Origin of the sequence: Pseudomonas sp. S44 (assembly GCF_016624805.1) — a bacterium.
GTDB lineage: Bacteria > Pseudomonadota > Gammaproteobacteria > Pseudomonadales > Pseudomonadaceae > Aquipseudomonas > Aquipseudomonas machongensis.
The window spans coordinates 114,454-169,501 of sequence record NZ_JACVTY010000006.1 but is presented as its reverse complement, the minus strand read 5'-3'; the positions used below and the strand labels follow the sequence as shown (position 1 = coordinate 169,501).

General features: G+C 64.1%; 52 protein-coding genes (1 of these 52 cut by a window edge). 32 read left to right on the top strand and 20 right to left on the bottom strand.

What is annotated here, in order from left to right; all coding sequences use genetic code 11:
* The 6 genes from IAE40_RS07645 to IAE40_RS07620 all read left to right on the top strand — a co-directional run.
* A protein-coding gene (locus IAE40_RS07645; RefSeq protein ID WP_200602945.1) for a sigma 54-interacting transcriptional regulator crosses the window boundary here: on the top strand, positions 1-127 show its 3' portion. Its footprint begins 821 nt before the window's first position; only the last 127 of its 948 coding nucleotides appear in the window; its start codon lies beyond the left edge, outside the window; its stop codon occupies positions 125-127.
* A 186-nt stretch (positions 128-313) separates the two neighbouring features.
* Positions 314-1,099, top strand: coding sequence for a MetQ/NlpA family ABC transporter substrate-binding protein (locus IAE40_RS07640; RefSeq protein ID WP_153774827.1), 786 nt, complete (start codon positions 314-316; stop codon positions 1,097-1,099).
* A gap of 442 nt (positions 1,100-1,541) precedes the next feature.
* Positions 1,542-2,207 carry an amino acid ABC transporter permease gene (locus tag IAE40_RS07635; protein ID WP_065864006.1) on the top strand — a complete coding sequence of 222 codons (666 nt, stop codon included), beginning with the start codon at positions 1,542-1,544 and terminating at the stop codon, positions 2,205-2,207.
* A complete protein-coding gene (locus tag IAE40_RS07630; protein ID WP_112899458.1) occupies positions 2,188-2,847 on the top strand; it encodes an amino acid ABC transporter permease in 660 nt (219 codons plus the stop codon). Before IAE40_RS07635 ends, IAE40_RS07630 begins: the two co-directional genes overlap by 20 nt.
* The gene (locus IAE40_RS07625; protein WP_151926461.1) at positions 2,844-3,617 is read left to right on the top strand and encodes an amino acid ABC transporter ATP-binding protein; all 774 of its coding nucleotides are present in this window, start codon (positions 2,844-2,846) and stop codon (positions 3,615-3,617) included. Before IAE40_RS07630 ends, IAE40_RS07625 begins: the two co-directional genes overlap by 4 nt.
* Positions 3,614-4,492: a transporter substrate-binding domain-containing protein gene (locus IAE40_RS07620; RefSeq protein ID WP_153774829.1), complete on the top strand. Its 879-nt coding sequence runs from the start codon at positions 3,614-3,616 to the stop codon at positions 4,490-4,492. The genes IAE40_RS07625 and IAE40_RS07620 overlap by 4 nt, the downstream gene beginning before the upstream one ends.
* A gap of 42 nt (positions 4,493-4,534) precedes the next feature.
* Here IAE40_RS07620 and IAE40_RS07615 read toward each other — a convergent pair whose 3' ends face one another.
* The 4 genes from IAE40_RS07615 to IAE40_RS07600 form a co-directional block, all read right to left on the bottom strand.
* Positions 4,535-5,353 carry an alpha/beta fold hydrolase gene (locus tag IAE40_RS07615; protein WP_063541715.1) on the bottom strand — a complete coding sequence of 273 codons (819 nt, stop codon included), beginning with the start codon at positions 5,351-5,353 and terminating at the stop codon, positions 4,535-4,537.
* A gap of 162 nt (positions 5,354-5,515) precedes the next feature.
* Positions 5,516-7,882, bottom strand: coding sequence for a penicillin acylase family protein (locus tag IAE40_RS07610; RefSeq protein WP_200602944.1), 2,367 nt, complete (start codon positions 7,880-7,882; stop codon positions 5,516-5,518).
* A 100-nt stretch (positions 7,883-7,982) separates the two neighbouring features.
* A complete protein-coding gene (locus IAE40_RS07605) occupies positions 7,983-8,558 on the bottom strand; it encodes a hypothetical protein (protein WP_197890507.1) in 576 nt (191 codons plus the stop codon).
* Between the two features lie 65 nt (positions 8,559-8,623).
* On the bottom strand, positions 8,624-9,190 hold the full coding sequence (locus tag IAE40_RS07600) for a DUF6436 domain-containing protein (protein ID WP_153774833.1): 567 nt from the start codon (positions 9,188-9,190) through the stop codon (positions 8,624-8,626).
* Between the two features lie 154 nt (positions 9,191-9,344).
* On the opposite strand from IAE40_RS07600, the gene IAE40_RS07595 reads away from it, so the two are divergent.
* Complete coding sequence (locus tag IAE40_RS07595; RefSeq protein WP_063541707.1) at positions 9,345-10,274, top strand: alpha/beta hydrolase; 930 nt, start codon at positions 9,345-9,347, stop codon at positions 10,272-10,274.
* Here IAE40_RS07595 and IAE40_RS07590 read toward each other — a convergent pair.
* Positions 10,267-11,019, bottom strand: a complete 753-nt coding sequence (locus tag IAE40_RS07590; RefSeq protein ID WP_200602943.1) for a DUF2059 domain-containing protein — start codon at positions 11,017-11,019, stop codon at positions 10,267-10,269. The two genes, IAE40_RS07595 and IAE40_RS07590, sit on opposite strands and share 8 nt — an antisense overlap.
* 113 nt (positions 11,020-11,132) lie before the next feature.
* Here IAE40_RS07590 and IAE40_RS07585 point away from each other — a divergent pair, with 113 nt between their 5' ends.
* Positions 11,133-11,765 carry a 2OG-Fe(II) oxygenase gene (locus IAE40_RS07585; RefSeq protein WP_197890546.1) on the top strand — a complete coding sequence of 211 codons (633 nt, stop codon included), beginning with the start codon at positions 11,133-11,135 and terminating at the stop codon, positions 11,763-11,765.
* Positions 11,752-12,243, top strand: a complete 492-nt coding sequence (locus IAE40_RS07580; protein WP_151926455.1) for a DUF523 domain-containing protein — start codon at positions 11,752-11,754, stop codon at positions 12,241-12,243. The genes IAE40_RS07585 and IAE40_RS07580 overlap by 14 nt, the downstream gene beginning before the upstream one ends.
* Positions 12,244-12,357: 114 nt before the next feature.
* Here IAE40_RS07580 and IAE40_RS07575 read toward each other — a convergent pair whose 3' ends face one another.
* Positions 12,358-12,837 (bottom strand): substrate-binding periplasmic protein, encoded by a 480-nt coding sequence (locus tag IAE40_RS07575; protein ID WP_153774836.1) that lies wholly within the window; start codon positions 12,835-12,837, stop codon positions 12,358-12,360.
* A gap of 230 nt (positions 12,838-13,067) precedes the next feature.
* On the opposite strand from IAE40_RS07575, the gene IAE40_RS07570 reads away from it, so the two are divergent.
* Positions 13,068-13,544, top strand: coding sequence for a DUF4399 domain-containing protein (locus IAE40_RS07570; protein WP_054891119.1), 477 nt, complete (start codon positions 13,068-13,070; stop codon positions 13,542-13,544).
* 120 nt (positions 13,545-13,664) lie between these two features.
* Here IAE40_RS07570 and serA read toward each other — a convergent pair whose 3' ends face one another.
* Positions 13,665-14,894 carry a phosphoglycerate dehydrogenase gene (serA, locus tag IAE40_RS07565; protein ID WP_054891120.1) on the bottom strand — a complete coding sequence of 410 codons (1,230 nt, stop codon included), beginning with the start codon at positions 14,892-14,894 and terminating at the stop codon, positions 13,665-13,667.
* Between the two features lie 172 nt (positions 14,895-15,066).
* Between serA and IAE40_RS07560 the strand changes: the two genes are divergently transcribed.
* The 4 genes from IAE40_RS07560 to IAE40_RS07545 all read left to right on the top strand — a co-directional run bounded on the left by IAE40_RS07560 (position 15,067) and on the right by IAE40_RS07545 (position 19,229).
* Positions 15,067-16,464 carry an FAD-binding oxidoreductase gene (locus IAE40_RS07560; protein WP_200602942.1) on the top strand — a complete coding sequence of 466 codons (1,398 nt, stop codon included), beginning with the start codon at positions 15,067-15,069 and terminating at the stop codon, positions 16,462-16,464.
* Positions 16,465-16,492: 28 nt separating this feature from the next.
* Positions 16,493-17,158, top strand: coding sequence for a fumarylacetoacetate hydrolase family protein (locus IAE40_RS07555; RefSeq protein WP_054891122.1), 666 nt, complete (start codon positions 16,493-16,495; stop codon positions 17,156-17,158).
* Positions 17,159-17,314: 156 nt separating this feature from the next.
* Entirely contained in the window at positions 17,315-18,235 is a 921-nt protein-coding gene (locus IAE40_RS07550; protein ID WP_054891123.1) for an SdiA-regulated domain-containing protein, read from the top strand.
* Positions 18,236-18,323: 88 nt separating this feature from the next.
* Positions 18,324-19,229: an SdiA-regulated domain-containing protein gene (locus IAE40_RS07545; RefSeq protein ID WP_200602941.1), complete on the top strand. Its 906-nt coding sequence runs from the start codon at positions 18,324-18,326 to the stop codon at positions 19,227-19,229.
* Between the two features lie 130 nt (positions 19,230-19,359).
* On the opposite strand, the gene rpiA is transcribed toward IAE40_RS07545, so the two are convergent.
* Complete coding sequence (rpiA, locus tag IAE40_RS07540) at positions 19,360-20,034, bottom strand: ribose-5-phosphate isomerase RpiA (protein ID WP_197890499.1); 675 nt, start codon at positions 20,032-20,034, stop codon at positions 19,360-19,362.
* A gap of 134 nt (positions 20,035-20,168) precedes the next feature.
* Here rpiA and ilvA point away from each other — a divergent pair, with 134 nt between their 5' ends.
* Together ilvA and IAE40_RS07530 are read left to right on the top strand one after the other, a co-directional pair.
* Positions 20,169-21,683 carry a threonine ammonia-lyase, biosynthetic gene (gene ilvA, locus IAE40_RS07535; protein WP_054891126.1) on the top strand — a complete coding sequence of 505 codons (1,515 nt, stop codon included), beginning with the start codon at positions 20,169-20,171 and terminating at the stop codon, positions 21,681-21,683.
* A 95-nt stretch (positions 21,684-21,778) separates the two neighbouring features.
* Complete coding sequence (locus IAE40_RS07530; RefSeq protein ID WP_054891127.1) at positions 21,779-22,204, top strand: DUF2269 domain-containing protein; 426 nt, start codon at positions 21,779-21,781, stop codon at positions 22,202-22,204.
* A 52-nt stretch (positions 22,205-22,256) separates the two neighbouring features.
* Here the strand turns inward: IAE40_RS07530 and IAE40_RS07525 are convergent, their stop codons facing one another.
* The gene (locus IAE40_RS07525) at positions 22,257-22,913 is read right to left on the bottom strand and encodes an HAD family hydrolase (protein ID WP_054891128.1); all 657 of its coding nucleotides are present in this window, start codon (positions 22,911-22,913) and stop codon (positions 22,257-22,259) included.
* Between the two features lie 144 nt (positions 22,914-23,057).
* On the opposite strand from IAE40_RS07525, the gene IAE40_RS07520 reads away from it, so the two are divergent.
* Both IAE40_RS07520 and ptsP read left to right on the top strand, forming a co-directional pair.
* Positions 23,058-23,537 carry an RNA pyrophosphohydrolase gene (locus IAE40_RS07520; RefSeq protein WP_029614755.1) on the top strand — a complete coding sequence of 160 codons (480 nt, stop codon included), beginning with the start codon at positions 23,058-23,060 and terminating at the stop codon, positions 23,535-23,537.
* A 22-nt stretch (positions 23,538-23,559) separates the two neighbouring features.
* A complete protein-coding gene (gene ptsP, locus IAE40_RS07515; protein WP_054891129.1) occupies positions 23,560-25,833 on the top strand; it encodes a phosphoenolpyruvate--protein phosphotransferase in 2,274 nt (757 codons plus the stop codon).
* A gap of 48 nt (positions 25,834-25,881) precedes the next feature.
* Here ptsP and IAE40_RS07510 read toward each other — a convergent pair whose 3' ends face one another.
* On the bottom strand, positions 25,882-26,631 hold the full coding sequence (locus IAE40_RS07510) for an NRDE family protein (protein WP_065863989.1): 750 nt from the start codon (positions 26,629-26,631) through the stop codon (positions 25,882-25,884).
* A 130-nt stretch (positions 26,632-26,761) separates the two neighbouring features.
* Between IAE40_RS07510 and IAE40_RS07505 the strand changes: the two genes are divergently transcribed.
* Genes IAE40_RS07505 through IAE40_RS07495 form a run of 3 tightly spaced genes read left to right on the top strand, consistent with a single transcriptional unit; the run spans position 26,762 to position 29,386 of the window.
* A complete protein-coding gene (locus IAE40_RS07505) occupies positions 26,762-27,544 on the top strand; it encodes a sulfite exporter TauE/SafE family protein (RefSeq protein ID WP_200602940.1) in 783 nt (260 codons plus the stop codon).
* A gap of 10 nt (positions 27,545-27,554) precedes the next feature.
* Positions 27,555-28,364, top strand: a complete 810-nt coding sequence (gene lgt, locus IAE40_RS07500; protein WP_054891132.1) for a prolipoprotein diacylglyceryl transferase — start codon at positions 27,555-27,557, stop codon at positions 28,362-28,364.
* Positions 28,365-28,414: 50 nt separating this feature from the next.
* The gene (locus IAE40_RS07495; protein ID WP_153774841.1) at positions 28,415-29,386 is read left to right on the top strand and encodes a thymidylate synthase; all 972 of its coding nucleotides are present in this window, start codon (positions 28,415-28,417) and stop codon (positions 29,384-29,386) included.
* 83 nt (positions 29,387-29,469) lie between these two features.
* Here IAE40_RS07495 and cadR read toward each other — a convergent pair whose 3' ends face one another.
* Positions 29,470-29,913 carry a cadmium resistance transcriptional regulator CadR gene (gene cadR, locus IAE40_RS07490; RefSeq protein WP_054891134.1) on the bottom strand — a complete coding sequence of 148 codons (444 nt, stop codon included), beginning with the start codon at positions 29,911-29,913 and terminating at the stop codon, positions 29,470-29,472.
* Between the two features lie 98 nt (positions 29,914-30,011).
* Between cadR and IAE40_RS07485 the strand changes: the two genes are divergently transcribed.
* The 6 genes from IAE40_RS07485 (at position 30,012) to IAE40_RS07460 (ending at position 37,766) form a co-directional block, all read left to right on the top strand.
* Positions 30,012-32,282: a heavy metal translocating P-type ATPase gene (locus IAE40_RS07485; protein ID WP_200602939.1), complete on the top strand. Its 2,271-nt coding sequence runs from the start codon at positions 30,012-30,014 to the stop codon at positions 32,280-32,282.
* Between the two features lie 9 nt (positions 32,283-32,291).
* Positions 32,292-33,161 (top strand): LysR family transcriptional regulator, encoded by an 870-nt coding sequence (locus IAE40_RS07480; protein WP_054891136.1) that lies wholly within the window; start codon positions 32,292-32,294, stop codon positions 33,159-33,161.
* Positions 33,162-33,328: 167 nt separating this feature from the next.
* The gene (locus IAE40_RS07475; protein WP_153774844.1) at positions 33,329-34,387 is read left to right on the top strand and encodes a putative 2-aminoethylphosphonate ABC transporter ATP-binding protein; all 1,059 of its coding nucleotides are present in this window, start codon (positions 33,329-33,331) and stop codon (positions 34,385-34,387) included.
* A gap of 1 nt (position 34,388) precedes the next feature.
* Entirely contained in the window at positions 34,389-36,113 is a 1,725-nt protein-coding gene (locus IAE40_RS07470) for a putative 2-aminoethylphosphonate ABC transporter permease subunit (RefSeq protein ID WP_200602938.1), read from the top strand.
* 30 nt (positions 36,114-36,143) lie between these two features.
* Complete coding sequence (locus IAE40_RS07465; RefSeq protein ID WP_125931169.1) at positions 36,144-37,166, top strand: putative 2-aminoethylphosphonate ABC transporter substrate-binding protein; 1,023 nt, start codon at positions 36,144-36,146, stop codon at positions 37,164-37,166.
* Positions 37,167-37,217: 51 nt separating this feature from the next.
* Positions 37,218-37,766 carry a phosphonate degradation HD-domain oxygenase gene (locus IAE40_RS07460; protein ID WP_200602937.1) on the top strand — a complete coding sequence of 183 codons (549 nt, stop codon included), beginning with the start codon at positions 37,218-37,220 and terminating at the stop codon, positions 37,764-37,766.
* Between the two features lie 132 nt (positions 37,767-37,898).
* Here the strand turns inward: IAE40_RS07460 and IAE40_RS07455 are convergent, their stop codons facing one another.
* Both IAE40_RS07455 and IAE40_RS07450 read right to left on the bottom strand, forming a co-directional pair.
* Positions 37,899-39,263 (bottom strand): GTPase/DUF3482 domain-containing protein, encoded by a 1,365-nt coding sequence (locus tag IAE40_RS07455; RefSeq protein WP_200602936.1) that lies wholly within the window; start codon positions 39,261-39,263, stop codon positions 37,899-37,901.
* On the bottom strand, positions 39,256-40,647 hold the full coding sequence (locus IAE40_RS07450) for a DUF2868 domain-containing protein (RefSeq protein WP_197890478.1): 1,392 nt from the start codon (positions 40,645-40,647) through the stop codon (positions 39,256-39,258). Before IAE40_RS07450 ends, IAE40_RS07455 begins: the two co-directional genes overlap by 8 nt.
* Before the next feature lie 54 nt (positions 40,648-40,701).
* Here IAE40_RS07450 and IAE40_RS07445 point away from each other — a divergent pair, with 54 nt between their 5' ends.
* Positions 40,702-41,217: a dihydrofolate reductase gene (locus IAE40_RS07445; RefSeq protein ID WP_197890476.1), complete on the top strand. Its 516-nt coding sequence runs from the start codon at positions 40,702-40,704 to the stop codon at positions 41,215-41,217.
* 192 nt (positions 41,218-41,409) lie between these two features.
* Here the strand turns inward: IAE40_RS07445 and IAE40_RS07440 are convergent, their stop codons facing one another.
* Entirely contained in the window at positions 41,410-42,801 is a 1,392-nt protein-coding gene (locus IAE40_RS07440; protein ID WP_153773265.1) for an L-cystine transporter, read from the bottom strand.
* 243 nt (positions 42,802-43,044) lie between these two features.
* Here IAE40_RS07440 and IAE40_RS07435 point away from each other — a divergent pair, with 243 nt between their 5' ends.
* Positions 43,045-44,100, top strand: coding sequence for a haloacid dehalogenase-like hydrolase (locus IAE40_RS07435; protein ID WP_200602949.1), 1,056 nt, complete (start codon positions 43,045-43,047; stop codon positions 44,098-44,100).
* Between the two features lie 196 nt (positions 44,101-44,296).
* On the opposite strand, the gene ilvD is transcribed toward IAE40_RS07435, so the two are convergent.
* Positions 44,297-46,138: a dihydroxy-acid dehydratase gene (gene ilvD, locus IAE40_RS07430; RefSeq protein ID WP_054891146.1), complete on the bottom strand. Its 1,842-nt coding sequence runs from the start codon at positions 46,136-46,138 to the stop codon at positions 44,297-44,299.
* A gap of 482 nt (positions 46,139-46,620) precedes the next feature.
* Between ilvD and mgtE the strand changes: the two genes are divergently transcribed.
* Positions 46,621-47,676, top strand: a complete 1,056-nt coding sequence (gene mgtE / locus IAE40_RS07425) for a magnesium transporter (RefSeq protein ID WP_200602935.1) — start codon at positions 46,621-46,623, stop codon at positions 47,674-47,676.
* A 122-nt stretch (positions 47,677-47,798) separates the two neighbouring features.
* On the opposite strand, the gene IAE40_RS07420 is transcribed toward mgtE, so the two are convergent.
* Positions 47,799-48,995: a class I SAM-dependent rRNA methyltransferase gene (locus tag IAE40_RS07420; RefSeq protein WP_112899435.1), complete on the bottom strand. Its 1,197-nt coding sequence runs from the start codon at positions 48,993-48,995 to the stop codon at positions 47,799-47,801.
* 231 nt (positions 48,996-49,226) lie between these two features.
* On the opposite strand from IAE40_RS07420, the gene IAE40_RS07415 reads away from it, so the two are divergent.
* Together IAE40_RS07415 and mutM are read left to right on the top strand one after the other, a co-directional pair.
* Positions 49,227-50,045, top strand: coding sequence for an HDOD domain-containing protein (locus tag IAE40_RS07415; RefSeq protein ID WP_172964843.1), 819 nt, complete (start codon positions 49,227-49,229; stop codon positions 50,043-50,045).
* Between the two features lie 3 nt (positions 50,046-50,048).
* Positions 50,049-50,861, top strand: coding sequence for a bifunctional DNA-formamidopyrimidine glycosylase/DNA-(apurinic or apyrimidinic site) lyase (gene mutM, locus IAE40_RS07410; protein WP_063541651.1), 813 nt, complete (start codon positions 50,049-50,051; stop codon positions 50,859-50,861).
* A gap of 41 nt (positions 50,862-50,902) precedes the next feature.
* On the opposite strand, the gene ggt is transcribed toward mutM, so the two are convergent.
* The 4 genes from ggt to IAE40_RS07390 all read right to left on the bottom strand — a co-directional run bounded on the left by ggt (position 50,903) and on the right by IAE40_RS07390 (position 55,031).
* On the bottom strand, positions 50,903-52,585 hold the full coding sequence (ggt, locus tag IAE40_RS07405; protein ID WP_200602934.1) for a gamma-glutamyltransferase: 1,683 nt from the start codon (positions 52,583-52,585) through the stop codon (positions 50,903-50,905).
* Positions 52,585-52,836 carry a YfhL family 4Fe-4S dicluster ferredoxin gene (locus IAE40_RS07400; protein WP_011531711.1) on the bottom strand — a complete coding sequence of 84 codons (252 nt, stop codon included), beginning with the start codon at positions 52,834-52,836 and terminating at the stop codon, positions 52,585-52,587. Before IAE40_RS07400 ends, ggt begins: the two co-directional genes overlap by 1 nt.
* Before the next feature lie 155 nt (positions 52,837-52,991).
* Complete coding sequence (gene coaD, locus IAE40_RS07395; protein ID WP_063541647.1) at positions 52,992-53,471, bottom strand: pantetheine-phosphate adenylyltransferase; 480 nt, start codon at positions 53,469-53,471, stop codon at positions 52,992-52,994.
* Positions 53,472-53,600: 129 nt separating this feature from the next.
* Positions 53,601-55,031 (bottom strand): coniferyl aldehyde dehydrogenase, encoded by a 1,431-nt coding sequence (locus IAE40_RS07390; protein ID WP_153773271.1) that lies wholly within the window; start codon positions 55,029-55,031, stop codon positions 53,601-53,603.
* Positions 55,032-55,048 lie beyond the last annotated feature (17 nt).

The following is a 55,048-nucleotide window of genomic DNA, read 5'->3' as shown; positions in this document are numbered from 1 at the left end:
CGCGCCCCTGACCCGTCTGGCCAGCCAACTCGCGCAACTGGGGCGCAGCCGTGAGCCAGGTACGCTTGCCGCCTTGCGCGAATTGCTGGAGCGAAGCCTGGTAGAACTGAACGCATCCGCGGGCTAGAGCGGTTGCCGGTTGTTCATAAGCAAAGCGGGTGATGGCTTTTTGTTTTTGGAATAAGCAGCGAATCAAAAGATATTGTTAGGGCATAAAAAATCCCGGTATCGTCCGCTCCACGCCCACTGTCGAGACGGTGCGGCACCTGACTTCGCCATCGTCGATGGCCCCAGCTTGATAACAAGGATCCCCATGAAAAAGACCCTGCTGACGACTGCCCTCGCCGCTGCCCTGTCGCTGTCCGGCCTGGCTCACGCCGCCGAAAAACTGGTGGTAGCCGCCACGCCGGTGCCACACGCCGAAATCCTCGAGCTGATCAAGCCGACCCTGGCCAAGGAAGGTGTGGACCTGCAGATCAAGGTCTTCACCGACTACGTGCAGCCGAACGTGCAGGTCGACCAGAAGCGCCTGGACGCCAACTACTTCCAGACGCTGCCGTACCTGAAGAACTTCAACGAAGGCAAGGGTACCCACCTGGAAACCGTGATCGGCGTGCACGTCGAGCCGTTCGGTGGCTACTCGAAGAAGGTCAAGAGTCTGTCGGAGCTCAAGGAAGGCGCCACCGTGGCTATTCCGAACGAGGGCAGCAACAGTGGTCGCGCCCTGCTGCTGCTGCAGAAGGCCGGCCTGATCACCCTGAAGGATCCGAAGAACGCCCTGGCAACGCCGAAAGACATCGCCGAGAACCCGAAGAAACTGAAGTTCCGCGAGCTCGAGTCGGCCATGCTGCCGCGCGTGCTGGATCAGGTCGACCTGGACATGATCAACACCAATTACGCGCTGGAGGCGGGGCTGAACCCGGCCAAGGATGCGCTGGTGATCGAGGGCAGCGACTCGCCTTACGTGAACTTCCTGGTCGCGCGTCCTGATAACAAGAACAGCGACGCCATCCAGAAGCTGGCCAAGGCCCTGACCAGCCCTGAAGTGAAAGCCTTCATCGAGAAGAAGTACCAAGGTGCGGTGCTGCCGGCGTTCTGATTTGCCCGGTTAGTGCTTCATATGAAAGCGCCGACACTGCTGTGTCGGCGTTTTCGTTTGGAAACCGAAACCTTCAGCGCTGCCCGGCAAGCGCCTTGCGCAGGGCCAGCAACCACTGAAGCTGTTCATTCGAAACGGGCGTGCTTGGGCTGTTCATTGTTGTCGTCCCTGTGGGCCTGGCTGGCCGATCAGTCTGAAGTCCTTTTGAGAGGTATTTCGAAGGAAAGATCCCTGGCAGATGTATGAAATTTCCGGTTAGCCCGTCGGGTGATATCAATATGCAATAAAGGTATTTAGAGAAAGATTTTTATGCCTTTAGAGTCTACCCATCGTGCTTACCCGCACACACCTTTTCATCGTCCACGACGCTGAGCCAACCTCGCGTCGAGCCCGGAACCTTGCCCATGTCGTACCTCCGTGACCCTGTGTCGAGGCGTTATCCATGACCTTCGACACTGCCTTCATGCTTAGCACACTCCCGGCATTCCTCAAGGCTGTTGGCGTCACCCTGCAGGTCGGGCTGATCGCCATCGCCACCTCGCTGCTGGTCGCCGTGTTCAATGCCGCCGTACTGGTGTTTCGCACCCCCTACCTGTGGCGGCTGGTCAAAGGCTACGTAGAGCTGGCGCGCAACACGCCGCTGCTGATCCAGTTGTTCTTCGTCTATTTCGCATTGCCGACCCTGGGTTTGAAAGTATCCGGCTTCGCTGCCGCGATCATCACCATGACCTTCATGGGCGGCGCCTACCTCACCGAGGTGCTGCGGGCGGGTGTCGAAGCGGTGCCACGGGCGCAGCTGGAGTCCGGGCGCTCCATCGGCTTGTCCGAGGGCCAGCTGCTGCGCCACGTGATCCTGCCCCAGGCCGGCATCCTCAGCTTGCCGGCGCTGTTCGCCAACTTCATCTTCCTGCTCAAGGAAACCACCGTGGTCTCGGCGGTAGCCGTGCCGGAAATCCTCTACACCACCAAGAACTACATCGCCCTGTACTACAAGACCTACGAAATGCTCGCAGTGCTGACGTTGCTCTGCGTGCTGCTGTTCCTGCCGTTGTCGCTGCTGCTGCGCCACCTGGAAAGGAGGTTGCAACATGGCCAGTTCGGCAATTGAGCTGCTGCTGGTGTCCTTGCCGCAACTGGCCAAGGGCGCCGGACAGACCCTGGCGATCTCGGCCTTGGGCATCGTTTTCGCCACCCTGGGCGGTGTGCTCTATGGCGTGCTGGCCACGTTGGGCAAGCGTGCGGTGAACATCGCCTTGCAGGTCTACCTGGAGCTGTTTCGTGCAATACCGGTGCTGGTCTGGTTGTACCTGGTGTTCTTCGGGTTGCCGATCTTCTTTTCGCTGAGCATCCCCAGCTTCTGGTGCGCGGTGCTGGTGCTGGGGCTGTGGGGCGCCAGCGAGGTGGGCGAGGTGGTACGCGGGGCGCTGGCTTCGCTGCCGCGCGGCCAGCGCGAGGCGGGGCTGTCGATCGGTCTTTCGGGCCTGCAGTTGTATGGGCACGTGCTGTTGCCGCAGGCGCTCAAGCGCATGACGCCACCCACCATCAATATCTACACACGGATCGTCAAGACCAGCTCGCTTGCCGTGCTGATCGGCGTCGTCGACGTCATCAAGGCCGGCCAGCAGATCATCGAGCGCACCTACGAGTCGGTGCTGATCTACGGCGTGTTGTTCCTGTTCTTCTTTTTCATCTGCTACCCGCTTTCCGCCGCCTCGCGCGCGCTGGAACGCCGCTGGGCCCACTCATGAGCGCATTGATCGAATTCCAGGGTTTCAACAAGTTCTTCGGCGAGCACCAGGTGCTCAAGGATGTCGACCTGCAGGTTCAGGCCGGTGAAGTGGTGGTGATTCTCGGCCCCAGTGGCTGCGGCAAGAGCACCTTGCTGCGTTGCCTGAACGGCCTGGAGGACGCCCATGGCGGTAGCCTGCGCCTCGATGGCCAGGAGCTGCTGGGCCCCGGCACCGACTGGCGCCAGGTCCGCCAACGGGTGGGCATGGTGTTCCAGAGCTATCACCTGTTCGGCCACATGAGCGTGATCGACAACCTGCTGCTCGGCCCGCTCAAGGTGCAGAAGCGCGAGCGCACCGAAGCCCAGGCGCAGGCCGAGGCGTTGCTGGCGCGGGTGGGGTTGCTGGACAAGCGGGACGCCTTCCCCCGGCAGTTGTCGGGTGGCCAGCAGCAGCGCATCGCCATCGTTCGTTCGCTGTGCATGAACCCGCAGGTGATGCTGTTCGACGAGGTCACCGCAGCCCTGGACCCAGAGATGGTCAAGGAGGTGCTGCAGGTGATCCAGGGCCTGGCCCGGGACGGCATGACCCTGCTCATCGTCACCCACGAAATGGCCTTCGCCCGTGCGGTGGCCGACCGTATCGTGTTCATGGAGGCCGGCAGGATCCTTGAACAGAGCGACCCTGAGAGCTTCTTCAGCCAACCGCGGACCGCACGCGCGCAGCAGTTCCTGGACAAATTCTCCTTCGTCGAAAGCCTGCCGAAGACACTACACAAGGAACTGTCATGAAAACTGCCCACTTCACCAAACTGCTGGCGCCGCTGTTCGGCCTGGCCTTGCTGGCCGGTTGCGACAAACCCGCGGAGCCGGGCAAGTCGGCTGCGGCGACGTCTGCACCGTCCACCAGCTACCTGGAAACCATCAAGGCCCGCGATAAGCTGATCGTCGGCGTCTTCACCGACAAGCCGCCGTTCGGCTTCGTCGACGAGAGCGGTCGCTACGTGGGCTTCGACACCGATATCGGTCGTCGCTTCGCCAAGGACCTGCTCGGCGACGAGAACAAGGTCGAGTTCGTGGCCGTGGAACCCGCCAGCCGCATCCCGTTCCTGCAGAGCGACAAGGTCGACCTGATCCTCGCCAACATGACCGTCACCCCGGAGCGCAAGGAAGCGGTCGATTTCACCAACCCCAACCTGCGTGTGGCGGTGCAGGCCATCGTGGCCGATGGCAGCCCGGTGAAAGCCCTCGATGACCTGGCCGACAAGACCATCATCGTCACTACCGGCACCACCGCCGATATCTGGCTGACCAGGAACCACCCGGATTGGAAGCTGCTCAAGTTCGAGAAGAACAGCGAATCGCTGCAGGCCCTGGCCAATGGTCGTGGCGATGCCTATGCCCAGGACAACCTGATCCTGTTCAGCTGGGCCAAGCAGAACCCAGGCTACCGCGTGTTGCCAGAATTGCTGGGCGACGAGGCTCCGATCGCCCCGGCGGTGAAGAAGGGCAACACCGAGCTGCGTGACTGGGTCAATGCCGAGCTGGCCAAACTGGGTGAGGAGAAATTCCTGCTCAAGCTGTATGACCAGTACGTGCGCAAGGAGCTGAGCGATGACACCAAGCCTGAGAGCGTGATCGTCGAAGGCGGCAAGTGGCAGGGGTGAGTCAGGGTCCAATCGCGGGGCTGCACTGCAGCCCCGGCGATATCAGCGGTTACGCGGCAACCAGTTCAACAGGAACTCATTCACCACCTTCGGGTTCTCCAGGCTGGAGATATGCCCTGCGAATGGAATCTGCGCTGCCAGGCAACCGATGATCCGTGCCATTTCGTTGCTTTCGGCAGGCGGACGCGGGATGTCCTGGTCGCCGCAGACCACGATGGTCCGCTCTGCCGGCAACTCGCCCAGGCGGCCCAGCAGGTCAGGGCGTCCGAAAATTACCCGCCCCATCGGGTCGAGGCTCTGGCGAATGGCCTCGGCACTGCTGGCCTTGAGGTCGGCGCGGAACTGCTCGCGAACTTCCGGCACCGTCTGGCCGCCGGCATGGAAGAAGATCGGCACCACGATGTCGAGCAGTGGGTCAGGGAAGAACCCTGCGCCGCTGGCGGCATCCAGCAGGCCGAAGTACTTCAGGCGCGTTGCTTCAGGTTCGGCGCCGAGGTAGGTATCCATCAGCACGATGCGGTCAACCCGTTCCGGGTGCTCGATCGCCAGCTCAGCACCCCACATGCCGCCGACCGACAGGCCGACCAGATGGCATTTGTCGATGCCCAGTGCGTCGAGAAACGCCAGGTGCTGGCGTGCCAGCGCGCTCATGTCGGTGGTGGTGGCTGGTGGTGCCTCGGAGTCGCCATGGCCCCAGAGCTCGGGCACCAGCACGCGGAAGTGTTTCGACAGCGCATCGATCTGCGGTTGCCACATCGCGGCAGACCACAGATAGCTATGGCCCAGCAGCACCGGGAAGCCCTGGCCCTGGTCGACGTAGCTCATGCGGGCGCCGTCGATTTCGATGAAGTGCTTTTGCATGAGGAAGGCTCTTGGAAGAAAGGGGCGCTCAGGTTACCTGTTCGCAGTGTGAAGGGTTGTGAAACCGGTCATGTTCGGGCTGCGCCTGTGGTGATCTTTTCGCGGGCACGTCGGCGCGACGAATCGCCGTTCGCGCAGACGTGCACCGCCGATGTCCAGGGCTCACTGCCCCGGCGGCACCAAGCGCAAGGTGCTGCGCGCCGGAATCACCCCCATCTGCGCCTTGTGATAGCGCCCCTGCACATAATCCTCGGCCTGGTCCGAATAGTGCCGGTCGAACGGTACGCCACTCTGGCCTACAGGGTTGATTGTCAGCGCTTGCCCGGCATCGGCGAAGTCGATCAGGCGTCGGGTCGAAGGCCCGTAGTTCACCGGCCAGGGCGCTGGGCCGATCTTCGCCGACAGGTTGTTCGGCACTTCGTGGGTGCCCGGTGCGGCGAAGGGGCCGACATTGAACAGCAGGTTCAACGGTTTCTGCTGGCCCAGCGGGTGGTTGTGGGTGAGGGTGTGGGCTTTGCCCCATTGCCAGTCCGCCGGGTCGTTGCCGTACAGCTCGCGCAGATGCGCCAGGCTGCGTTGCCAGGCCTGACGGACGATGGCGGTGCGGTCGGTACGGTCGTGGCCGCCGCGCAGGTTCCACCAGGGGGAGTCGGCGTCGGCCGCCAGGCGCGGTAGCGCAGCGTCGATGGCACGGGTGCTGATCAGCACCTTGAACCAGGTGTCGCCCAGCTCGTCATGCAGGGCGGCGAACGCCAGTTCGTAGAGGAACTGGTTGAACAGCGTGGCGCTGGTCGAATCCAGCGGGTAGTCGCCGCGCCATGCGGCCAGCTGTTCGACCAGCTCCTTCTGCTCGTCACCCTCGGCGATCGCACGCAGGGTACTCAGCAGCGGCGCCAAGGTACGAGGGCCGTAGTCGGTGCTGGTGTCCAACTGCAGCGTCTGGCTGTTCTGCACATCCCATTTGACCTGCGGGTCGGCCAGTCGACGATCCAGCTGGCGGCCACGGTCGGGCAGGTTGTAATAGCCGGGAATCGGGATGGCGGCCGGCGGCTGGTAGTTGGCCGAGACAATGTAGCCGCTGGGCGGGTTCTCCTGCTGGGGATTGGCGCTGAAGGGGTAGAAGCCGAGCTTGTCGGCCTGGTGGGTACTGCCGTCGAGAATGAACGCCGGGTTGACCCCGTCTGGACGAATGGGTAACTGCGCCGAGGCCCACCAGCCGATGTCACCGCGAGCGTTGGCCCATACCAGGTTCAGCCCCGGTGCCTGGATCTTCGCTGCGGCCTCGCGCATCTTGCCCAGGGTGTCGGCGCGGTTGACCTGGTAGAAGGCGTCGAGAATAGGGTTTTCGGTTTCCAGGAACGCCCACCACATGGCAATGGGGGTTTGCCCTGCGGTTTCGCCGAGTACATCGTTGACGATCGGCCCGTGGGGCGAACGGCGCAGGTTGATGGTCACCGGCGCTTCGCCCTTGACCGCGATCTGTTGCTCGGTCGTCTCCAGCGCACGCCACTGGCCATCGACCATGACCTGGTTGGCGTCGGCGGGATTGGTCTTCTCGGCGATCAGGTCGACGTCGTCGTTCTGGAACATGGTCAGGCTCCAACCGAAATCACGATTGTGACCGAGCAGGGCGAAGGGGTTCAGCGCCTGGAAATAGCCGTAGAGGTTGAAGCCCGGGGCCGATAGCTCGGCCTCATACCACACCGCCGGTACTGCGAAGCCGATATGCGGGTCGCCCGCCAGCAGGGGGCTACCACTGCGGGTATGGCTGCACGCGACGACCCAGGCGTTGCTGCCTTCGAACTGCGGGATGCCGGCGTCGCCGAGCGCCTGGTGGCTGAGCTGGGCCAGGCCTTCGAGGGTGCGCCAGTCACTGGCGGCAAGGGCCGGGCGCAGAGCGCCATCGGGCTGCCAGTCGAGGTCGAAGATCTTCAGATACTCGGGGCCGAGCTGGTCACGAATGTAGGTCAGCGCAGGCTCGGTGCGGAAGGCTGCGGCAAAGCTGTAGGCCAGGTAGCCGGCGATGCTCAGGGTGTCTTCGGCAGTGAAGGGCCGTTCAGCGATGCCGAGGACGTCGAACTCCACCGGCTTGGGATGGTTGGCCTGCCAGCTGTTCACGCCTTCCAGGTAGGCCTGCAATGCGAGCCAGGACGGTGACTGGTGATCCAGGCGCTCGACCATCCGCGCCGCCTGCTCGCGGATGCGCAGGCTGCGAAACAGGGTGTCGGTGGGCACCAGCTTGCTGCCCAGCACTTCGGCCAGCTCACCCCGTGCCAGGCGGCGCACCAGTTCCATCTGGAACAACCGGTCCTGGGCGTGCACATAGCCCAGGGCACGGTACAGGTCGGGCTCGTTCTGCGCCTGCAGATGCGGCACTCCGCGTTCGTCATAGCGCACGCTGACCGGTGCGCTCAAGCCGGTGATAGCCACTTCGCCTTCGCGCTGCGGCACTTTGCCGTGCACGTACCAGTACGCGCCGGCGGCGGCCATGGCCACGACGACGGCAAGCAGAGTGAGGCTGCGCTTCATAGAATTCCTTATGCCATTGGGGAGGCGGCGATGAGCTGAAAGCGCATTGAGAATAGCTTGCTCGAGCCGGTGATCGTCAATCTCGAGCCTGAGGTCAGGCCTACCGGAAAATCTTCGCGTCGCGCATGGCTTCCTCGGCAAGGGTGCGACGGTTGGCGATCAGCCGGCCGAGCATCTCTTCGACCTGGCTGATCTGTCGTTCGAGCTGTTCCTGGCGGCGGTTGCGCTCCCAGGTGCGGGTTTGCAGCTGCTTGAGCTTTGCTCGGCGGCTGGACAGCTCGCGGCAGGCTCGTTCGAGGCGATGAGCCCGCTCATGCGTGACAGCAACCGTGGAGAAGAGGCAAGCCTGCAGGTCGCGCTGATAGTTGACCAACAGCGTGTCAACGGCATCGATCTGCTGTTGCAGGCGCTGCAAGGTGTTCATGCCGCTCGAAGGGCCCGCTAGTTCGCTGATGGCGCGCTCCAGCTGTTCCTCCAGGTGCTCGGGGGACCGCTGGAAGGCGACGACGGCATAGCTGCTGTCGCTGGAGGAAGATGGGCTGACGATATGTTCGCGCAGGCTGAGCCTTGTCACCGGGTAGTTCAGGGATATCTGATGCTGGCCCCAGAGCAACTCGATGTGGTCCTGATCTTCGTTCGTCAGGGGGGGAGAAGAGCGAGCGAAGACAGGTGCCATGGCGTTTTCCTTAAGCGGTAGGCCAATACGCTAAGGGGCTGGTATGTGCGCGACGTCATAAATATCTACCGCTGCTGATCTTTCCGCCATGGGCAATAGCACCCGCTGGCCAGGGCATTGGAGGCCTGTACCCGGCGCCCTTGCAGCAGCGCCCGGATGACGGGTTCGATGAAGCTGTTGCTCGAGTTGCACACCGCGCCTTCGCTATAGGGGCCGAAGTAGGCGAGCTGCCCCTGTCGATCCCAGATCGCCACTGCCGGAGAGGCGGGCAGGTGTTCGCTGCCCGGCAGCTCGCGGATCGGCTGCAGGGCGCCAAGGTTGGCGGGAAGCTGGCCGTGGCTGCCGGGCTTTTGCAGTACATGGAAGGTTACACCCTGCGCGGCGAACTGCTCGATGAGTTCGGCCAGGTGTTGCTGGTTGCCGACGTTGCAAGGGCAGGTGGGGTCCCAGAAGTGCACGACGCGGATCGGGCCAGGGCCTGCGAGCTCGGCGGGCAGTTGCAACTGGCTACCGTCGAACAGCGTGGCCTGGTCGTCGAACTGGCGCAGGTAGCGCGACTGGAAGCTGTCGTAGGCCCACCACAGCAAGGCGGCGCAGAGCAGGGTGGCGAGCAGCGTGGTGAGGGTTTTCATCGGTAGTCCGCAACGTTGCACCGGGCTTTTTCGCGGGCTTGCCCGCCAAGAGCGCGTCTGGGTGCATGACAAAGACAAGAAGACGCCAGCTTGCCATGGCCGGGCACAGAGCTGAATATCGCAGATCAATACTCGCGCCACTCTGGATGTACCGATGCCTTCACCCTTCCACCCTGACCTGCTGCGCACCAGCCTTGACGCTCTTGCGGCGCGCCAGCCACTGTCGGCCCAGGCCCTCGACTACCAGCGCTTCTACGGTCTCGACCTGCCCGCACACAGCTGGTTGGGTGGCTTCAGCGTGGCAGGTTTCGACCTGGTCGGGCAGGTGTGGCTGCCGCAAGAACCGGTGGCAACGCTGTTCCTGCTGCATGGCTACTACGACCACATGGGCCTGTACCGCCATGTGATCGCCTGGGCCTTGCAGCAGGGCTTCGCGGTGATTGGCTGCGATCTGCCCGGTCACGGGCTGTCCAGTGGCGAGCGGGCCAGCATCGCCGACTTCGCGATCTACCAGCAGGTGCTCGATGCCCTCTTCGAACAGGCGCGCAGGCTCGACTTGCCACGGCCTTGGCATCTGTGTGGGCAGAGCACGGGTGGAGCCATCGTTGTCGATCATCTGCTGCACTGCGGCGAGCAGAGCCCGGCGGACGGCCAGGTGATCCTGCTGGCGCCGTTGGTGCGACCGCGGGCCTGGCACTGGTCGAAGCTGAGTTATCGGGTGCTGCGCCATTTCGTCGATGGTATCGAGCGACGCTTCAGTGCCAATACCAACGACCCGGCATTTCTTGCGTTTCTCGAGGCCGATCCGTTGCAGCCGCGGCGCCTGCCGACGGCATGGGTGGGGGCGCTGATGGCCTGGATCAAGCGCATCGAGGCGGCGCCGCATAGTCGGCGTCGGCCGCTGATCGTTCAGGGCGAGGCAGACGGCACGGTGGACTGGCCCTACAACCTCAGAGTGCTGAAGGAGAAGTTCGCCGAGCCGCAGATTCTCCTGCTGCCCGAGGCGCGGCATCACCTGGCCAACGAGCTGCCGGATATCCGCCAGCGCTACTTCACCTTTCTCGACCAGCGCCTGCTTACTTGAGGTTGGCGCTGCTCTGGCCCACAGCCAGCCCCGCACGCACCGCGGCCAACGCGGCATTGTAGTAGGCCTTGCCCTCTGCGGATTCGGCGAAAGTGGCGAACGCTTCCAGTTCGTCGTCGGACAGCTCGCGGTAGACGTACAACAACGTGTTGTTCAGGTCTTCGCCAATCTCGTTCATCAAACGTTGGCGCTGACCATCGAGCAGGCCCTGGGCCTGGCCGCCGCCGAACAGGCCGGGAATCATCGAGCTGAGGCTGTCGGCGGCAACCCCGGCGATCGCCAGGCTGACCTCGGCCCCAGCTTCGCGGGCCGGCAGTGCCTGGGCCAGGTGACCGATGGCCAGCAGGCGGTTGTCGCTGGCCTGGATCCTTGGCAGGCCCTTGGCGTTCTTGGCCAATTGGTCCTTGCGCGTGGCCAGCAATTCGGCGGCAACCACCTTGCGTCCCAGCGGCGATTGGAAGAACGCCAGCGCCGGCGCCGGATTCTTAAGGTTGGCGCGCAGTTGGGCCTGGGCACGCTGATCCATCGCCTGGGGCTGGAAGCGTTGGTTGCTGTTGTTGACGAGTGCCTGGTAAACCGCGGGCGGCAGGCTGTTGCGGTAGCGCTGCTGGGCGGCACCGATGGCATCATTGAAGTGGGCGCGCTGGTCGGGCCAGCCGGCGGCCTTGTACAGCTGGTCGAGGCTGTCTGCCCAGACAGGCATGGTGCAGATCATCAGCACAAGCAGGGAAAACAAACGGCGCATTCAGGACTCCTGTCGGCAGGCCGCTATTGTCTGTGGGGTGGTACGCCTTTGTCGAGATATCAGCGCGCTTCTCGGCCAAGTGGCGCTGTCCGTGTACATGGCTAATGGATATGATGCGCGCCATGCATACCTCTCCTGAACATCCGCTGCTGTCGACCATCGTCGACGACCTGGCCACCCGTGGCTGGTCGCAGCAGGCACTTTTCCTGCCGCTTGAGCTGGCCGGCGCACTGGCCGCCGAGTGTCGCAGGCGCCATGCCGAGGGCGAACTGAACCCCGCAGGTGTCGGCAGGGGCGCGGCCCAGGAGGTACGCGAGGCGATCCGTGGCGACCAGATCCAGTGGATCGACCCCGGCCAGGCCGAGCCCTGCGACCGTTACCTGGAGCTCATGGACAACCTGCGCCAGGCGATCAACCAAGGGCTGTTCCTGGGGCTGGAAGACTTCGAGTGTCATTTCGCCCTGTATCCGCCGGGCGCCTTCTACCGCAGGCATCTTGACCGTTTCCGCGACGACGACCGGCGCATGGTGTCGGTGGTGCTCTATCTCAATGAGTGCTGGCAACCCGAAGACGGCGGGCAACTGCGGATGTTTCTCGCCGACGATGTCGAGCATGATGTCCAGCCCGAGGCTGGCAGCCTGGTGGTGTTCCTTTCGGGTGAAGTCCCGCATGAAGTCCTGCCGGCCAATCGCGAACGCCTGTCGCTGACGGGCTGGTTCCGGCGCCGTGGCAATGATCCCTTCTGAGTCGTCCAAGGTCCTGGTCAGCGCCTGCCTGCTGGGGCAACCGGTGCGCTATGACGGGCGCGACAGTGGCCACCCCGATCTGCTCAAGCAATGGCAGGCCGAGGGCCGTGTAGTGCCCTTGTGCCCGGAGGTGGCGGGTGGCTTGCCGACGCCGCGACCGGCCGCGGAGATCCAGGGCGGACAGGGTGGCCAGGTGCTCGATGGGCAGGTTCAGGTCCTGACCGTCGCTGGCGAGGATGTCAGCGCGGCATTTTTGAGCGGCGCTCGGCAGGCCTTGGCGCTGGTGAGGCGGCATGGGATTCGGGTTGCGGTGCTCAAGTCCGGTAGCCCGTCGTGCGGTAACCGACTGACCTACGATGGCAGTTTCAGCGGGGTGAAGGTGCCGGGGGAGGGCGTCGTTGCTGCGCTGCTGCGCCGGGAAGGGGTGCTGGTGTTCAGCGAGTTGGAGCTGGATGAGGCGCAACGGGCACTGGGGTAGTTCGGTGTCGTTCTTTTCGCGGGCAAGCCCGCTCCCACAGGCCTATGGTGAGTCCAACCCTGTGGGAGCGGCGGTTCGGCGCTCCGACTTGCCCGCGAAAAGAACAACGCGATATCACTGCTGCGCTGCCGTCTTCTCGAACCACTTCTGCTCGAGCTCCGCCATCCGCCCACTGTCCTTGAGCCGCTGCAGGGCATTGTTCAGCGCGCTTTCGAATGCAGGGTTATCTTTCTGGAACGGAATCACCAGCTTCTTCTCGCCAAACGGCTGGCTGGCATCGAGCGCGCTTTCGGTCGCAGATTGTTGGCCTGTCGGGGTCAGCGCGATGTCGTACTTGCCGCTCTCCACGCCCGGTAACACTTCGTCGGCAGGCGCTTCGATGAATTCGGCGCGCAGGTCCATCTCCCGGGCCAGGTCCTGGCCGAACTCGATGTCGAACCCGGTCAGGTGCTCGTTTTCCTTGAAGGCGTAGGGTGCATTGTCGGCTTGGACGGCGATGCGCAGTTCACCTCGGTCGTTGATTTCGTCGATCAGCTCTGCCTGGGCCAGGGGGCTGATGAGTACTGCCAGCAGTAGGCCAATGGTCAAACGCATGAATATCCCTTTTATTTCTCGGCAGATGAATGTCATTCGCCGTGGCTTTCTGTGTTTGCCGCGATCGAACGCAGCCTATGACCCCTACATCGCGCGTATGTTTGAGCCGGCATTGAAATTTTCATGCCGGCATTTTTGAACCTGCGGCGTGGCAGGTGGACTATGGTGAAGTACCGCCTCGCTTCTTTTAAGTGATAGCGGTCAATTGAAGTGAATGACAGGAGATGTGAATGAAAAGCCCAGTTTCGCGTGCTGCCCTCGCCGGTTTGCTGATGGGAGCCTCTTTGCTTGCCACGGCTGCGGATGCCCTGAAAAGCCAGGAGCCGCCGAAAGATGCGAAGGTCTTCATCGTTTCCCCTGCCGATGGCGCTACGGTCGACAAGACCTTCACCGTCAAGTTCGGCATTGAAGGGATGGCGCTCAAGCCGGCCGGCGACCAGACTCCGCATTCCGGGCACCATCACCTGCTGGTCGATGTCGACAAAGCGCCTGTAGCTGACCAGCCATTGCCGACCAGCCTGATGCCTGAGGGCAACCAACCCCTGCCAGCCGGGCCGCAGGTGCTGCATTTCGGCAAGGCGCAGACCGAGGCGACCATCACCCTGACCCCGGGCAAGCACACCCTGCAACTGGTACTGGGCGACCAGTACCACGTGCCGTTCAAGCCAAGCGTCGAGTCGAAGAAGATCACCGTCAATGTGAAGTAACGCGGGGAATGCTTCGCGGCGCTCCGGCGCCCCGACCCGCCCGCGAAGCCGAAGACACGGATCGGGCAGGCAAAAAAAGGGAGGCCACCAGGGCCTCCCTTCTTCATGCAGCCATCAGGCTCAGAACAGTACGCGCGAGCGGATGGTGCCCTTGACGTGCTGCAGCTTCTCTTGCGCCAGGTCCGAGTACTCGGCGTCGACGTCGATGACCACGTAGCCCACTTTCTCGTCGGTCTGCAGGAACTGACCGGAGATGTTGATGCCGTTCTCGGCGAAGACCTTGTTGATCTCGCTGAGCACGCCCGGGATGTTTTCGTGGATGTGCAGCAGGCGGTGCTTGCCTGGGTGCGCCGGCAGGGCTACTTCAGGGAAGTTGACCGACGACACGGAGGTACCGTTGTCGCTGTACTTGACCAGCTTCTCGGCCACTTCCAGACCGATGTTGGCCTGGGCTTCGGCGGTCGAACCGCCGATGTGCGGGGTCAGGATGACGTTGTCCAGGCCGCGCAGCGGGCTTTCGAACTCTTCGTCGTTCGAGCGCGGCTCGACCGGGAACACGTCGATGGCCGCGCCGATCAGGTGCTTGTCCTTGATCGCGGCAGCCAGGTGATCCAGCTCGACCACGGTGCCGCGTGCGGCGTTGATCAGGATCGAACCCTTCTTCATCGCACGGATTTCCTTCTCGCCGATCATCCACTGGGTGGATGGCAGCTCAGGCACGTGCAGCGAGACGATGTCGGCCAGGCCCAGCAGTTCGTTGAGGCTGGTGACCTGGGTGGCGTTGCCCAGTGGCAGCTTGGTCAGCGGGTCGAAGAAGTAGACCTGCATGCCGACGCTTTCGGCCAGTACCGACAGCTGGGTGCCGATCGAGCCGTAGCCGACGATGCCGAGCTTCTTGCCGCGGATCTCGAAGGAGTTGGCCGCGCTCTTGATCCAGCCACCGCGGTGGCAGGAGGCGTTCTTCTCGGGGATGCCGCGCAGCAGCAGGATGGCTTCGGCCAGCACCAGTTCGGCAACCGAACGGGTGTTGGAGTACGGCGCGTTGAACACCGCGATGCCGCGCTCGCGGGCCGCGTTCAGGTCGACCTGGTTGGTGCCGATGCAGAAGCAGCCGACCGCGACCAGTTTCTTCGCACAATCAAAGACTTCTTCAGTCAGTTGAGTGCGCGAGCGGATGCCGATGAAGTGGGCGTCCGCGATCTTTTCCTTCAGTTGCGCATCCGGCAGTGAGCCAGTGAGGTACTCGATGTTGGTGTACCCGGCAGCCTTGAGGGTGTCCACAGCATTCTGGTGGACGCCTTCGAGAAGAAGGAACCTGATCTTGCTCTTGTCGAGAGAAGTCTTGCTCATCTGCGTAAACCTGTATCCCGGAGAAAAAATGGCGAGGGGGGCAAAGCGGCGCGGCGACGGGCCTTAGCACGATCGACGGGAGGGCTATGCTAGCATACGCGACACCGTCTGAGCTTATCCCGACAGGTGAAGAGTGCTCAGGGTGACTATGAATCATTCGAGAGTTCTGCCGATGATCGACGTTGCGGTAATTGATGAGCTGAAGACCCTGGTCGACCCTGGCAAGGTCCTGACCGACCCCGCCTCGCTCGAGGCGTATGGCAAGGACTGGACCAAGCACTATCCACCGGCTCCTTCCGCCATCGTGCTTCCCAAAACCATCGAGCAGGTCCAGGCCATCGTCGTCTGGGCCAACCGCCACAAGGTCGCGCTGGTGCCGTCCGGCGGACGCACCGGCCTGTCGGGCGCCGCAGTCGCTGCCAACGGCGAAGTCGTGGTGGCCTTCGACCAGATGAACCAGATTCTCTACTTCAACGAGTTCGACCGCACGGTGGTCTGCCAGCCGGGCGTGATCACCCGCCAGTTGCAGCAGTTCGCCGAGGACCAGGGCCTGTACTACCCGGTCGATTTCGCCTCGAGCGGATCCAGCCAGATTGGCGGCAATATCGGCACCAATGCCGGCGGTATCAAGGTCATTCGCTACGGCATGACCCGTAACTGGGTGGCAGGCCTGAAGGTTGTCACCGGCAAGGGCGAACTGCTGGAGCTCAACCGCGACCTGATCAAGAACGCCACCGGCTACGACCTGCGCCAGTTGTTCATCGGCGCCGAGGGCACCCTGGGCTTCGTGGTCGAAGCGACCATGCGCCTGGACCGTGCGCCGCGCAACCTCACGGCGATGGTGCTCGGCACGCCGGACTTCGACTCGATCATGCCGGTGCTGCACGCTTTTCAGGGCAAGCTCGACCTGACCGCCTTCGAATTCTTCTCCGACAAGGGCCTGGCCAAGATCATGGGCCGCGGCGACGTGCCGGCGCCGTTCGACACGCAATGCCCCTTCTATGCGTTGCTGGAGTTCGAGGCCAGCACCGAGGAGGTGGCCAACGAAGCCCTGGCCACCTTCGAGCACTGCGTCGAGCAGGGTTGGGTGCTCGATGGGGTGATGAGCCAGAGCGAGACGCAGCTGAAGAACCTGTGGAAGCTGCGCGAGTACCTGTCCGAGACCATCTCCCACTGGACGCCCTACAAGAACGATATTTCCGTCACCGTTTCCAAGGTGCCGGCATTCCTGCGTGATATCGATGCGGTGGTCGGCGAACACTACCCCGATTACGAAGTCGTCTGGTACGGGCATATCGGCGACGGCAACCTGCACCTGAACATCCTCAAGCCCGACCACATGAGCAAGGATGATTTCTTCGCCTCCTGCACCAAGGTCAACAAGTGGGTGTTCGAGATCGTCGAGCGCTACAACGGTTCGATCTCTGCCGAGCACGGCGTGGGCATGACCAAGCGGGACTACCTGGGCTACAGCCGCTCGGCAGATGAAATTGCCTGCATGAAGGCGATAAAGGCGGTGTTCGACCCGAACGGCATCATGAATCCGGGTAAGATCTTCGCACCTGAATGAGAAAGCAGTATCCAGAGGAGTCGGCCCCATGAGTTACCAGCACCAGTACGTAGACGGCACGCGCATCCACTTCCCGCTGGGCAAGGTGGTGTGCATCGGCCGCAACTACGCCGAGCATGCCAAGGAACTGGACAACCCCATCCCCAGCGAGCCGCTGCTGTTCATCAAGCCTGGCAGCTGCGTGGTGCCACTGGAAGGCGGCTTCAAGATCCCGACCGACCGTGGTTCGGTGCACTACGAAGCCGAGATCGCCGTGCTCCTGGGCAAGCCGCTGTCGACCAAGCCGACAGTCGAAGAAGTGCTGGATGCCATCTCCGGCTACGCCCCGGCCCTGGACCTGACCCTGCGCGACGTGCAGGCCAAGCTCAAGGAGAAGGGCCTGCCGTGGGAGCTGGCCAAGAGCTTCGACGGCGCCTGTGTATTGCCGCCGTTCGTCGCCGCATCCAGTTTCGAGGACGTGACCGACATTCCGGTACGCCTGACCATCAACGGCGAAGTGCGCCAGGATGGCAGCAGCGCAATGATGCTCAACCCCATCGTGCCGATCATCCAGCACATCGCCGCGCACTTCTCTCTGCAGGCGGGCGATGTGATCCTCACCGGCACCCCGGCCGGTGTCGGGCCGTTCAATGTCGGTGATGAGCTGGTGCTTGAGCTGCCGGGTGTCAGCCGCTTCGAGAGCCGCGTGCTTTGATCTGACTGCGCGTCGTCATTTTCGCGGGTAAACCCGCTCCTACAGGGATTTGCACAGCCTTGTGAGAGCGGTTTTACCCGCGAGCGATTTACCGTTTTTTTCACACCCCATCTGGATAATGCGCGAATCTTCGCCCATTTACCCAGGACCCCCTGCATGCCAGCACCTTCCAGCGCCCCAGCTTCCACCAAGCGTCGTTTCTACCTGCGCTGGCCGTTCGCCCTGGCTGTGGCAGCGGTGATCGGCTATGGGGTGGCCATCGCCATGCACTGGGATGACCGTGGCTTGCTGTGGGTCAAGGAGCGTTTCGAGAGCAGTGCCGAGCGAATTGAAAGCGTCTGGCTGCCGGACTACCTGGTAGACATCGACGCCAAGCCGTTGCCGGGCATGGACGACGACGAAGCCTCGGACCTGTCGTTCAATCCGCAGACCCGCACGCTGTTCGCGGTGATGGGCAAGAACCCCTTCCTGGTCGAGCTCACGCTCGATGGCGACGTGTTGCGCAAGATTCCGCTGGTGGGTTGGGAAAATCCTGAAGGCCTTGCCGTGCTGGAAAACGGGCTGATCGCGATCGTTGATGAGCGCAACCATGACCTGACGCTGGTAAAGGTGGACGCGAGCACCTCGACGCTTAATCACGATGACTTCCCCAGCTATGACCTGGGCAAGTCGGTCAAGAGCAACAAGGGTTTCGAGGCCATCGCCTGGGACCCGATGCGCCAGCGCCTGATCATCGGCGAAGAGCGCCCGCCGCGTCTGTTTACCTGGAGCACCGATGGTCGCGGGCCGCTCAAGGGCGATAAGCAGCTGCTGCCCAGTGACGAGCTCGACCTGCGCAACCTGTCTGCGCTGGCGGTTGATCCACGCACAGGCCACCTGCTGGTGCTGTCGGCTGACTCGAACATGCTGCTGGAACTGGACGAGAAGGGTGAGCAGGTCAGCTTCATGACCTTGCTCGGGGCGTTCAACGGTCTGGGTAGCCGTGTGCCTCGGGCCGAAGGTGTGACCATGGACGATCAGGGCAACCTGTACATGGTCAGCGAGCCCGCGCTGTTCTATCGCTTCAAGAAGCACTGACAGGATTGTCGGGATTTTCTGATGATGGCCTTAAGCTTTATTTCAGCTATGAATGATTAGATTCGGCATCCTCCGTCGAGTCCTCTTCATGCGCCGTCATCTTCGTTCGTTTCTCTTTCTTCTGGCTTTCTCCGTGCTGGCGGTGCTTGGCGTGGTGGGGCACGAGTTCCGTCTGTTCGAGCGCGGCTGGTTCAACCTCAAGAGCTGGTGGCAGCCGACCGAGCAAGGCATCGGGCTAGATCGCTACCAGGTGGTGATCGAGGCTCAGCCCATCGAGGGCCTGGACGACGATGTTTCGGCGCTTACCTACGATCCCGATCGCAAGACCCTGTTTACCGTCACTAACGCCCGCTCAGAGCTCATCGAGCTTTCGCTGGATGGGCGCATCCTGCGCCGCGTGCCGCTGACCGGCTTCGGCGATCCCGAGGCGGTGGAGTATGTCGGGCCCAACAGCTACGTCATCACCGACGAGCGCCAGCAACGGCTGATTCGCGTGCGATTGGACGACGACACGCCGTTTCTCGACGCCAACGACGCCGAGCAGCTCACCCTGGGCATCGGCCTGAACGGCAACAAGGGCTTCGAAGGGCTGGCTTACGATTCGGCTGGCAAGCGCCTGTTCGTCGCCAAGGAGCGTGATCCGATGCTGATCTACGAGGTGCACGGTTTCCCCCATGCCAATCCGGAGCAGCCCTATGCGGTGCATGTGGTGCAGGACCGCAAGCGTGATTCACGGTTGTTCGTGCGCGACCTGTCGAGCCTGCAGTTCGATGAACGCAGCGGGCATCTGCTGGCGCTGTCGGACGAATCACGGCTGGTGCTGGAGCTGGATGTGAAGGGGCGGCCGCTGAGCACCCTGTCGTTGCGCAAGGGATATCAGGGCCTGAAGAAGACGGTGCCGCAGGCTGAAGGGATCGCCATGGACGATGCCGGGACCATCTACCTGGTGAGTGAGCCGAACCTGTTCTATGTGTTCAGGCAGCCGGCTGAGTAGGTGTAGTTCAGGGCTCTGTGGGGGCAGTGGTCTTTGTTGTTTCAGTGCTGGCCTATTCGCGGGTAAACCCGCTCCTACAGGTTTCCCGGCGTCCTTCAGAACAGCGGGGTACTTGTAGGAGCGGGCTTGCTTATTCAGCCTTCAGGCTCTTCACGCCTTCGGAAGTCCCCAGCAGCAGCAAGTCTGCCGGACGCGCCGCGAACAGGCCGTTGGTGACCACGCCAACGATCGCATTGATCTTGCTTTCCAGCTCCACCGGGTTGGTGATCTGCAGGTTGTACACGTCGAGGATGACGTTACCGTTGTCGGTCACCACGCCTTCGCGGTACACCGGATCGCCACCCAGCTTGACCAGCTGGCGCGCCACGTGGCTGCGGGCCATCGGGATCACCTCGACCGGCAGCGGGAAGGCGCCGAGCACCGGCACCAGCTTGCTGGCGTCGGCGATGCAGATGAAGGTCTTGGCCACTGCCGCGACGATCTTCTCGCGGGTCAGGGCCGCACCGCCGCCCTTGATCAGGTTCAAGTGCGCGTCGCTCTCGTCGGCACCGTCGACGTAGAACTCCAGCTCGCTGACGCTGTTCAGCTCATAGACCGGGATGCCATGACCCTTCAGACGCTGTGCGGTGGCCTCGGAGCTGGCGACGGCGCCGTCGAAGGCGGTCTTGTGCTGGGCCAGGGCGTCGATGAAGAAGTTGGCGGTCGAACCGGTGCCGACGCCGACGACGCTCTTTTCATCCAGCTTGGGCAGAATGAAGTCGACAGCGGCCTGGGCGACGGCCTGTTTGAGTTGGTCCTGGGTCATGCGGGCTCCGAGAGGGGCGGGAGGTTTTCTGAAGTCGCCTAGTATAACGAGTCCGGCGGCTTTGCTGTGGTCGCCCGACAGGGCGCTGGGGTAGACTTCCAGCCCTTGTCCCGCGGCCCAGTGATGTTTCCAAGATGCTCGAACAGTACGTCAAGAAGATCCTCACCTCGCGCGTCTACGACGTCGCCGTCGAAACCCCGCTGCACAACGCCGGCCAACTGAGCAAGCGCCTGGGCAACCAGGTCCTGCTCAAGCGCGAGGACCTGCAGCCGGTGTTCTCCTTCAAGATCCGCGGGGCGTACAACAAGCTGGCGCAACTGAGCGCCGAAGAGCTGGCGCGTGGCGTGGTCACCGCCTCTGCCGGCAACCACGCCCAGGGCGTGGCCCTGGCTGCGCGGGAGCTGGGCATCAAGGCCACCATCGTGATGCCCAAGACCACGCCGGAGATCAAGGTCGAGGGGGTGCGCTCGCGTGGCGGCAAGGTGGTGCTGCACGGCGACTCCTTCCCCGAGGCGCTGGCCTATTCGCTGAAGCTGGTCGAAGAGAAGGGCTTCGTCTACATCCACCCCTACGACGATCCCCACACCATCGCCGGGCAGGGCACCGTGGCGATGGAGATCCTGCGCCAGCACCCGGGCCGCCTGGACGCGATCTTCGTGCCGGTCGGTGGTGGCGGGCTGATTGCCGGCATTGCGGCCTATGTGAAGTACCTGCGCCCCGAGATCAAGGTGATCGGCGTCGAGCCTGACGATTCCAATTGCCTGCAGGCCGCGATGGCTGCGGGCGAGCGTGTGGTGCTGCCGCAGGTGGGGCTGTTCGCCGACGGTGTCGCGGTGGCGCAGATCGGTCAGCACACCTTCGATATCTGCAAGGATCATGTCGATGAGGTGATCACCGTCAGTACCGATGAGATCTGCGCAGCGATCAAGGATATCTACGACGATACCCGCTCGATCACCGAACCTGCCGGCGCCCTTGGCGTGGCGGGCATCAAGAAGTACGTCGAGTTGACCGGCGTCTCGGGGCAAACGCTGGTGGCCATCGACTCCGGTGCCAACGTCAATTTCGATCGTCTGCGTCACGTTGCCGAGCGCGCCGAACTGGGTGAGAAGCGCGAGGCGATCATCGCCGTGACCATCCCGGAGCGTCCGGGCAGCTTCAAGGCGTTCTGCGAGGCTATCGGCAAGCGTCAGATCACTGAGTTCAACTACCGGTACCACGCCGACAAAGAGGCGCACATCTTCGTCGGCGTGCAGACCCATCCAGAGACCGACCCGCGCGCCGCCCTGGTTCAGCACCTGACCGAGCAGGGCTTCCCGGTAACCGACCTGACCGACAACGAACTGGCCAAGCTGCATATCCGTCACATGGTCGGTGGCCACTCGGCGGCGGCCAGCGATGAGCTGGTGCTGCGTTTCGAGTTCCCTGAGCGTCCGGGGGCGCTGTTCAACTTCCTCAACAAGCTGGGCGGGCGCTGGAACATCTCGATGTTCCACTACCGCAACCACGGTGCCGCCGATGGTCGCGTGGTGGCCGGGTTGCAGGTGCCGGAAGACGAGCGCCACCTGGTGCCCGAGGCGCTGGCCAAGATCGGTTATCCATACTGGGATGAAACCGACAACCCGGCGTACAAGCTGTTCCTGGGTTGAGCGGCTACGCTTGGCATGAATGGCAACACCGAACTTGCAGAAGCGGGCTTGTCCCGCGGTGAGGCCGAAAAAAGTCTTTCGAGGACCCGCACGCGATGGAACACCTGACCACCCTCAAGACCCTGCACATCCTCGCCACCGTACTGTTGATCCTCGGTGCGCTGGGTCTGGCGATCTGGACCTTGCGTGCCCGCCGGCAGGGTGATGCCGAGGCCTACGCCAAACTGCTGCGTCGGCCGCTGGTGTTCGTCTGGCTGGTGATGGGGCTGTGCCTGCTGAGCATGCCGTTCACCGGCTGGTGGCTGGTGCACCTGGTAGGCTGGCCGTTGGGCCAGACCTGGGTGCTGGCCTCCAGCATCCTCTATACCCTGGGCGCTTTCGCCGTGTGGTGGCTGCTGGTGCGGCTGAACCGCCTGCGCAAGGCCGAGCCTGCCGGGCTGCGCCTGACCCTGGCGCTGGCGGTGTTCAGTGGGGTGTGCTTCCTGTCGATTGCAGGATTGATGGGGGCCAAGCCGGTCTGATGCGTCTGCGGGGCCCTTTTCACGGGTGGAACCAGGAAAGGGCCCCGCGATCTCAATCGCGCAACGAAATCACCGGCCATCCGCGCCGCTCGGCCTCTTCACGCAGTTTCGGATCCGGGTCCACCGCCACCGGGTGCGTCACCTGCTCCAGCAACGGCAGATCATTCAGCGAATCGCTGTAGAAGTAGCTGTCTTGCAGATCGTAGCCGTTCTCCAGCATCCAGCGCTTCAGGCGCGTCACCTTGCCTTCACGGAAACACGGTATATCGGTGCTACGCCCGGTATAGCGCTCGCCATCACGCTCGCATTCGGTGGCCAGCAGGGTGCGCACGCCCAGGCGGCGGGCGATGGGCGCAGTGACGAAGCGGTTGGTGGCGGTGATGATCACCAGTTTGTCGCCAGCCTCGCGGTGCTGCTGCAGCAGGGCGAGGGCCTTGGGCAGGATGATCGGCTCGATGCAGTCGCGCATGAATTCGCGGTGCCATTGGTCGAGCTGGGCAGGTTCGGTGGCGGCGAAGATCTCCATCGAGAACGCCAGGTAGGCCTGCAGGTCCAGGGTGCCGTTGAGGTAATCCTGATAGAAGGCGTCGTTGCGTTGCTTGTAGGCGATGGGGTCGAGGATGCCCCGTTCACACAGGTAGTCACCCCAGGCGTGATCGCTGTCACCGCCGAGGAGGGTATTGTCCAGGTCGAATAAAGCCAGGCGCATGGGTTTTCTCGCAGAAGCCTCCGGGAAGAAGTCCCGCAGAATACGGAGTTTTCACCTCGCTGCACATAAGCTATGGCGGGTGCGTTGCTGCGCTCGCAAGCTTTGTGGAACAATGCGGTGACATGCGTTTTCGAGGTTGCTGCCGTGATCGACCCGGATGGTTTTCGCCCCAATGTCGGGATCATTCTCACGAATGATGCCGGGCAGGTGCTATGGGCTCGGCGGATCAACCAGGATGCCTGGCAGTTTCCACAGGGTGGTATCAACCCTGACGAAACCCCAGAGGATGCCCTGTACCGCGAGCTGAACGAAGAAGTTGGCCTGGAACGCGAGGATGTGGAAATTCTTGCCTGCACTCGAGGCTGGTTGCGTTATCGTTTACCCCAGCGCCTGGTCCGTACGCACAGCCAGCCGCTGTGCATCGGCCAGAAGCAGAAGTGGTTCCTGCTGCGGCTGGTGAGCAACGAACAGCGGGTGCGGATGGACCTGACCGGAAAACCGGAATTCGATGGCTGGCGCTGGGTCAGCTACTGGTATCCGCTGGGTCAGGTGGTGACATTCAAGCGCGAGGTGTATCGCCGCGCCCTGAAAGAGCTAGCCCCGCGCCTGTTGACGCGCGACTGACGACGGAGTCCGACCCCGAGCCATGCTCAATACGCTGCGCAAGATCGTCCAGGAAGTGAACTCCGCCAAAGATCTCAAGACGGCGTTGGGTATCATTGTCTTGCGCGTCAAGGAGGCCATGGGCAGCCAGGTATGCTCGGTCTATCTGCTCGACCCGGAGACCAACCGTTTCGTGCTGATGGCCACCGAAGGCCTGAACAAGCGCTCGATCGGCAAGGTCAGCATGGCCCCGAACGAAGGCCTGGTCGGCCTGGTCGGCACCCGTGAAGAGCCGCTGAACCTCGAGAATGCTGCGGATCACCCGCGCTATCGCTACTTCGCCGAAACCGGCGAGGAACGCTTCGCCTCCTTCCTTGGTGCCCCCATCATCCACCACCGTCGCGTGGTCGGGGTACTGGTCATCCAGCAGAAGGAGCGGCGCCAGTTCGATGAAGGCGAAGAAGCCTTCCTCGTGACCATGAGCGCCCAGCTCGCCGGGGTTATCGCCCACGCCGAGGCTACCGGCTCGATACGCGGCCTGGGCCGCCAGGGCAAGGGTATCCAGGAAGCACGCTTCGTTGGCGTGCCGGGCTCGCCAGGCGCTGCCGTCGGCCGCGCGGTGGTCATGCTGCCCCCCGCTGACCTCGAAGTGGTTCCGGACAAGACCGTCGAAGACATCGACGGCGAACTCAAGCTCTTCAACAACGCCCTCGAAGGGGTGCGCGCCGACATGCGCAAGCTGTCGGCGAAGCTTGCGACCCAGCTGCGCCCCGAAGAGCGTGCGCTGTTCGATGTGTACCTGATGATGCTCGAGGATGCCGCCCTGGGTGGCGAAGTGGCCGAGGTCATCAAGACTGGCCAGTGGGCCCAGGGCGCGCTGCGCCAGGTGGTCGGCGAGCACGTCAGCCGCTTCGAGCTGATGGATGACGATTACCTGCGCGAGCGCGCCTCGGACGTCAAGGATCTCGGCCGCCGCCTGCTGGCCTACCTGCAGGAGGCTCGATCGCAGACGCTGGTCTACCCCGACAACACCATTCTGGTCAGCGAGGAGCTGACCCCGGCGATGCTCGGCGAAGTGCCGGAAGGCAAGCTGGTCGGCCTGGTGTCGGTATTGGGCTCGGGCAACTCCCACGTGGCGATCCTGGCGCGAGCCATGGGTATCCCGACGGTGATGGGCCTGGTCGACCTGCCGTATTCGAAGGTCGATGGCATCGAGATGATTCTCGACGGCTACAAGGGCGAGGCCTATACCAACCCCAGCGACGTACTGCGCAAGCAGTACAGCGACGTGGTCGAGGAAGAGCGCCAGTTGGCCCAGGGGCTCGATGCCCTGCGCGAGCTGCCGTGCGTCACCCCCGATGGCCACCGCATGCCGCTGTGGGTCAACACCGGCCTGCTCGCCGACGTGGCCCGGGCCCAGCAGCGTGGCGCCGAGGGCGTGGGCCTGTACCGCACCGAAGTGCCTTTCATGATCAACCAGCGCTTCCCCAGCGAAAAGGAACAGCTGGCGATCTACCGCGAGCAGTTGGCGGCCTTCCATCCGCTGCCGGTGACCATGCGCACGCTGGACATCGGCGGCGACAAGGCGCTGTCCTACTTCCCGATCAAGGAAGAAAACCCCTTCCTCGGCTGGCGCGGTATTCGCGTCACCCTCGACCACCCGGAAATCTTCCTGGTGCAGACCCGCGCCATGCTCAAGGCCAGCGAGGGGCTGAACAACCTGCGTATCCTGCTGCCGATGATCTCCGGCATCCACGAGCTGGAAGAGGCGTTGCACCTGATCCACCGCGCCTGGGGCGAAGTGCGTGACGAAGGCACCGACGTGCCGATGCCCCCGGTTGGCGTGATGGTGGAGATTCCGGCGGCCGTTTACCAGACCAAGGAACTGGCGCGTCAGGTCGACTTCCTCTCGGTCGGCTCCAACGACCTCACGCAGTACCTGCTGGCGGTCGATCGCAACAACCCGCGGGTCGCCGATCTGTACGACTACCTCCATCCGGCGGTGCTGCAAGCCTTGCAGACCGTGGTGCGCGACGCCCACGCCGAAGGCAAGCCGGTGAGTATCTGCGGCGAGATGGCCGGTGATCCGGCAGCGGCGATCCTGCTCATGGCCATGGGCTTCGACAGCCTGTCGATGAACGCCACCAACCTGCCGAAGGTGAAGTGGATGCTGCGTCAGATCAACATGAGCAAGGCCCGTGAGCTCCTGACCGAAGCCATGACCCATGACAACCCGCAGGTTATCCACAGCTCGCTGCAACTGGCGCTGAAGAACCTTGGGCTGGCGCGGATGATCGGGCCGAACAAGAGCCTTTGATCGTTTACAGGCCTCTTCGCGGACTTGCTCGCGAAGAGGCCTGAAAAGTCATACGAGGTTCAGTTCCACTTCCCCCAGATGCCCGCCAAAGGGCCCGAAACTGCGCTCGATCATCCGCCTTCTGCCCTGATCATCCACGATCAGCACGGTACTCGCCCGTGTCCCGTAATTCTGGCTGGCAATGAACACGCTCGACAGCAGCCGCTCGGTCGCCAACCCTACGCCGGTCTCCGGCAACTCAGCGTCCTGTGCTGGCGCAGCATCGGCCAGCAGCGCCAGTAGCTGCTGCGGGTCTGCCGATTCGAGCACCTCGCCCAGCGCCGAGCGCGCTTTCACCAGTTTCGGCCACGGCGTGTCCAGCCCGGCGTTGGATAGCCCGTAAATGCCAGGTGGTAGAAGTCGTGGCGCCGGGTCTCGGGCGTGCAGATAGCCCAGCCGCTCGCCATCGCCCACCAGCAGGTTGAACCCCGAGTACTGCGCACTGCGGCTGGCGACCTGATCCAGATACGCTTCCACGCCCAGTTCGCCCTGCAGGAAGGCGGCCACCAGTTCCCCGCGCGAACGCGGCCCGAGCGGCTGGCGAGGGTCGCGGATATTGGTCAGCGCCGCGAAGCGCCCGCCGGGGCCTATGCCCAGCCAGCTGCCACCGGCTTCGAGGTCGCGCCCGGCATGCACGCCCGGGGCATCCTCCCAGGTGGCCAGCGCCTGGGTGGGGCGGGCGTAGAACTCGTCGCGGTTGGCCGCGACGATCAGCGGCAGGGCGTGCCCCGGCCGCCAGGCGAATACGATCAGGCACATGGGTTGGCCTCAGTGTTTTGTGCCACTCTAACCACAGCCTGGTTGCACTGCCATCACCTGACACAGAGTTCACTAGAGGCGCAGCCCCGGCTTCCGTTACCATGCCGGATCGTATTCACAGGGTCTGCGAATGGAATTCGTGCTCTATCTGCTGTTGGGCGCTTGCGCCGGCGTACTGGCCGGGCTCTTTGGCGTGGGCGGCGGCATCATCATCGTGCCGGTGCTGGTATTCAGCTTCACCCTGCAGGGCTTCGATGCCTCGATCCTCACGCACCTGGCGGTCGGGACTTCGCTGGCGACCATCGTCTTCACCTCGATCAACGCCGTGCTGGAACACCACCGCAAGGGGGCCGTACAGTGGCCGGTGTTCCTGTGGATGACCGTTGGCATCCTCATCGGCGCGGGCATTGGCGCCAAGACCGCTTCGTTGATCCAGGGGCCGATGCTGCAGAGGATCATCGGCGTGTTCGCCCTGCTGGTATCGCTGCAGATGGCCCTTGACCTCAGGCCCAAGGCCAGCCGTGGCATCCCCGGCAAGCCTGGGTTGATCGCTGCCGGTGGGGTGATCGGCTGGGCCTCGGCGATCTTCGGTATTGGCGGCGGCTCGCTCACGGTACCTTTTCTCACCTGGCGCAGCCTGCCCATGCAGAAGGCCGTGGCCACCTCGTCGGCCTGCGGCTTGCCTATCGCCCTGGCCAGTGCCCTGAGTTTCATGATCCTGGGCTGGAACGAAACTCACCTGCCCGCGCACAGTCTGGGCTATGTCTATCTCCCCGCGCTGGTCGGCATTGCCGTCACCAGCATGTTTTTCGCCCGCTTCGGCGCGCGTCTGGCGCACAAGCTGTCGCCGCGCCTGCTCAAGCGCCTGTTTGCCGCGCTGCTGTTCTGCGTCGGCCTCAGCTTTTTGATCTAGAGGAACCACCATGCTGCCTTACCCGCAGATCGACCCCGTGGCCGTGGCCCTCGGGCCGCTGAAAATCCACTGGTACGGCTTGATGTACCTGATCGGCATCGGCGGTGCCTGGCTGCTCGCCTCGCGCCGGTTGAATCGCTTCGACCCGACCTGGAACCGCGAGAAGCTCTCCGACCTGGTGTTCTGGCTGTCGATGGGCGTGATCGTCGGCGGGCGCTTGGGTTACGTGCTGTTCTACGACCTGCACCAGTACCTGGCCAACCCGACGCTGATCTTCGAGGTGTGGAAAGGCGGCATGTCGTTCCACGGCGGTTTCATCGGCGTGATGCTGGCGGCACTGTGGTTCGGCAAGCGCAACAACAAGTCGTTCTTCGAGCTGATGGACTTCGTCGCACCGCTGGTGCCGATCGGCCTGGGTGCCGGGCGTATCGGCAACTTCATCAATGCCGAGCTGTGGGGCAAGCCGACCGACGTGCCATGGGCGATGATCTTCCCGCCGTTCAGCGATCCGGCGCAGTTGCCCCGTCACCCTTCGCAGCTGTACCAGTTCGCACTGGAGGGTGTGGCGCTGTTCCTGATCCTCTGGCTGTTCTCGCGCAAACCACGCCCGACCATGGCGGTTTCCGGCATGTTCGCGCTGTTCTACGGGATCTTCCGCTTCATCGTCGAGTTCGTCCGCGTGCCGGACGCACAGCTGGGTTACCTGGCGTGGGGCTGGCTGACCATGGGTCAGATTCTCTGCATACCGATGATCGTCGCTGGCCTCGCCTTGATCTGGTGGGCTTATAATCGCAAACCCACGGCGACACCCGCCCACTGATAATTCCACGGCAGGGGCGATCCCCCTGCCGTGCTTGCCACAGGTAGGCCATGAAACAGTATCTAGACCTGGTTCGCGACGTCATCGAGAACGGCACGCTGCAGGGCAACCGCACCGGTATCCGCACCATCAGCCTGCCGGGCGCCATGTTGCGCTTCGACCTGCAGAAGGGTTTTCCGGCCATCACCACGCGCAAGCTGGCGTTCAAGTCGGCGATCGGCGAGATGGTCGGTTTCTTGCGCGGCGTGAAGAATGCCGGCGAGTTTCGCGACCTTGGCTGCAAGGTCTGGGACCAGAACGCCAACGAGAATGCCCAATGGCTGGCCAACCCCTTCCGTCAGGGCCATGACGACCTCGGCGAGATCTACGGCGTGCAATGGCGCCAGTGGCCAGGCTACAAGCGCATCCCGCTGAGCAACCCGGCCGCCATTGAAATGGCGGAAAAAGCCGGTTTCCGCCAGATCGCCAAGGACGAGGAAGACGGCCAGGCATTCGTCATCCTCTACAAAGCCATCGACCAGGTGCGCCAGTGCCTGGACACCATCGCCAACGACCCGGGCAGCCGACGCATCCTGTTCCACGGCTGGAATTGCGCCCAGCTCGACGAGATGGCGCTGCCGCCCTGCCACCTGCTGTACCAGTTCCACCCCAATGTCGAGACGAAGGAAATCTCCCTCACGCTCTACATTCGCTCCAACGACCTGGGCCTGGGCACGCCGTTCAACCTCACCGAAGGTGCGGCGCTGCTGTCGCTGTTCGGGCGCCTGACCGGCTACACCCCGCGCTGGTTCACCTACTTCATCGGCGATGCCCATGTGTACGAGAACCATCTGGACATGCTCAACGAGCAGCTCAAGCGCGAGCCGCTGGAGGCGCCGAAGCTGGTGATCAGCGACCGTGTGCCGGCGTTTGCCGAGACCGGTGTGTATGAGCCTGAGTGGCTGGAAAAGATCGAGCCGAGTGATTTCTGGCTGGAAGGGTATGAGCATCATGCGCCTATGACGGCGCCGATGGCGGTCTGACTCAGAACCGCGTCGTTCTTTTCGCGGGCAAGTTGGAGCGCCGAACCGACGCTCCGACTTGCCCGCGAAGGTCTTTACCGGCCTCAATGCCCGTGGCTACGCCCCACATGCGAATGCTCGGTCTCCGGCACCGACACTGCGCCATTGACCTCCAACTGCTGCAAAATCGCGCACTCATCCCCCTGCGCATTGCACTGCCTGCGTAACTCCACCAGCTGCGTCTGCAGCGCCATCAAGCCGTCGATCCTCGCCTGTACATGCTCGATATGCTCGTCGATCAGCGCATTGACGCTGCCGCACGCACCTTCGGGGGTATCGCGCAGACGCAGCAGGCTGCGGATTTCGTCGAGTGTCATGTCCAGGGTTCGGCAGTTGCGAATGAAGGTCAGACGCTCCACATGGGCCTGGGTGTACAGGCGGTAGTTGCCGTCGGTGCGGGCGGGTTCGGGCAGCAATTGCTCGCGCTCGTAGTAGCGGATGGTTTCCACGGCGCAGTCGGTGGCCTTGGCCAGTTCTCCGATCTTCATGACGAAATCTCCTGGGATCGCTTGACCCTATAGTGGCTACAGGGTGTTCACTTGGCAACAACCCCCCGTCAGTGGGCACTCTCCATCAGGGCGAACCTATGAACCAGCCTGTCAGTCACGACCACAAGCACGATCATGATCATGGCCACGATCACGGCCATGATCATGGCGCCAAGTCTTCCTGCCACGACACCCAGGCCCATAGCTGCTGTGCCAGCAAAGCGGCGCCGGCCTTCGTGCAACTGACCGAAAAGGCCAGTGACCAGGCGCGTCTCAGCCGTTTTCGCATCGAAGCGATGGACTGCCCGACCGAGCAGACCCTGATCCAGGACAAGCTGGGAAAGCTCGCTGGTATCGAGCAGCTGGAATTCAACCTGATCAACCGCATTCTCGGCGTGCGCCACACTCTCGACGGCACCGCGCAGATCGAGCGCGCCATCGACAGCCTTGGCATGAAGGCCGAGCCGCTGGCTGCAGACGATGATGGCAGTGCCAATGCCCCTGCCGCCCACAAGACCCGGTGGTGGCCATTGGCGTTGTCGGGTCTTGCGGCGATTGGCGCCGAAATCGTGCACTTCTCCGAACTGGCGCCGGAGTGGGTGGTGGCCCTGCTGGCACTGGCCGCCATCCTCGGCTGCGGTCTGGGCACCTACAAGAAGGGCTGGATTGCGCTCAAGAACCGTAACCTGAACATCAACGCACTGATGAGCATCGCCGTGACCGGTGCCGTGCTGATCGGCCAGTGGCCGGAAGCGGCGATGGTCATGGTGTTGTTCACCATCGCCGAACTGATCGAGGCGCGCTCGCTGGACCGTGCGCGCAACGCCATCAGCGGCCTGATGCAGCTGACGCCAGACATGGCCACCGTGCAGCAGGCGGATGGCCAGTGGCGCGAGGTCGAGGTGCGCGAGGTGGCCATCGGTGCGCGAGTGCGGGTGCGCCCGGGCGAGCGTATCGGCCTGGATGGCGAGGTCGTCAGCGGGCAATCGAGCGTCGATCAGGCGCCGATCACCGGCGAAAGCCTGCCTGTCGAGAAGGCGCTGGGCGACAAGCTCTTCGCAGGCACCATCAACCAGGCCGGTGCGCTTGAGTACCGCGTCACCGCCGCAGCCGGGCAATCGACCCTGGCGCGCATCATCAAGGCAGTGGAAGAAGCGCAAGGCGCACGAGCACCGACCCAGCGCTTCGTCGACCAGTTCTCCCGCATCTACACCCCCGCCGTGTTCGCCGTGGCCCTGGCCGTGGCGATCATCCCGCCGCTGTTCATGGCCGGTGCCTGGTTCGACTGGGTCTACCGCGCCCTGGTGCTGCTGGTGGTGGCCTGCCCATGTGCGCTGGTGATCTCGACCCCGGTGACCATCGTCAGCGGCCTTGCCGCCGCGGCGCGCAAGGGCATCCTGATCAAGGGTGGTGTCTATCTCGAGGGCGGGCGCAAGCTGGACTTCCTGGCCCTGGACAAGACCGGCACCATCACCCACGGCAAGCCGGTGCAGACCGACTTCAAGGTGCTCGAGCCGTTGTTCGAAGGTCGGGCCCAGGCGCTGGCTGCAAGCCTCGGCGAGCGTTCCGACCACCCGGTATCGCGTGCAATCGCCCAACATGCCCGGGAGCAGGGCATTGCCCTCGCAGAGGTAGCGGAGTTTGCAGCACTGGCCGGGCGCGGGGTGCGCGGCGAGATCGACGGCCAGGCCTATCACCTGGGCAACCATCGTCTGGTCGAGGAGCTGGGCCTGTGCTCGCCGGAACTCGAGGCCGAGCTCGATGTGCTTGAGCGCCAGGGCAAGACCGTGGTGTTGCTGCTCGATCGCTCCGGCCCGCTGGCGCTGTTCGCCGTGGCCGATACCGTGAAGGACAGCAGTCGCCAGGCCATCGCCGAGCTGCATGAGCTGGGGATCAAGACCGTCATGCTGACCGGCGACAACCCGCACACCGCCCAGGCCATCGCCGCTCAGGTGGGTATCGATCGTGCCGAGGGCAACCTGCTGCCTGCCGACAAGCTCAAGACCATCGAAGATCTCTACGCTCAAGGCCACCGCGTGGGCATGGTCGGTGACGGCATCAACGACGCGCCGGCCCTGGCCCGCGCCGAGATTGGCTTCGCCATGGCGGCGGCCGGCACCGATACCGCCATCGAAACTGCCGATGTGGCGCTGATGGACGACGACTTGCGCAAAATCCCGGCGTTCGTCAGGCTGTCGCGCCAGAGCGCTACGATTCTCATCCAGAACATTGTCCTGGCACTGGGGGTCAAGGCGATATTCCTGGCCATCACCTTTGCCGGCATGGCCACCCTGTGGATGGCGGTGTTCGCCGACATGGGCGTGAGTCTGCTGGTGGTGTTCAACGGCTTGCGCCTGTTGCGCAAATAACGAGGTGCCATGCTCGGTTCGGAGCTCAAAGCCTTCTACATGGTGGCCCGCCTGGGCAGCATCACGCTGGCGGCGAAGAAGCTTGGGCTCAGCCAGCCCACGGTGACCACGCAGATCCGCAACCTGGAGAGCCAGTACGCGGTCGAGCTGTTCTATCGGGGCGGCCGACGCCTGGTGCTGAGCGAGGAGGGCGCCAGGCTCCTGCCGCGGGTCAAGGCCTTGTTGCAGCAAGAAGCGGACATCGAGTTCGAACTGCGCAACAGTGGCCAGGCCCAGGGCAGCCTGCGTGTCGCCGCTACCGCGCCGTATTACATTCTCGACCTGGTGAAGGTGTTCCGTGAACGCCTGCCTCAGGTCGAGGTGGCGGTGGAGATCGGCAACTCGCAACAGGTGCTGGAGATGCTCGAGGAGTACCGGGTGGATATCGCCGGCTCGTCGCAGTTGGTCGAGGATGCGCGCCTTGTGCGCCGGGTGCTGGGCAGCGATCCGCTGGTCGTGGCCGTGCACCGTAGCCATCCCCTGGCGCAGCGCCAGGCGGTGGGCATCGAAGCCCTCTGCGGGCATTGCCTGTTGATGCGCGAGCCGGGTTCGACCACGCGCAAGCTGACCGAGCAGATGATGCAGGAGGCCGGGGTGAAGGCTGGTGCGCTGCTGGAAATCGGCAGCCGCGAGTCGATCCGCGAAGCGGTGCTGCGCAATATCGGCATCAGTGTCATTGCCCGCCATGAAGTGCCGCTGACCCCGGAGCTGCGGGTGCTGGCGCTGGAGGGTGCGCCGCTGATGCACGAGTACCTGTATTGCCTGAAGGAGCGGCGCCAGGCGCGCTTGCCGGCGGCGTTTCTCGGGGTGGCGCAGGAAGTGGCGGGGGCTCGGTTCTAGATTTCCTGTGGCTTGCCCGCGAAACAGACACCGCGGTGCCATGTCCGTGTTCCCAGGCTCTCAACCAAAATCCGCCAATGCCACTATCACCCACTTTGCCCTGATCGCCACAGAACCTTCGCACAGCCTTCCTAGCATGGCCCTCATCTCTTCGATGAGGCCCAGCCATGAACCACGCAACCCCGGGCGCACACATGAACGTGCGCGGTATCCACAAGCGTTTCGGCGTGTTCACCGCGCTGAACGACGTGTCCCTGGACATCGCCGCTGGCGAGCTGGTCTGCCTGCTCGGCCCCTCCGGCTGCGGCAAGACCACCCTGCTGCGCTGTATCGCCGGCCTCGAACGCCAGGACCGGGGCTCGCTGTACATCGGTGAGCGGGATATCTCCGAGCTGCCGCCCCAGGCCCGTGATTACGGCATCCTGTTCCAGTCCTATGCCCTGTTCCCCAACCTCACCGTCGAGGCCAATATCGCCTATGGCCTGACGGGCGGCAGCCGCGAGCAGTCGCGTCAGCGGGTCGCCGAAATGCTCGAGTTGGTTGGCCTGGCCGGTAGCGAAAAGAAATATCCCAGCCAGCTCTCCGGTGGCCAGCAACAGCGCGTTGCCCTGGCTCGTGCCTTGGCGCCATCGCCATCGGTGCTGTTGCTCGACGAGCCGATGTCGGCGCTGGATGCGCGGGTGCGCGAGCACTTGTGTACCGAGCTGCGCCAACTGCAGCGCAAGCTGGGCATCACCACCTTGATGGTTACCCACAATCAGGACGAGGCCATGCTGATGGCCGACCGCATCGCGGTGATGAACAACGGGCAGGTCGAGCAGTACGCCTCTCCGCAGGATATCTACGACCGGCCTGCCACACCGTTCGTTGCCGAGTTCGTCGGCCAGGGCAACTGGCTGCCGTTCCAGCGCCATGACGACAGCCACGCCCAGGTGGGCAGCATGAGCATGCGCCTGGCGCCGGGGGCGGTGAGTGCGCGCAGTGGCCGGCTGTTCTGCCGTCCGGAGGCGATCACGGTCAACCCGGTGGTGCACGAGGAGAACCTGTTCCCGGCCAAGGTGCGTGAGCTCACCTTTCTTGGCAACCGCTGCCGCATGAGCTTCGAGCTCAAGGCCTTGCCGGGGCACGCGTTGCTCGCGGAGCTGGCGCCCGAAGCCATGCCGCGCCTGGGCTCGCAGGATATCTGGGTGGCCCTGCCACCGCAGAGCCTGCAGGTGTTCGCCTGAGATGGCCGCGTCCATGAGCGTATCGGTGAGCGCCGCCAAGGCCGTACCACGCAGTGGCGTCGCCCTGGGTGATCGATTGTTCGTCGTCGGCGGCAAGAGCCTGCTGTTGCTTCTGCTGTTGCTGGCCGTGCTGATGCCGCTGCTGGCCATCTTCTGGCGTGGTTTCAGCGGCGAGGCGGGCCAGGGCGGTGGCCTGCAGGCGGCCGCCGAGCTGTTTGCCAGCGACAACTTTCGCTGGCTGCTCGGCAACAGCCTGGCGGTGGCCTTCAGCGTAGCGCTGATCGTCGTGCCACTGGCCTACTTGTTCGCCTATGCCCTGCAACGCACGCTGATTCCGGCCAAGGGCCTATGGCGCGGGATTTCACTGCTGCCGCTACTGGCGCCGTCGATGCTGCCGGCCATTGCGCTGGTCTACCTGTTCGGTAACCAGGGCCTGCTGCGCGGGCTGCTGAGCGACAACATCTACGGGTTCTGGGGGATCGTGCTTGGCGAAGCGATCTACACCTTCCCGCATGCCTTGATGATCCTGCTGTCAGCGCTGTCGCTGGCCGATGCACGGCTGTTCGACGCAGCCTCGAGCATGGGCGCCGGACCATGGCGGGTGTTTCGCAGCATTACCTGGCCGGCCACGCGCCAGGCGGTGTTCGCCGCGTTCTGCCTGGTGTTCACCCTGACCATTACTGACTTTGGCGTGCCGGTGGTGGTCGGTGGCGACTATCAGGTACTGGCGCTGGAGGCCTACAAGGCGGTGGTCGGCCAGCAGCAGTTCGGCCGTGGCGCCCTGATCGGCATGGTCCTGCTGGTGCCGGCGCTGCTCAGCTTCAGCGTCGATGCCTGGCTGCGCCGCCGCCAGGGCGAGGCGATGAGCGGGCGCGCGCAGGTATTCGAGCCCCAGCCTTCGCGTCGTCGCGATGCCTGCTTCCTGGCCATCGTGGTGCTGGTCTGCGCGGCGCTGCTGGGTGTGATCGGCATGGCGGTGTATTCGTCGCTGGTGACCTTCTGGCCCTATAACCTGACGCTTTCGTTCAAGCACTACCTGTTCGACGAGACCGCCGGTGGCGGCTGGCTGGCCTACCGCAACAGCGTGACCATGGCCCTGTGCTGCGCCGTGATCGGCAGTGTGGTGATCTTCACCGGCACCTACCTGATGGAGAAAACCCAAGGCCAGCGCCTGCTCAACCAAGCCTTGCGCCTGCTCAGCTTCGTGCCGATGGCGGTGCCAGGGCTCGTCCTGGGCCTGGGCTACGTGTTCTTCTTCAACCTCGCCGGTAACCCGTTGCATGTCTTCTACGGCAGCATGGCGCTGCTGGTGGTATGCACCATCGCCCACTACCTGACCACCGCCCAGATGACCGCAAGCACTGCGCTGCGCCAGCTCGATGGTGAGTTCGAGGCGGCTGCGCTGTCGCTCAAGGCGCCGCTGCACCGGCATTACCTGCGCGTCACCGTACCGATCTGCCTGCCTGCACTGCTGGATATCGTGCGCTACCTGTTCGTTTCCGGGATGACCACGGTGTCGGCAGCGATCTTCCTCTACAGCCCCGACACGATCCTGGCCGCCGTCGCCGTGCTGAACATGGACGATGCCGGTAACGTTGGCGGTGCTGCGGCGATGTCCACCCTGATCCTGCTCACCAGTGCCACGGCCTCGCTGCTGCTGGCGGGGGCTTCACGCGGCCTGTTGCGCCGTTCCCAGGCCTGGCGCCAGCGCGCGCCCAAATCCTGATCCGACTGTCCACCTCAAAGGAGCTGCCTCATGTTCAAGCCACTGGCCCTTGTTGCTGCCGTATCTGCCGTGTTCAGCCTGCAGGTCTCGGCGGCCGACACCCAGCTGACCGTCTACACCGCCCTGGAAGCCGAGCAGCTCAAGAGCTACAAGCAGGCCTTCGAGAAGGCCAACCCGGATATCGAGATCAAATGGGTGCGTGACTCCACCGGCATCATCACCGCCAAGCTGCTGGCCGAGAAGGATCGCCCGCAGGCTGACGCGGTGTGGGGCCTGGCGGCTTCGAGCCTGGCCATTCTCGATCAGAACGGCATGCTTGATGCCTACGCGCCGAAAGACCTGGGCAAGATCGCACCCAATTACCGCGACGCCGCCAACCCGCCAGCCTGGGTGGGGATGGACGTGTGGGCCGCGACGATCTGCTTCAACACCATCGAGGCCGAGAAGCAGGGCCTGAGCAAGCCCGTGAGTTGGCAGGACCTGACCAAGCCTGAGTACAAGGGCAAGATCGTCATGCCCAACCCGGCCTCCTCCGGCACCGGCTTCCTCGATGTCAGCGCCTGGCTGCAGACGTTCGGCGAACCGCAGGGCTGGGCCTACATGGATGCCCTGCACCAGAACATCGGCCAGTACGTTCATTCCGGCTCCAAGCCCTGCAAGTTGGCGGCGGCGGGCGAGTTCCCGATCGGCATCTCGTTCGAGTACCCGGCCGTACAGCTCAAGCGCCAGGGCGCGCCGCTGGACATCGTGCTGCCCAAAGAAGGGCTCGGCTGGGAAATCGAGGCCACCGCGGTGATCAAGGGCACGCCTAAGGCCGATGCCGCGCGACGCCTGGCCGATTTCTCGGCGAGCCCTGCGGCCATGGAGCTGTACAAGGAGAACTTCGCCGTACTCGCCGCGCCTGGGATTGCCAAGCCGCAGACAGAGCTGCCTGCCGACTACGAGCAACGCCTGATCAAGAACGACTTTGCCTGGGCGTCGAAGCACCGCGACCAGATCCTGGCCGAGTGGCGCAAGCGCTACGACGGCAAGTCGGAGAAGGCGGCGCAGTAAGTCGAACGACATTCAGCAGGTCTATCCTCACCACACCAGGACCCTACCGCGATGCCGACCCCAGCCCAGATCATCGACAACACCTTCGCCTTGTATGAACGCCACGGCGCCGACGACTACATCGGCGAAGCCATCACCCAGATCGAGCACATGTCCCAGGCTGCGCAACTGGCCATGGCCGAGGGCTTCGACGACGAGGTGGTGCTCGCTGCGTTCTTCCACGATATCGGCCACCTGTGCGGCGGCGACGCCAGCATGGGCGGTTATGGTGTGGTCAGCCATGAGCGTATCGGCGCCGAGTACCTGCGCCGTTGCGGCTTCGGCGAACGCATGGCGCGTTTGGTGGAGTTCCACGTCGAGGCCAAGCGCTACCTGACCTTGCGCAAGCCGGGATACTGCGAACGACTGAGCGAGGCGAGTCGGCGCACCTTGGGTTACCAGGGGGGCGTGATGAGCGATGCCGAGGCCGATGCCTTCGAGCGTGATCCGCTGTTTGCGGTGAGCCTGCGCATGCGTGAGTGGGATGAGATGGCCAAGGAAGTCGGGATGCCGGTGCTGGATATGGCGGTGCTGAAGGCGAAGGCGTTGGCCTTGATCTGAGATTGGTGCACTCGTTAGCGCGTAGGAGCGGGCTTGCCCGCGAAGCAGGCGATGCGATGGTGAATGACACCGGCTTTGCCGGTGTTCGCTGGCAAGTCGGAGCGCCGAACCGCCGCTTCTACACGGAGAGCCTCAGATCTGTGACACCAACGCCTCGAGCTGCTCCAGGCGCTCGGCCTGGTTCAACCGTGCGCCCGGATTGAGCGTGGACCACTGCGGATGCGCCCGCGCCTTGCTCAACGCCTCCGGCAATCTGCCCTCGCGCCAGGCCTTTTCATCCAGCTCGCCCAGCCGCACCCTCTCCTGTGCTGCATGGCCACGGCTGTCCAGCGCCAGCATCAGTTGCTGTTGCCGCAGCGCCAGCAGACGCAGCACGCTGTCATCCACGGTCAGTTCACGCTGGCCCTTGAGTTTGCCCAGCAACCGCGATCCATAATTGCGGGCGGTTTGTAGGGCGCCTCCGGCAATGGCACCCGCCAGCGCGGCAGCGCCGAGGGTCAGGCCACCGACCAGCAGATCGACACCCGCACCGGCCGCGGCTCCGGCGGCGACACCGCTGCCCAGGCGTACGCCCAGCAGCTTCAGGGTCTCGGGGTTGAACAGGTCATCGCCCCAGCGACCGTCCAGCAACGGCAGGTCGCCGGCATTGGCGTCTTCACGACGGAAGGCATAGAGCTTGAGCAGCGCCTCGACACAGCGCTGCTCACGTTGTCGAACATCCTGACGCAGCGCCTCGATGGCCTTGGCTTCAGCGGCAGGCTCTGCCTCGACGCTGCGCCGACAGGCGGCGCAGTCCAGCAGCAGCTCAGCGATCAGGCGTTTGCCGCTGTGCTGGCGGGCCAGGCGCTGGGCCTGCTGGTCGTCGATCAAGCGCTGCAAGGCGGGGCGCGATGTCTCCAGCAGCAGGGCGAGGCTCTCGTAGAGGCGTCGCTCGCCGTCCTCGGGCGGGGCCACGCTGTCGAACCGCACCAGCGCGTGCAGCCCCAGGCGGGCCAGGGCTTCGCGCCATTCTGGCTCGCGGTGCTGGCTGCTGGCGACGAAGTTGAGCACGGGCAGCAGCGGCTTGCCGCAGCCGGCGAGTACCTCCAGCTCGTCGCGGTACTTGGCCAGTACCGGCTCGCGTGCATCGATCACATAGAGACCGGCATTGCTCGCCTGTAACTGACGCAGCACCTTGGCTTCCTGCTCGAAGCGCTGGCGCGCCTCGCTACCCTGGAGAAAGCGCTCCAGGCGGGCCGGGCCGTCAAGGCGTTCACCGGGGCGTTCCAGGCGCTCCAGATAGTCGAGCAGGGCAATGGCGTCTTCCAGGCCGGGGGTGTCGTAGAGCTCGAGCAAGGGCTCGCCGTCCACCGACAGCCGCGCGCCTTCGACATGGCGGGTGGTGCTGGGGCGATGGGAAACCTCACCAAAGCCGACATCGCGGGTGAGGGTGCGCAGCAGCGAGGTCTTGCCGACGTTGGTATGGCCGACCACGGCCAGCTTGAGCGGATCAGTCATGGCCATGCTCCAGCCAGGTCAGGGGCGAGGTGTCGGCGTGGTGCAGGCCAAGGCGGTCGAGGGCTTCGTGCCAGTCGCCCAGGCGAGCGGCGTCGAGTGCCTGGCCGGGCAGGGCCTGGAGCAACCAGATGCGCGTGGCGCCTGCGTTGCGCGCGAGCTCGGCGAGCAACGCCAGGCTGCCACGGTCAGGCGAGCGGCGCGGGTCGCAGGCGATGGCCAGGCGCGCCGGTGGGAAGCGGCTGAGTTGTTCGAGCAGTTTGTTGCGTGATTCGCGGCTGTCGAGCACGCCTGCGTTGGTCACCGTGCGCGGCAGCGTGGGCGGCCAGGCGCGCTGGTCATCCAGCTCCAGGCCTACCAGCAGGGCGCCGCTGCTGCCAGTTTCCAGTTGGCCGGCCTCGAACTGTGGCAGGTGCTCGGGGGCGGCGTCCTGTACACCGATGCGCTCGCTGCGCGGCATCAGCGCGTCACGCAGTTGTGCATGGCCTGGCAGGCTGAGATCCAGGGCCAGTTGCCTGCGGCCCTGGCGCCAGCGCCACAGGCACAGGGTCGCCAGCAGCAGGCGGGGCAGCAGGCCGTACACCAGCACCACGCCGAGCAGCCAACTGGCCCAGGCCTGGCGGGCGATGTCCAGGCTCGGCAGGGTCGCGCCGCTGGCGCGGATCATGCTCTCGTCGGGAATGCTGAAGCCCAGCAGCGAGGGCAGGGCGCCGAGGGCGTTGGTCAGGGCGATGAAGGGTTCGGCCGCGAGCAGGGTGGTCTCCCAGACAAAGCCGTAGCGCCGGGTCGCCAGCAGCGCCAGCAGCATGCCCAGCGCCGCGCTCATCGCCAGCAGCCACAGGCCATGTACCAGCAGGCCGAGCAGCCAGCGATTGAGGCGCTTGCGCTGCAGCAGCACCAGCAGGGCGGGGGCCAGGTGCACGGCCTTGGCATCTCGGGCGAAGCGTTCGCTGAGCCACAGCCAGAGGCGGCCCAGGGTTGCGCCCTGCTCACCTGCGAAGAAGAAGCCCAGGGCCCAGCCGACCAGCAACACCAGGTTCAGGCCCAGCAGGCTGCCCAGCGCCCAGAACACATTCACCGGGCGTTGGCCGTCACCCAGCGCCGCAAGGCCGAGGCCGGCGCCGCTGAGCACGGCGACGATCATCAGGGCCAGCAGGGCCAGGCGTGCACCCTGCTTCCAATGGCGCAAGGCCTGGGTCATGCCGTCGCGCTCGGCCAGCCACAGGGCGCGGTGCTCGATGCGTGCCGCCAGGTCGCCGCCCTGCTGGCGCGCGCGACGGTTGGCTTCCTGGTCTTCCAGGGGGCCGGCATGTTCTTCACGCAGCCGCACCGCTTCGGTGAGCCAGCGTTTGTCCAGTTCGGTCGGTGCAGTCACAAGGTCTTCCATTGCACGGGTCGAGGCCCAAGCATAACCCACGTGCCGAGTGCTATCCTCGCCGTCATGAACACATCACTTCCCCTCAGTCTGATCGCGGCACTCGCCGAGAACCGCGTGATCGGCATCGACAACTCCATGCCCTGGCACCTGCCGGGGGACTTCAAGTACTTCAAGGCCACCACCCTGGGCAAGCCGATCATCATGGGGCGCAAGACCTGGGATTCGCTCGGGCGACCACTGCCGGGGCGCTTGAACATCGTCGTCAGCCGCCAGCCCGGGTTGACGCTGGCGGGCGCCGAGGTGTTCGCCTCGCTGGACGCAGCGGTGGTGCGTGCCGAGCAGTGGGCGCGCGAGCAGGGGGTTGGTGAGCTGATGCTGATCGGCGGCGCGCAGCTCTACGGGCAGGCGCTGGAGAAGGGGCTGGTAAGCCGGATGTACCTGACGCGTGTGGAGCTGGCGCCTGAAGGGGATGCCTGGTTCCCGGCGTTCGACGCGGCGCAGTGGGCGCTGGCATCGACCGAGCGGCAGGTCGAGGAAGGCAAGCCGGTCTACCACTTCGAGGTGTGGGACAAGCGTTAGGCTCTGTCTGAAATGTATCTGCACTCGCCCATACTGCGTTGAAACGGGGCTCGGAAGGCTCATGTACTCCAGTACACTGCGCTTCCTCCCCCCGTTTCGCCTTGTCTGGCCTTCGCGCAGACACATTTCAGACAGACCCTAGAGCTTTTCCTGTGGAAGCGGGTTCGTCCGCTCCCACAGGGCAAGTGTTGCTCAGGAGTGACTCAGCTCGGCATGCTCGTCTCCGGCCAGCACTTGCTGGTCGGTCTGCTTGAGCAGTTGACTGGTCACCACGCCGGCAGTCATCGAGCCGTTCACGTTCAATGCAGTACGGCCCATGTCGATCAGCGGCTCGACCGAGATCAGCAGCGCCACCAGCTCGACCGGCAGGCCCATGGCCGGCAGCACGATCAGCGCGGCGAAGGTCGCGCCGCCACCGACCCCGGCAACCCCCGCCGAGCTCAGGGTGACGATGGCCACCAGGGTTGCGATCCACAGCGGATCAAAGGTGTCGATGCCCACGGCCGGCGCCACCATGACCGCCAGCATTGCCGGATACAGGCCGGCGCAGCCGTTCTGGCCGATGGTTGCGCCGAACGATGCGCTGAAGCTGGCGATCGACTGCGGTACGCCCAGGCGGCGAGTCTGCGCCTCGATGTTAAGCGGGATGCTGGCGGCGCTGGAGCGGCTGGTGAAGGCAAAGGTCAGCACCGGCCAGACTTTGCGGAAGAAGCGCAGCGGGCTGACGCCAGTGATCGCCAGGATCACCCCGTGCACCACGAACATCAGACCCAGGCCGATGTACGACACCACCACGAAGCTGCCCAGCTTGAGGATGTCATCAAGGTTCGAGCTGGCCACCACCTTGGTCATCAGCGCCAGGACGCCATAAGGCGTGAGCTTCATCACCAGGCGCACCAGACGCATGACCCAGGCCTGCAGCACGTCGATCGCCGACAGCGCGCGCTCGCCCTTGTCCTTGTCGTCCTTGATCAGTTGCAGGGCTGCAAGGCCCACGAACACGGCGAAGATCACTACGCTGATGATCGAGGTCGGTTTGGCCCGGGCCAGGTCGCCCACCGGGTTGCTGGGGATGAACGACAGCAGCAGTTGCGGGATGTTGAGATCGGCGACCTTGCCTGCGTAGTCGCTGTTGATGGCTTGCAGGCGTGCGGTTTCCTGGACGCCTGCGACCAGGCCCTCGGCGCTGAGGCCGAACAGGTTGGTCAGGGCGATGCCGATCAGTGCGGCGATGGCTGTGGTCAGCAGCAGCGTGCCGATGCTCAGCACGCTGATTCGGCCAAGGGCCGAGGCATTGTGCAGGCGTGCCACCGCGCTGAGGATCGAGGCAAAGATCAGCGGCATGACGATCATCTGCAGCAAGCCGACATAGCCGTTGCCGACCAGGTCGAGCCAGGCGATGGTTGCCCTGAGCACCGGATGGCCAGCGCCGTACAGGCTGTGCAGCACCAGCCCGAACAGGACGCCCAGCACCAGGCCAAGCAGCACTTTTTTCGCCAGGCTCCAGTCGGTACGGCGGGTTTGCGCCAGGCCCAGCAGCAGGGCCAGGAACGCCAGCAGGTTGAGGGAAAGCGGCAGGTTCATCGAAGCTCCGTGAAGCAAAAATAGGGATCGCCTCTGTGAGCGATTGCGAACGGAAATGCTAACAGTCTGAAAAGAAACGAATTTATATCTAAAGGTAATTTAGATAGTCGCTAATGGAATAACGCGCTGTCGCAGTTGGCAATGAACATGCCGTTTCGGGCTCTCTCGAGGTCGGTGCCAGACGTCTGCCTGTCATGCAGGCGGTCTAGGCTTCAGCGGCCATGTCTCTGGAGAACGCACATGATGTCTGCTCCGAAACTTCTCGCGGGCGGTCTCGCCCTGCTGCTCAGCGCCACCACCTGGGCGGCAACCGAACTCAAGCACTGGCCCGCCGAGGCCGCCAAACAGCTCGACACGATGATCGCTGCCAATGCCCACAAGGGTAACTACGCGGTCTTCGACATGGACAACACCAGCTATCGCTACGACCTCGAGGAAGCGCTGCTGCCGTTCATGGAGAACAAAGGCCTGCTGACTCGCGACAAGCTCGACCCTTCGTTGAAGCTGATCCCGTTCAAGGATACCGCCGAGCACAAGGAGAGCCTGTTCAGCTACTACTATCGCCTGTGCGAAATCGATGACATGGTCTGCTACCCCTGGGTGGCGCAGGTGTTCTCCGGTTTCACGCTCAAGGAACTGAAGGTTCAGGTCGATGAGCTGATGGCCTCGAACAAGCCTGTCCCCAGCACCTACTTCGAAGGTGATCAGGTCAAGACCATCGAGGTGCAGCCGCCGAAGGTCTTCACCGGCCAGGCCGAGCTGTACAACAAGCTGATGGAGAACGGCATCGAGGTCTATGTGATCTCGGCCGCGTCCGAGGAACTGGTGCGCATGGTCGCGTCCGATCCCAAGTACGGCTACAACGTCAAGCCGCAGAACGTGATCGGCGTCAGCCTGCTGCTCAAGGACCGCGCCAGCGGCAAGCTGACCACGGCGCGCAAGCAGATCAGCGAAGGCCACTACGATGCCAAGGCCAACGAGGGCCTGGAGTTGACGCCCTACCTGTGGACCCCGGCCACCTGGATGGCCGGCAAGCAGGCGGCCATCCTGACTTACATCGATGAGTGGAAGCGGCCAGTGCTGGTAGGCGGCGATACGCCAACCAGCGACGGCTACATGCAGTTCCATGGGGTCGACGTGGGCAAGGGCGGTATCCACCTGTGGATAAATCGCAAGGCCAAGTACATGGAACAGCTGAACGGAATGATCGCCAAGCATGCGGCGGCGCAAGCGAAGGAAGGGCTGCCGGTGACGGCGGACAAGAACTGGGTGATCGTGACGCCGGAGCAGATTCAGTAAGCGTTGGAGCTTCTGTGCCGGCCTTTTCGCGGGTAAACCCGCTCCCACAGGGGTCTCATAGTCTTCAAGGCTGCGCTGTATCTGTGGGAGCGGCGGTTCGGCGCTCCGACTTGCCCGCGAAGAGGCCGATACTTTTCCACAGTCATAAAAAAACCGGCGCTCAAGGCGCCGGTTTTTCATTCATGCCCTGAAAGCCTCACAGCCCGTCGAGCATCGCCTTGTTACGCACAGCACCCTTGTCGGCGCTGGTCGCCAGCAGGGCGTAGGCCTTCAGTGCAGTGGTCACCTTGCGAGGGCGCACTTCGGCAGGTTTCCAGCCCTTCTTGTCCTGCTCGACACGGCGTGCAGCCAACTCTTCGTCGCTGACCAGCAGGTTGATCGAGCGGTTCGGAATGTCGATCAGCACTTTGTCACCGTCCTTGACCAGGCCGATGGCACCGCCCGAGGCCGCTTCCGGCGAAGCGTGGCCGATCGACAGGCCCGAAGTGCCGCCGGAGAAGCGGCCGTCGGTGAGCAGGGCGCAGGCCTTGCCCAGGCCCTTGGACTTCAGGTACGAGGTCGGATAGAGCATTTCTTGCATGCCAGGGCCGCCTTTCGGGCCTTCGTAGCGGATGATCACGATGTCGCCGGCCTTCACTTCGTCGGCGAGGATGCCGCGCACGGCGCTGTCCTGGCTTTCGAAGATCTTCGCGGTGCCTTCGAACACGTGGATCGACTCGTCGACGCCTGCGGTCTTGACCACGCAACCGTCCAAGGCGATGTTGCCGTACAGCACGGCCAGGCCGCCTTCTTGCGAGTAGGCGTGTTCGAAGCTGCGGATGCAGCCGTTCTCGCGGTCGTCGTCGAGGGTTTCCCAACGGGTCGACTGGCTGAACGCGGTCTGGGTCGGGATACCGGCCGGGCCTGCCTTGAAGAAGGTGTGCACGGCTTCGTCATCGGTCTGGGTGATGTCCCACTTGGCGATGGCTTCTTCCATGCTGCGGCTGTGCACGGTCGGCAGGTCGGTGTGCAGCAGGCCGCCACGAGCCAGCGAGCCGAGGATGCTGAAGATACCGCCGGCGCGGTGGACGTCCTCCATGTGGTACTTCTGGATGTTCGGCGCCACCTTGCACAGCTGCGGCACCTTGCGCGACAGGCGATCGATGTCGCGCAGGTCGAAGTCGACCTCCGCCTCCTGGGCGGCAGCCAGCAGGTGCAGGATGGTGTTGGTCGAACCGCCCATGGCGATGTCGAGCATCATGGCGTTCTCGAACGCCTTGAAGTTGGCGATGTTGCGCGGCAGTACCGACTCGTCGTTCTCGCCGTAGTAGCGCTTGCACAGCTCGACGATGGTGCGTCCGGCGGTAAGGAACAGCTGCTCGCGGTCGGCGTGGGTGGCCAGGGTGGAGCCGTTGCCCGGCAGGGCGAGACCCAGGGCTTCGGTCAGGCAGTTCATCGAGTTGGCGGTGAACATGCCGGAGCACGAACCGCAGGTCGGGCAGGCGCTGCGCTCGTACTCGGCGACCTTTTCGTCACTGGCGGTCGAGTCGGCGGCGATGACCATGGCGTCGACCAGGTCCAGGCCGTGGCTGGCCAGCTTGGTCTTGCCGGCTTCCATCGGGCCGCCGGAAACGAAGATCACTGGAATGTTCAGGCGCAGGGCAGCCATCAGCATGCCGGGGGTGATCTTGTCGCAGTTGGAGATGCAGACGATGGCGTCGGCGCAGTGGGCGTTGACCATGTACTCGACGGCGTCGGCGATGATCTCGCGGCTCGGCAGCGAGTACAGCATGCCGTCGTGGCCCATGGCGATGCCGTCGTCGACGGCGATGGTGTTGAATTCCTTGGCCACGCCACCGGCGCGCTCGATCTCGCGGGCGACCAGCTGGCCCAGGTCCTTCAGGTGCACGTGGCCCGGAACGAACTGGGTGAACGAGTTGGCGATGGCGATGATCGGTTTCTTGAAGTCTTCGTCCTTCATCCCGGTGGCGCGCCACAGTGCGCGGGCACCCGCCATGTTGCGGCCCTGGGTGGAAGTCTTGGAACGATAATCAGGCATGAAGCACTCCTGGCGGCTTAATCAGGTCTCTGGAAAGGGGAGTGAGCTTCTCTTGTCCTTTGCGCCGAAGGCCGGTTGCCGCTGGCACGGATGGGGCCGAAGACAGCGCGGGATCGCCGCGTGCTTGGCCAGAGCTCATAAACCCGCCTGGGGATGTCTGGCGATGAATAGGCCGATTCTACACCGCTGGCGCGACGAGGGAATGACGATGTGTCTGGACGGTGCTTTTCGTCATTTGGGCAGGGTGATGTAGGACATCTCCCAAATGCCCTCCTGGCGGTATTTTCTGGATCTCGCTGCACCTATCATCCCCGCGCCGCATGTGCGGCTTCACGAGCCAAGCCCTCAATGGACCTTCCCAGTTTCAGTTCATCGCGAACCTGCAATCTGGCACTGAGCGAACCGTCGCCAGGGCATCCGGAGACTTGAGCCCGTGTGGCTGAGGTCTGCGGGCGCCTGCTTCGGCGCCTGGAGAACCTACCATGCAACAACCGACCGACACCCTCGCCGAATCCCTCGACCTGCGCCAGGCGGCCCAGGCCCGACGCGATCGACTCCTGCAGCACGCACTGTACGAAGACGGCAGCGCCGGTGCGCTGATGATCAGCGAGTACTCCAGCCTGGACAGCGGCCTGAGCGCGCGCCAAGCCATCGACATGCTGCGGCGCGAAGCCGCAGACGCCGAAACCATCTATCAATCCTATGTCCTCGATGCCCAGCGCAACCTGCTCGGCACGCTATCGCTGCGTGAACTGATCCTGGCGCCGCCCGACCAGCCGATCGAGGCCATCATGGTGCGCCAGGTGATCTGCGTGACCACGGCGACCCGTCAGGAAGAGGTTGCCCGGCTGATTGGCGATCACGACCTGCTGGCGGTACCGGTGCTCGATGAGCTGGGGCGGCTGGTGGGGATCGTCACCTGCGACGAAGCGCTGGATGTGATGGTGGAGGAGGCTACCGAAGACTTTCACAAGGGCGCATCGATCACCAATCACATCGGCAATCTCAAGGATGCAACCGTCAGCCTGATGTACCGCAAACGCGTGCTGTGGCTGGTGCTGCTGGTATTCGGCAACCTGTTTTCAGGTGCGGGAATCGCCGCGTTCGAGGACACCATTGCCGCCCATATCGCCCTGGTGTTCTTCCTGCCGTTGCTGGTAGACAGCGGCGGCAATGCCGGCGCCCAGTCGGCAACCCTGATGGTGCGCGGCCTGGCCACGGGCGAAGTGGTGCTGCGTGACTGGTTGCGCATGCTCACGCGCGAGTGCGGTGTTGCGCTTGCCCTGGGCGGGACCATGGCAGTGGCTGTCGCTTCGTTGGGGGTATTGCGCGGCGGCCCGGAAATCGCACTGATCGTGGCCAGCAGCATGTTGGTGATCGTGCTGATCGGCAGCCTCATCGGCATGAGCCTGCCATTCATGCTCAGTCGCCTGAAGCTTGACCCGGCGACGGCCAGCGGGCCGCTGGTGACCTCGATTGCCGATGCCGTGGGGGTGTTGATCTACTTTGGCATTGCGTCGATGGTGCTGGATATCTGAGGAGACGCTACGGGGCAGCAGCATTGCCGACTTCCCAGGGGCTTGCTGATTGCCGATACAAGTGTCAGCAATCATCGCAAGCCGTATGACTTGGGGCTGTAGACCAGCCCCGGTTGGGTGGGTCAGCTGTTGGGCAGCAACCGGCAGGTGATGCTCTTGATGTAGCGGGTCTCGGCGATCGCCGGGTGCACCGGGTGATCCGGCCCCTGGCCGCCGCGCTCGAGCAGTTGCAGGTTGCGGTCCAGGTGACGGGCGCTGGTCAGCAGGATGTTGTTCAGGTCGTCTTCAGGCAGGTGCATGGAGCACGAAGCGCTGACCAGGATGCCGTCCTTGTTCAGCATGCGCATGGCCTGCTCATTGAGACGACGGTAGGCAGCCTCGCCGTTCTTCAGGTCTTTCTTGCGCTTGATGAAGGCGGGTGGGTCGGCAATGATCACGTCGAAGCGCTCTTCCGCGGCCTTGAGCTCGCGCAGCGCCTCGAACACGTCGCCCTCGATGCAGGTCAGCTTCTCGGCGATGCCGTTGAGCGCGGCATTGCGCTCGACGCCATCCAGAGCGAAGCCCGAGGCATCGACGCAGAACACTTCGCTGGCGCCGAAGGCCCCGGCCTGCACGCCCCAGCCACCGATGTAGCTGAACAGGTCGAGCACGCGCTTGCCCTTGACGTAGGGCGCCAGGCGCGCACGGTTCATGCGGTGGTCGTAGAACCAGCCGGTCTTCTGGCCTTCACGCACCGGCGCTTCGAACTTCACGCCGTTCTCTTCCAGCGCGACCCAGTCGGGTACTTCGCCGTAGACAGTCTCGACATAGCGCTCCAGGCCTTCGGCGTCGCGCGCGGCGGAGTCATTCTTGAACAGGATGCCGCCGGGCTTGAGTACCTGCACCAGGGCTGCGATCACATCATCCTTGTGCGCTTCCATGGTGGCCGAGGCCAATTGCACCACGAGAATGTCGAAGAAGCGGTCGACCACCAGGCCCGGCAGCAGGTCTGAGTCGCCGTAGACCAGGCGGTAGCAGGGCTTGTCGAACAGGCGTTCGCGCAGCGACAGGGCGACGTTCAGGCGGTGCACCAGCAGCGACTTGTCCAGCGGCAGCTTGGCGTCGCGCGACAGCAGGCGCGCGCAGATCAAATTGTTCGGGCTCACCGCCACCACGCCCAGTGGCTTGCCGTTGGCGGCCTCGAGGATCGCCTGTTGACCCGCCTTCAGGCCTTGCAGCGGAGTGGCGGCAACGTCGACCTCGTTGCTGTAGACCCACAGGTGGCCGGCGCGCAGGCGGCGGTCGGCATTGGCTTTGAGGCGAAGGCTGGGCAGGGACATGACGTCGCTCCGGAAAAAAGAGCGGGAGTATACCGCGTTGGCCCGGGGTTCGCTGGTGGGGTGGATGAAGTGTCGGCCCCCTCGCGGCTAAAGTTAACCGTCCAGGGAACGATCCAGTGGTTGGTGCCCTGCAGGAGTACAGGGTTAGAATCTCTCGTCATTTCCGAGTGTGTACCCATGTCCCAGGAACTTTCCGCCGAACAGATCCAGCAAGCCTTGCAAGGCATCACCATCCCGCCGCAGCCGCAGATCATGGTGGACCTGCAGTTCGAGCAATACATGCCCGACCCGGACCTGGAGACGATCGCCAAGCTGATAGCGCAGGATCCTGGCCTGGCCGGTGCGCTGCTCAAGCTGGTGAACTCCCCGCATTTCGGGTTGGCCAACAAGATCGGCTCGATCCAGCGCGCCGTGAACCTGTTGGGCAGCCGCTCGATCATCAACCTGATCAATGCCCAGTCGATCAAGGGCGAGATGAGCGACGAAACCATCGTTACCCTCAACCGCTTCTGGGACACTGCCCAGGACGTCGCGATGACCTGCCTGACCCTGGCCAAGCGCACCGGCATCCAGGCGGTGGACGAGGCCTACACCCTTGGCCTGTTCCATGACTGCGGCGTGCCGCTGATGCTCAAGCGCTTCCCCACGTACATGGAGGTGCTGGAAGACGCCTACGCCAAGGCCGGCGAAGAGGTACGGGTGGTCGATACCGAGAATCGTGCCTTCAACACCAACCACTCGGTGGTCGGCTACTTCACCGCCAAGTCGTGGCGCCTGCCGGAGCACATCAGCGCGGCCATCGCCAACCACCACAACGCCCTGGCGGTGTTCCGCGACGAGTCTTCGCGCAACACCCAGACCCAGCTCAAGAATCTGCTGGCGGTGCTGAAAATGGCCGAACACATCTGTGCGTCGTACCGCGTGCTGGGCAACCAGAGCGTCGACCACGAGTGGAATGTCGTCGGGCCGCTGGTGCTGGACTACATCGGGCTGTCAGAGTACGACTTCGAGAGCCTCAAGCAGAATATCCGTGAAATGAGTGGCCACTGATCCATGCCTGAGTTGCCAGAAGTCGAGACCACGCGGCGCGGGATCGCGCCATACCTGGAAGGCCAGCGGGTCAGCCGCGTGGTGGTGCGTGACCGGCGCCTGCGCTGGCCGATCCCCGAGGATCTGGATGTGCGCCTGTCGGGGCAGCGCATCGTCAGCGTCGAGCGGCGGGCCAAGTACCTGCTGATCAACGCCGAGGTTGGCACCTTGATCAGCCACCTGGGGATGTCTGGCAACCTGCGGCTGGTCGAGCTCGGCCTGCCGGCGGCCAAGCATGAGCATGTGGACATCGAGCTGGAGTCGGGGCTGATGCTGCGCTACACCGACCCGCGTCGGTTCGGCGCCATGCTCTGGAGCCAGGATCCGCTTGGTCACGAGCTGCTGGTGCGCCTGGGGCCGGAGCCGTTGACCGACCTGTTCGACGGCGAGCGGTTGTTCCAGCTGTCACGCGGGCGGTCGATGGCGGTCAAGCCGTTCATCATGGACAACGCCGTGGTGGTGGGGGTGGGCAACATCTACGCCACCGAGGCGCTGTTCGCCGCGGGCATCGATCCACGCCGCGAAGCGGGCGGGATCAGCCGGGCGCGTTATCTGAAGCTGGCGATCGAGATCAAGCGCGTGCTGGCGGCGGCCATCGAACGTGGTGGCACCACGTTGCGCGACTTTATCGGCGGCGACGGGCAGCCGGGGTACTTCCAGCAGGAGTTGTTCGTCTATGGACGGGGTGGCGAGGCTTGCAAGGTGTGCGGGACCGAGCTGCGGGACGTGAAGCTGGGGCAGCGCGCAAGCGTGTTCTGCCCGCGCTGTCAGCGCTGATAGTCGTTCTGCGAACACCCATTTGCCGCCAGCTTTGCTGGTCACTCCAGCACTGCGGCCTCACCGACACCACGCGGGTCGCTGGCTGCCTCGAGCGTCCCGGCCCGTTTGTCCCAGTACAACACCTGCTGGTTCCCATAGCTGCGCTGCACGTCCTTGAGTGCGTACCCGCGTGCACGCAGCGCGGCCTTCTGCTCATCGTCGAAGGTGTTGGGCTCGTGCTCGATCACATCTGGCAGGTACTGATGGTGATAGCGCGGGATCGCTGGCCATTCGCTCACTGGTCGCCCTTCGAGGAAGCCGAGCATCGACAGCAGCACCATGCTCGGGATCCGGCTACCGCCGGGCGTGCCGAAGCTGGCGAACTGTGACGGGCTCTCGATGAAGCTTGGGCTCATGCTCGACAGCGGACGCTTGCCCGCGGCCACCGCATTGGCCTGGCTGCCGGCCAGGCCGTAGCTGTTGCTGCCAGTGGGGTCGGCGGCGAAATCGTCCATCTCGTTATTCAGCACCACGCCGCTGCCGGGTACGGTAAAGGCTGCGCCAAAGGGCAGGTTGACCGACAGTGTGGCCGATACGGCATTGCCCGCAGCGTCGATCACGCTGAAGTGGGTGGTGTGGTCGCCCTCGCGCCACGCGGGTGCGGGGGGCAGGGCGCTGCTGGGCGTGGCATCGTGCACGTCGATGCTGTCGGCAAGCCCGCTCAGGTACTGGCGCGCCAGGAGGCGGTTGATGGGATTGGTGACGTAGTCCGGGTCGCCGAGCAAGCCGCGATCGCGGTAGGCGCGGCGCAGGACTTCTACCACGTAGTGAGTGCGTTGCACGGGCTCTGCGCCCTGCCACGGCAGGCGCTGGAGCATCGCCAGGCTCTGGGCCAAGGCCACGCCGCCGGCAGACGGCGGTGGGCTGCTGATCAGTTCGCGCTGGCCTGCCAGCGGATAGCGCAGTGGCTGGCGCCAGGCCGTGCGGTAGCCTGCGAGATCGTCGAGGGTCCAGACACCGCCAGCGCGGCGCACACCCTCGACGAGCTTGCGGCCAACCACCCCGCGGTAGAAACCGTCCCGCCCCTGATCCGCCATCGCCTGCAGCGTTGCGGCCAGTTCCGGCTGGCGGATCAGGGTGCCCAGGGCAGGGACCTGGTTCTCGCGCAGGAACAGCCGGGCGCTTTCCGGGTCGTCACGCAGCGCGTTCAGGCGCATGGTCGCGCGATCGCGGTAGATGCGGTCGACGGCAAAGCCTTGGTTGGCGAGGCGGATGGCTGGCGCGAGGCTGTCCCTGAGCGGCAATTTGCCGTGGGTTGCAGCGAGGTCTGCCAGGGCCTGGGGCAGACCCGGGATGGCGGCCGCCAGCGCACCGTTGATCGAAAGCCCCTGCCGGACCTTGCCGTCTTCCAGGTACATGTCCGGGGTGGCGGCACCTGGCGCGCGCTCGCGGGCATCCAGGAAGCGGTAGTGCGCAGTATCGGACTGTTCGCGCAGCAGGAAGAAACCGCCGCCGCCCAACCCCGATCCATAGGGCTCGACCACCGCCAGCGTGGCGCTGATGGCGATGGCGGCATCGAAGGCGTTGCCGCCCTGTTCCAGAACTTGTCGCGCCGCTGCCGTGGCCTCGGCATGGGGGCTGGCTATGGCAGCGCGCCCGGGCCCGTCCGCCAGGGCGGCGGTAGCCAGCAGCGCCAGTGCGGCGCCGAGCAATGCGCGGCGAATCGCGGCGACGAACGGCATCAGGCCTTGCCGGTGATCCGGCGGTACTTGGCCATCAGCTCGTCTTCGGTTTCCGGATGGGCTTCATCCAGCGGGATGCAGTCGACCGGGCAAACTTGCTGGCACTGGGGTTCGTCATAATGGCCCACGCACTGGGTGCAGAGGTTCGGGTCGATCACGTAGATCTCTTCGCCTTGCGAGATGGCGGCGTTCGGGCACTCGGGTTCGCAGACGTCGCAGTTGATGCAATCGTCGGTGATGATCAGGGACATTGGGACTCCGGCCGGGGCTCGGCGCCCGGGCATGTATCAAAGCAATGGGCACAATTGTGCCGCATTAACGCCCGCAGTGCACGCGGGCGCGAGGCTTTGTCGCGCAAGTGCCGGTTGGCGACGTGGCGTACAAAGCCGAACTCAGGCCGCTGCGATCACTTTTTGAAGCGTACGGTCAGCGCCTCGGCCACCGCCGGGTGGACGAACTTGGTGATATCCCCGCCCAGCGCCGCAATCTCGCGAACCAGCGTCGAGGAAATGAACGAGTAGCGCTCCGACGGCGTGAGGAACAGGCTCTCGACGTCCGGCGCCAGTTGGCGGTTCATGTTCGCCAGCTGGAACTCGTACTCGAAGTCGGACACCGCGCGCAGCCCCCGCAGGAACACATTGGCGCCCTGCTCCTTGGCGAAGTGTGCCAGCAGAGAGGAGAAGCCGATGACTTCGACATTGGGCAGGTGCTTGGTGACCTCGCGGGCCAGCTCGACCCGTTGCTCCAACGGGAACAGGGGGTTCTTCTTGGGGCTGGCCGCCACGGCGATGATCACGTGATCGAACAACCGCGAGGCGCGCTCGACCAGGTCGCCATGGCCTTTGGTAATGGGGTCGAAAGTACCCGGGTACAACACTCGGTTCATCGCGTCATCCTGGCTGGAGTGCGTTGGGGAGTCGGATGGTAGCGCAGCGACTGCTGCCCGGCCAAGTCATGCGACCGGATGATGGCACTATAGACAGTGCGGCTATTGGCTGTCATGCACCCTCTGCGCTCAGCGGATGAACAGCTTGTATACCAGGCGCTGCAGGGCTTTTCCGTAAGGCGGGTAGATCAGCCGGGCGGCGTTGATGCGCTGTTTGGCCAGTACCGCCCTGGCCTTGCTGAAGGTCTGGAAACCTTCGCGACCATGGTAATGACCCATGCCAGAGGGGCCGATGCCGCCGAAAGGCAAGTCCTCCTGGGCGACGTGCAGCAGGGTGTCATTCAGGCATACGCCGCCGGAGTGGGTGTGCTGCAGCACACGCGCCTGTTGGCTGCGGTCGTAACCGAAGTAGTACAGCGCCAGCGGGCGTGGGCGCTGATTGATGTAGGCCAGCGCCTCATCCAGCTCGTCATAGGCGACCAGCGGCAGCACTGGGCCGAAGATCTCGTCCTGCATCACCTGCATGTCGTCGTTTACATCGAGCAGTAGATGTGGGGGCAGCCTGCGGCCCTGGCGCGGCTCGTCGGGGTACAGGTCGAGCACTTGGGCGCCTTTGTCATGGGCGTCGGCGAGCAGGCGTTCGAGGCGCTGCAACTGGCGCGAATTGATGATCGCGCTGTAGTCGGAGTTGTCTGCGATGCGTGGGAAGAGGCGCTGCACCGCCCGTCGGTAGGCCTGGGCGAAGTCGTCCAGGCGTTGACGCGGGACCAGCACGTAATCGGGAGCCACGCAGGTCTGTCCGGCATTGAGGGTCTTGCCGAAGGCAATACGCTCGGCGGCACTGGCCAGTGGCACGTCGTGGGAGACGATGGCGGGCGACTTGCCGCCCAGCTCGAGCGTGACCGGCGTCAGGTTGTGCGCTGCCGCGAGCATGACCTGGCGGCCGATGCTGGTGGCGCCGGTAAACAGCAGGTGATCGAACGGCAGACGGGCAAAGGCCTGGCCTACCTCGACCTCGCCCAGCACGACACTCACCAGGTCGGCGGGGAATACCTGCTCGAGTAACTGCTTTAGGGCTTCGCCAGCGCGCGGCGTGGCTTCGCTGAGCTTGAGCATGACCCGGTTGCCCGCTGCCAGGGCACCGGTCAACGGGCCGATAGCCAGAAACAGCGGGTAGTTCCACGGCACGATGATGCCCACCACCCCCAATGGTTGCGCCAGCACTCGCGCGCTGGCCGGCTGGAAGGCCAGGCCGACGCTGCGCCGGGCAGGTTTCATCCAGCGCCGAACATGGCGCTCGGCATGGCGCAGGCCCTGCACTGACGGCAGCAGCTCGGCCAGCAGGGTTTCATCGGCGCTGCGTCCGCTGAAGTCGGCATCGATGGCCTCGATCAGCACCTTTTGGTGTGCAACCAGGGCCTCACGCAGGCTCTTCAGCCACTGCATACGCTGCGCGGCCGGCGGCATGGGGTTGGCTGCGAAGGCCTGACGTTGTTCGGCGAACAACCGCTCGAGAACAAGGTCGGATGGCTCAAGAGGCATGGCTGTGGACGAACGCATGGCAGCTCCGCGCAGAG

What these genes read in the sequence shown, in the direction of transcription:
- IAE40_RS07640 (WP_153774827.1), top strand. Translation starts at nt 314, where the DNA reads ATGAAAAAGACCCTGCTGACGACTGCCCTCGCCGCTGCCCTGTCGCTG.
- IAE40_RS07635 (WP_065864006.1), top strand. Translation starts at nt 1,542, where the DNA reads ATGACCTTCGACACTGCCTTCATGCTTAGCACACTCCCGGCATTCCTC.
- IAE40_RS07630 (WP_112899458.1), top strand. Translation starts at nt 2,188, where the DNA reads ATGGCCAGTTCGGCAATTGAGCTGCTGCTGGTGTCCTTGCCGCAACTG.
- IAE40_RS07625 (WP_151926461.1), top strand. Translation starts at nt 2,844, where the DNA reads ATGAGCGCATTGATCGAATTCCAGGGTTTCAACAAGTTCTTCGGCGAG.
- IAE40_RS07620 (WP_153774829.1), top strand. Translation starts at nt 3,614, where the DNA reads ATGAAAACTGCCCACTTCACCAAACTGCTGGCGCCGCTGTTCGGCCTG.
- IAE40_RS07615 (WP_063541715.1), bottom strand. Translation starts at nt 5,353, where the DNA reads ATGCAAAAGCACTTCATCGAAATCGACGGCGCCCGCATGAGCTACGTC.
- IAE40_RS07610 (WP_200602944.1), bottom strand. Translation starts at nt 7,882, where the DNA reads ATGAAGCGCAGCCTCACTCTGCTTGCCGTCGTCGTGGCCATGGCCGCC.
- IAE40_RS07605 (WP_197890507.1), bottom strand. Translation starts at nt 8,558, where the DNA reads ATGGCACCTGTCTTCGCTCGCTCTTCTCCCCCCCTGACGAACGAAGAT.
- IAE40_RS07600 (WP_153774833.1), bottom strand. Translation starts at nt 9,190, where the DNA reads ATGAAAACCCTCACCACGCTGCTCGCCACCCTGCTCTGCGCCGCCTTG.
- IAE40_RS07595 (WP_063541707.1), top strand. Translation starts at nt 9,345, where the DNA reads ATGCCTTCACCCTTCCACCCTGACCTGCTGCGCACCAGCCTTGACGCT.
- IAE40_RS07590 (WP_200602943.1), bottom strand. Translation starts at nt 11,019, where the DNA reads ATGCGCCGTTTGTTTTCCCTGCTTGTGCTGATGATCTGCACCATGCCT.
- IAE40_RS07585 (WP_197890546.1), top strand. Translation starts at nt 11,133, where the DNA reads ATGCGCGCCATGCATACCTCTCCTGAACATCCGCTGCTGTCGACCATC.
- IAE40_RS07580 (WP_151926455.1), top strand. Translation starts at nt 11,752, where the DNA reads ATGATCCCTTCTGAGTCGTCCAAGGTCCTGGTCAGCGCCTGCCTGCTG.
- IAE40_RS07575 (WP_153774836.1), bottom strand. Translation starts at nt 12,837, where the DNA reads ATGCGTTTGACCATTGGCCTACTGCTGGCAGTACTCATCAGCCCCCTG.
- IAE40_RS07570 (WP_054891119.1), top strand. Translation starts at nt 13,068, where the DNA reads ATGAAAAGCCCAGTTTCGCGTGCTGCCCTCGCCGGTTTGCTGATGGGA.
- serA (WP_054891120.1), bottom strand. Translation starts at nt 14,894, where the DNA reads ATGAGCAAGACTTCTCTCGACAAGAGCAAGATCAGGTTCCTTCTTCTC.
- IAE40_RS07560 (WP_200602942.1), top strand. Translation starts at nt 15,067, where the DNA reads ATGATCGACGTTGCGGTAATTGATGAGCTGAAGACCCTGGTCGACCCT.
- IAE40_RS07555 (WP_054891122.1), top strand. Translation starts at nt 16,493, where the DNA reads ATGAGTTACCAGCACCAGTACGTAGACGGCACGCGCATCCACTTCCCG.
- IAE40_RS07550 (WP_054891123.1), top strand. Translation starts at nt 17,315, where the DNA reads ATGCCAGCACCTTCCAGCGCCCCAGCTTCCACCAAGCGTCGTTTCTAC.
- IAE40_RS07545 (WP_200602941.1), top strand. Translation starts at nt 18,324, where the DNA reads ATGCGCCGTCATCTTCGTTCGTTTCTCTTTCTTCTGGCTTTCTCCGTG.
- rpiA (WP_197890499.1), bottom strand. Translation starts at nt 20,034, where the DNA reads ATGACCCAGGACCAACTCAAACAGGCCGTCGCCCAGGCCGCTGTCGAC.
- ilvA (WP_054891126.1), top strand. Translation starts at nt 20,169, where the DNA reads ATGCTCGAACAGTACGTCAAGAAGATCCTCACCTCGCGCGTCTACGAC.
- IAE40_RS07530 (WP_054891127.1), top strand. Translation starts at nt 21,779, where the DNA reads ATGGAACACCTGACCACCCTCAAGACCCTGCACATCCTCGCCACCGTA.
- IAE40_RS07525 (WP_054891128.1), bottom strand. Translation starts at nt 22,913, where the DNA reads ATGCGCCTGGCTTTATTCGACCTGGACAATACCCTCCTCGGCGGTGAC.
- ptsP (WP_054891129.1), top strand. Translation starts at nt 23,560, where the DNA reads ATGCTCAATACGCTGCGCAAGATCGTCCAGGAAGTGAACTCCGCCAAA.
- IAE40_RS07510 (WP_065863989.1), bottom strand. Translation starts at nt 26,631, where the DNA reads ATGTGCCTGATCGTATTCGCCTGGCGGCCGGGGCACGCCCTGCCGCTG.
- IAE40_RS07505 (WP_200602940.1), top strand. Translation starts at nt 26,762, where the DNA reads ATGGAATTCGTGCTCTATCTGCTGTTGGGCGCTTGCGCCGGCGTACTG.
- lgt (WP_054891132.1), top strand. Translation starts at nt 27,555, where the DNA reads ATGCTGCCTTACCCGCAGATCGACCCCGTGGCCGTGGCCCTCGGGCCG.
- IAE40_RS07495 (WP_153774841.1), top strand. Translation starts at nt 28,415, where the DNA reads ATGAAACAGTATCTAGACCTGGTTCGCGACGTCATCGAGAACGGCACG.
- cadR (WP_054891134.1), bottom strand. Translation starts at nt 29,913, where the DNA reads ATGAAGATCGGAGAACTGGCCAAGGCCACCGACTGCGCCGTGGAAACC.
- IAE40_RS07485 (WP_200602939.1), top strand. Translation starts at nt 30,012, where the DNA reads ATGAACCAGCCTGTCAGTCACGACCACAAGCACGATCATGATCATGGC.
- IAE40_RS07480 (WP_054891136.1), top strand. Translation starts at nt 32,292, where the DNA reads ATGCTCGGTTCGGAGCTCAAAGCCTTCTACATGGTGGCCCGCCTGGGC.
- IAE40_RS07475 (WP_153774844.1), top strand. Translation starts at nt 33,329, where the DNA reads ATGAACCACGCAACCCCGGGCGCACACATGAACGTGCGCGGTATCCAC.
- IAE40_RS07470 (WP_200602938.1), top strand. Translation starts at nt 34,389, where the DNA reads ATGGCCGCGTCCATGAGCGTATCGGTGAGCGCCGCCAAGGCCGTACCA.
- IAE40_RS07465 (WP_125931169.1), top strand. Translation starts at nt 36,144, where the DNA reads ATGTTCAAGCCACTGGCCCTTGTTGCTGCCGTATCTGCCGTGTTCAGC.
- IAE40_RS07460 (WP_200602937.1), top strand. Translation starts at nt 37,218, where the DNA reads ATGCCGACCCCAGCCCAGATCATCGACAACACCTTCGCCTTGTATGAA.
- IAE40_RS07455 (WP_200602936.1), bottom strand. Translation starts at nt 39,263, where the DNA reads ATGACTGATCCGCTCAAGCTGGCCGTGGTCGGCCATACCAACGTCGGC.
- IAE40_RS07450 (WP_197890478.1), bottom strand. Translation starts at nt 40,647, where the DNA reads ATGGAAGACCTTGTGACTGCACCGACCGAACTGGACAAACGCTGGCTC.
- IAE40_RS07445 (WP_197890476.1), top strand. Translation starts at nt 40,702, where the DNA reads ATGAACACATCACTTCCCCTCAGTCTGATCGCGGCACTCGCCGAGAAC.
- IAE40_RS07440 (WP_153773265.1), bottom strand. Translation starts at nt 42,801, where the DNA reads ATGAACCTGCCGCTTTCCCTCAACCTGCTGGCGTTCCTGGCCCTGCTG.
- IAE40_RS07435 (WP_200602949.1), top strand. Translation starts at nt 43,045, where the DNA reads ATGTCTGCTCCGAAACTTCTCGCGGGCGGTCTCGCCCTGCTGCTCAGC.
- ilvD (WP_054891146.1), bottom strand. Translation starts at nt 46,138, where the DNA reads ATGCCTGATTATCGTTCCAAGACTTCCACCCAGGGCCGCAACATGGCG.
- mgtE (WP_200602935.1), top strand. Translation starts at nt 46,621, where the DNA reads ATGCAACAACCGACCGACACCCTCGCCGAATCCCTCGACCTGCGCCAG.
- IAE40_RS07420 (WP_112899435.1), bottom strand. Translation starts at nt 48,995, where the DNA reads ATGTCCCTGCCCAGCCTTCGCCTCAAAGCCAATGCCGACCGCCGCCTG.
- mutM (WP_063541651.1), top strand. Translation starts at nt 50,049, where the DNA reads ATGCCTGAGTTGCCAGAAGTCGAGACCACGCGGCGCGGGATCGCGCCA.
- ggt (WP_200602934.1), bottom strand. Translation starts at nt 52,585, where the DNA reads ATGCCGTTCGTCGCCGCGATTCGCCGCGCATTGCTCGGCGCCGCACTG.
- IAE40_RS07400 (WP_011531711.1), bottom strand. Translation starts at nt 52,836, where the DNA reads ATGTCCCTGATCATCACCGACGATTGCATCAACTGCGACGTCTGCGAA.
- coaD (WP_063541647.1), bottom strand. Translation starts at nt 53,471, where the DNA reads ATGAACCGAGTGTTGTACCCGGGTACTTTCGACCCCATTACCAAAGGC.
- IAE40_RS07390 (WP_153773271.1), bottom strand. Translation starts at nt 55,031, where the DNA reads ATGCGTTCGTCCACAGCCATGCCTCTTGAGCCATCCGACCTTGTTCTC.